General features: G+C 64.3%; 54 protein-coding genes, 1 pseudogene and 2 riboswitches (2 of these 57 only partly in view). Of the genes and pseudogenes, 15 read left to right on the top strand and 40 right to left on the bottom strand.

Going from position 1 to position 56,993, the window contains the following annotated elements; all coding sequences use genetic code 11:
* From U6115_RS07470 to U6115_RS07455, 4 genes are all read right to left on the bottom strand, one after another.
* Positions 1–720, bottom strand: the 5' portion of a protein-coding gene (locus U6115_RS07470) for a trans-sulfuration enzyme family protein (RefSeq protein ID WP_043574373.1). The gene continues 423 nt to the left of window position 1, outside the view; only the first 720 of its 1,143 coding nucleotides appear in the window; the start codon lies at positions 718–720; its stop codon lies off the left edge, out of view.
* A 61-nt stretch (positions 721–781) separates the two neighbouring features.
* A complete protein-coding gene (locus U6115_RS07465) occupies positions 782–2,152 on the bottom strand; it encodes a pyridoxal-phosphate dependent enzyme (RefSeq protein WP_043574761.1) in 1,371 nt (456 codons plus the stop codon).
* 114 nt (positions 2,153–2,266) lie between these two features.
* Positions 2,267–3,103: a class I SAM-dependent methyltransferase gene (locus U6115_RS07460; protein ID WP_043574371.1), complete on the bottom strand. Its 837-nt coding sequence runs from the start codon at positions 3,101–3,103 to the stop codon at positions 2,267–2,269.
* 167 nt (positions 3,104–3,270) lie between these two features.
* Complete coding sequence (locus tag U6115_RS07455) at positions 3,271–4,488, bottom strand: DesA family fatty acid desaturase (RefSeq protein ID WP_272900405.1); 1,218 nt, start codon at positions 4,486–4,488, stop codon at positions 3,271–3,273.
* Positions 4,489–4,618: 130 nt separating this feature from the next.
* Between U6115_RS07455 and U6115_RS07450 the strand changes: the two genes are divergently transcribed.
* Positions 4,619–6,208, top strand: coding sequence for a YdgA family protein (locus U6115_RS07450; protein WP_230623350.1), 1,590 nt, complete (start codon positions 4,619–4,621; stop codon positions 6,206–6,208).
* A gap of 73 nt (positions 6,209–6,281) precedes the next feature.
* Here the strand turns inward: U6115_RS07450 and bfr are convergent, their stop codons facing one another.
* Together bfr and U6115_RS07440 are read right to left on the bottom strand one after the other, a co-directional pair.
* Positions 6,282–6,758 carry a bacterioferritin gene (bfr, locus tag U6115_RS07445; RefSeq protein WP_043574367.1) on the bottom strand — a complete coding sequence of 159 codons (477 nt, stop codon included), beginning with the start codon at positions 6,756–6,758 and terminating at the stop codon, positions 6,282–6,284.
* A gap of 113 nt (positions 6,759–6,871) precedes the next feature.
* Positions 6,872–7,072, bottom strand: coding sequence for a (2Fe-2S)-binding protein (locus U6115_RS07440; RefSeq protein ID WP_043574365.1), 201 nt, complete (start codon positions 7,070–7,072; stop codon positions 6,872–6,874).
* A 59-nt stretch (positions 7,073–7,131) separates the two neighbouring features.
* Here U6115_RS07440 and U6115_RS07435 point away from each other — a divergent pair, with 59 nt between their 5' ends.
* The 3 genes and pseudogenes from U6115_RS07435 to mnmA form a co-directional block, all read left to right on the top strand.
* The gene (locus U6115_RS07435) at positions 7,132–7,599 is read left to right on the top strand and encodes an NUDIX hydrolase (protein ID WP_043574363.1); all 468 of its coding nucleotides are present in this window, start codon (positions 7,132–7,134) and stop codon (positions 7,597–7,599) included.
* Positions 7,600–7,624: 25 nt separating this feature from the next.
* On the top strand, positions 7,625–8,212 hold the full coding sequence (locus tag U6115_RS07430; protein ID WP_230623349.1) for a hypothetical protein: 588 nt from the start codon (positions 7,625–7,627) through the stop codon (positions 8,210–8,212).
* Positions 8,203–9,303 (top strand): annotated as a pseudogene (mnmA, locus tag U6115_RS07425) (tRNA 2-thiouridine(34) synthase MnmA); the annotation flags it as partial. The gene U6115_RS07430 and the pseudogene mnmA, both read left to right, overlap by 10 nt.
* Positions 9,304–9,363: 60 nt before the next feature.
* Here mnmA and U6115_RS07420 read toward each other — a convergent pair.
* Positions 9,364–10,614: an MFS transporter gene (locus U6115_RS07420; protein ID WP_047236746.1), complete on the bottom strand. Its 1,251-nt coding sequence runs from the start codon at positions 10,612–10,614 to the stop codon at positions 9,364–9,366.
* A 102-nt stretch (positions 10,615–10,716) separates the two neighbouring features.
* Between U6115_RS07420 and U6115_RS07415 the strand changes: the two genes are divergently transcribed.
* Positions 10,717–11,601 (top strand): LysR family transcriptional regulator, encoded by an 885-nt coding sequence (locus U6115_RS07415; protein ID WP_043574359.1) that lies wholly within the window; start codon positions 10,717–10,719, stop codon positions 11,599–11,601.
* On the opposite strand, the gene U6115_RS07410 is transcribed toward U6115_RS07415, so the two are convergent.
* The gene (locus U6115_RS07410) at positions 11,598–12,338 is read right to left on the bottom strand and encodes an SDR family oxidoreductase (protein WP_043574352.1); all 741 of its coding nucleotides are present in this window, start codon (positions 12,336–12,338) and stop codon (positions 11,598–11,600) included. The two genes, U6115_RS07415 and U6115_RS07410, sit on opposite strands and share 4 nt — an antisense overlap.
* 1 nt (position 12,339) lies before the next feature.
* Positions 12,340–13,224 (bottom strand): prephenate dehydrogenase, encoded by an 885-nt coding sequence (locus tag U6115_RS07405; protein WP_043574351.1) that lies wholly within the window; start codon positions 13,222–13,224, stop codon positions 12,340–12,342.
* Between the two features lie 94 nt (positions 13,225–13,318).
* Here U6115_RS07405 and U6115_RS07400 point away from each other — a divergent pair, with 94 nt between their 5' ends.
* Positions 13,319–13,582 (top strand): DUF4936 family protein, encoded by a 264-nt coding sequence (locus U6115_RS07400; protein ID WP_043574350.1) that lies wholly within the window; start codon positions 13,319–13,321, stop codon positions 13,580–13,582.
* Between the two features lie 170 nt (positions 13,583–13,752).
* Here U6115_RS07400 and U6115_RS07395 read toward each other — a convergent pair whose 3' ends face one another.
* The 11 genes from U6115_RS07395 to U6115_RS07345 form a co-directional block, all read right to left on the bottom strand.
* Positions 13,753–14,934, bottom strand: coding sequence for a dicarboxylate/amino acid:cation symporter (locus U6115_RS07395; RefSeq protein ID WP_043574754.1), 1,182 nt, complete (start codon positions 14,932–14,934; stop codon positions 13,753–13,755).
* Positions 14,935–15,096: 162 nt separating this feature from the next.
* Entirely contained in the window at positions 15,097–15,909 is an 813-nt protein-coding gene (gene pabC / locus U6115_RS07390; protein ID WP_043574348.1) for an aminodeoxychorismate lyase, read from the bottom strand.
* Positions 15,909–17,201: an aminodeoxychorismate synthase component I gene (locus tag U6115_RS07385; RefSeq protein WP_043574346.1), complete on the bottom strand. Its 1,293-nt coding sequence runs from the start codon at positions 17,199–17,201 to the stop codon at positions 15,909–15,911. Before U6115_RS07385 ends, pabC begins: the two co-directional genes overlap by 1 nt.
* Positions 17,202–17,334: 133 nt before the next feature.
* Positions 17,335–18,576, bottom strand: coding sequence for a beta-ketoacyl-ACP synthase II (gene fabF / locus U6115_RS07380; protein ID WP_043574344.1), 1,242 nt, complete (start codon positions 18,574–18,576; stop codon positions 17,335–17,337).
* Between the two features lie 165 nt (positions 18,577–18,741).
* Positions 18,742–18,984 carry an acyl carrier protein gene (gene acpP / locus U6115_RS07375; protein ID WP_043574342.1) on the bottom strand — a complete coding sequence of 81 codons (243 nt, stop codon included), beginning with the start codon at positions 18,982–18,984 and terminating at the stop codon, positions 18,742–18,744.
* A 109-nt stretch (positions 18,985–19,093) separates the two neighbouring features.
* Positions 19,094–19,831, bottom strand: coding sequence for a 3-oxoacyl-ACP reductase FabG (gene fabG / locus U6115_RS07370; protein WP_043574336.1), 738 nt, complete (start codon positions 19,829–19,831; stop codon positions 19,094–19,096).
* A gap of 84 nt (positions 19,832–19,915) precedes the next feature.
* Entirely contained in the window at positions 19,916–20,845 is a 930-nt protein-coding gene (gene fabD / locus U6115_RS07365) for an ACP S-malonyltransferase (RefSeq protein WP_043574334.1), read from the bottom strand.
* Positions 20,846–20,969: 124 nt separating this feature from the next.
* Complete coding sequence (locus U6115_RS07360) at positions 20,970–21,929, bottom strand: beta-ketoacyl-ACP synthase III (protein ID WP_043574322.1); 960 nt, start codon at positions 21,927–21,929, stop codon at positions 20,970–20,972.
* 5 nt (positions 21,930–21,934) lie between these two features.
* Entirely contained in the window at positions 21,935–22,972 is a 1,038-nt protein-coding gene (plsX, locus tag U6115_RS07355) for a phosphate acyltransferase PlsX (RefSeq protein WP_043574320.1), read from the bottom strand.
* A 61-nt stretch (positions 22,973–23,033) separates the two neighbouring features.
* Positions 23,034–23,213, bottom strand: a complete 180-nt coding sequence (rpmF, locus tag U6115_RS07350) for a 50S ribosomal protein L32 (RefSeq protein WP_011136965.1) — start codon at positions 23,211–23,213, stop codon at positions 23,034–23,036.
* 45 nt (positions 23,214–23,258) lie between these two features.
* Positions 23,259–23,762 (bottom strand): YceD family protein, encoded by a 504-nt coding sequence (locus U6115_RS07345; RefSeq protein WP_043574318.1) that lies wholly within the window; start codon positions 23,760–23,762, stop codon positions 23,259–23,261.
* Between the two features lie 107 nt (positions 23,763–23,869).
* On the opposite strand from U6115_RS07345, the gene U6115_RS07340 reads away from it, so the two are divergent.
* From U6115_RS07340 to pncB, 3 genes are read left to right on the top strand one after another with little or no spacing between them, the layout of a single operon-like run.
* Positions 23,870–24,451 (top strand): Maf family protein, encoded by a 582-nt coding sequence (locus U6115_RS07340; RefSeq protein WP_043574315.1) that lies wholly within the window; start codon positions 23,870–23,872, stop codon positions 24,449–24,451.
* Positions 24,448–25,152, top strand: coding sequence for an SAM-dependent methyltransferase (locus U6115_RS07335; RefSeq protein WP_043574310.1), 705 nt, complete (start codon positions 24,448–24,450; stop codon positions 25,150–25,152). The genes U6115_RS07340 and U6115_RS07335 overlap by 4 nt, the downstream gene beginning before the upstream one ends.
* Positions 25,153–25,160: 8 nt before the next feature.
* Positions 25,161–26,369 (top strand): nicotinate phosphoribosyltransferase, encoded by a 1,209-nt coding sequence (gene pncB / locus U6115_RS07330; protein WP_043574309.1) that lies wholly within the window; start codon positions 25,161–25,163, stop codon positions 26,367–26,369.
* 3 nt (positions 26,370–26,372) lie between these two features.
* Here pncB and U6115_RS07325 read toward each other — a convergent pair whose 3' ends face one another.
* On the bottom strand, positions 26,373–27,227 hold the full coding sequence (locus tag U6115_RS07325) for a Rossmann-like and DUF2520 domain-containing protein (protein ID WP_043574306.1): 855 nt from the start codon (positions 27,225–27,227) through the stop codon (positions 26,373–26,375).
* A 673-nt stretch (positions 27,228–27,900) separates the two neighbouring features.
* On the opposite strand from U6115_RS07325, the gene U6115_RS07320 reads away from it, so the two are divergent.
* A complete protein-coding gene (locus tag U6115_RS07320) occupies positions 27,901–28,923 on the top strand; it encodes a porin (protein WP_043574305.1) in 1,023 nt (340 codons plus the stop codon).
* Between the two features lie 336 nt (positions 28,924–29,259).
* Here U6115_RS07320 and U6115_RS07315 read toward each other — a convergent pair whose 3' ends face one another.
* From U6115_RS07315 to gluQRS, 9 genes are all read right to left on the bottom strand, one after another.
* Entirely contained in the window at positions 29,260–29,910 is a 651-nt protein-coding gene (locus U6115_RS07315; protein WP_052941300.1) for a TetR/AcrR family transcriptional regulator, read from the bottom strand.
* Between the two features lie 401 nt (positions 29,911–30,311).
* Positions 30,312–31,895: an ABC transporter substrate-binding protein gene (locus U6115_RS07310; protein WP_043574303.1), complete on the bottom strand. Its 1,584-nt coding sequence runs from the start codon at positions 31,893–31,895 to the stop codon at positions 30,312–30,314.
* 115 nt (positions 31,896–32,010) lie between these two features.
* A complete protein-coding gene (locus tag U6115_RS07305; RefSeq protein WP_043574301.1) occupies positions 32,011–33,990 on the bottom strand; it encodes a putative bifunctional diguanylate cyclase/phosphodiesterase in 1,980 nt (659 codons plus the stop codon).
* Positions 33,991–34,197: 207 nt separating this feature from the next.
* The gene (locus U6115_RS07300; RefSeq protein ID WP_052258008.1) at positions 34,198–34,833 is read right to left on the bottom strand and encodes a class I SAM-dependent methyltransferase; all 636 of its coding nucleotides are present in this window, start codon (positions 34,831–34,833) and stop codon (positions 34,198–34,200) included.
* Between the two features lie 208 nt (positions 34,834–35,041).
* Positions 35,042–37,894 carry an aminomethyl-transferring glycine dehydrogenase gene (gene gcvP, locus U6115_RS07295; RefSeq protein WP_043574299.1) on the bottom strand — a complete coding sequence of 951 codons (2,853 nt, stop codon included), beginning with the start codon at positions 37,892–37,894 and terminating at the stop codon, positions 35,042–35,044.
* 151 nt (positions 37,895–38,045) lie between these two features.
* On the bottom strand, positions 38,046–38,432 hold the full coding sequence (gcvH, locus tag U6115_RS07290) for a glycine cleavage system protein GcvH (protein WP_043574296.1): 387 nt from the start codon (positions 38,430–38,432) through the stop codon (positions 38,046–38,048).
* 62 nt (positions 38,433–38,494) lie between these two features.
* Positions 38,495–39,583 (bottom strand): glycine cleavage system aminomethyltransferase GcvT, encoded by a 1,089-nt coding sequence (gcvT, locus tag U6115_RS07285; protein ID WP_043574293.1) that lies wholly within the window; start codon positions 39,581–39,583, stop codon positions 38,495–38,497.
* A 40-nt stretch (positions 39,584–39,623) separates the two neighbouring features.
* Positions 39,624–39,722: riboswitch (glycine riboswitch) on the bottom strand.
* Between the two features lie 14 nt (positions 39,723–39,736).
* Positions 39,737–39,827, bottom strand: a riboswitch (glycine riboswitch).
* A gap of 218 nt (positions 39,828–40,045) precedes the next feature.
* Positions 40,046–41,329, bottom strand: a complete 1,284-nt coding sequence (locus tag U6115_RS07280) for an amino acid permease (protein WP_047243474.1) — start codon at positions 41,327–41,329, stop codon at positions 40,046–40,048.
* Between the two features lie 349 nt (positions 41,330–41,678).
* Positions 41,679–42,575 carry a tRNA glutamyl-Q(34) synthetase GluQRS gene (gluQRS, locus tag U6115_RS07275; protein WP_043574291.1) on the bottom strand — a complete coding sequence of 299 codons (897 nt, stop codon included), beginning with the start codon at positions 42,573–42,575 and terminating at the stop codon, positions 41,679–41,681.
* A 92-nt stretch (positions 42,576–42,667) separates the two neighbouring features.
* Here gluQRS and fdxA point away from each other — a divergent pair, with 92 nt between their 5' ends.
* Positions 42,668–42,991 carry a ferredoxin FdxA gene (gene fdxA / locus U6115_RS07270; protein WP_043574289.1) on the top strand — a complete coding sequence of 108 codons (324 nt, stop codon included), beginning with the start codon at positions 42,668–42,670 and terminating at the stop codon, positions 42,989–42,991.
* A gap of 12 nt (positions 42,992–43,003) precedes the next feature.
* Here fdxA and cheD read toward each other — a convergent pair whose 3' ends face one another.
* The 10 genes from cheD to U6115_RS07220 all read right to left on the bottom strand — a co-directional run bounded on the left by cheD (position 43,004) and on the right by U6115_RS07220 (position 54,064).
* Complete coding sequence (cheD, locus tag U6115_RS07265; protein WP_043574287.1) at positions 43,004–43,609, bottom strand: chemoreceptor glutamine deamidase CheD; 606 nt, start codon at positions 43,607–43,609, stop codon at positions 43,004–43,006.
* Positions 43,610–43,614: 5 nt separating this feature from the next.
* Positions 43,615–44,673: a protein-glutamate methylesterase/protein-glutamine glutaminase gene (locus U6115_RS07260; RefSeq protein ID WP_043574285.1), complete on the bottom strand. Its 1,059-nt coding sequence runs from the start codon at positions 44,671–44,673 to the stop codon at positions 43,615–43,617.
* 9 nt (positions 44,674–44,682) lie between these two features.
* Positions 44,683–45,525, bottom strand: a complete 843-nt coding sequence (locus U6115_RS07255) for a CheR family methyltransferase (protein ID WP_043574282.1) — start codon at positions 45,523–45,525, stop codon at positions 44,683–44,685.
* A 58-nt stretch (positions 45,526–45,583) separates the two neighbouring features.
* Complete coding sequence (locus tag U6115_RS07250; RefSeq protein ID WP_326912749.1) at positions 45,584–48,757, bottom strand: methyl-accepting chemotaxis protein; 3,174 nt, start codon at positions 48,755–48,757, stop codon at positions 45,584–45,586.
* Between the two features lie 27 nt (positions 48,758–48,784).
* Positions 48,785–49,267: a chemotaxis protein CheW gene (locus U6115_RS07245; RefSeq protein WP_099049588.1), complete on the bottom strand. Its 483-nt coding sequence runs from the start codon at positions 49,265–49,267 to the stop codon at positions 48,785–48,787.
* Positions 49,268–49,284: 17 nt separating this feature from the next.
* Positions 49,285–51,414 (bottom strand): chemotaxis protein CheW, encoded by a 2,130-nt coding sequence (locus U6115_RS07240; RefSeq protein WP_043574279.1) that lies wholly within the window; start codon positions 51,412–51,414, stop codon positions 49,285–49,287.
* A 23-nt stretch (positions 51,415–51,437) separates the two neighbouring features.
* On the bottom strand, positions 51,438–51,803 hold the full coding sequence (locus U6115_RS07235; protein ID WP_043574277.1) for a response regulator: 366 nt from the start codon (positions 51,801–51,803) through the stop codon (positions 51,438–51,440).
* A 282-nt stretch (positions 51,804–52,085) separates the two neighbouring features.
* Positions 52,086–52,397 carry an STAS domain-containing protein gene (locus U6115_RS07230; RefSeq protein ID WP_043574275.1) on the bottom strand — a complete coding sequence of 104 codons (312 nt, stop codon included), beginning with the start codon at positions 52,395–52,397 and terminating at the stop codon, positions 52,086–52,088.
* 243 nt (positions 52,398–52,640) lie between these two features.
* Positions 52,641–52,955 (bottom strand): STAS domain-containing protein, encoded by a 315-nt coding sequence (locus tag U6115_RS07225; protein ID WP_043574272.1) that lies wholly within the window; start codon positions 52,953–52,955, stop codon positions 52,641–52,643.
* A 65-nt stretch (positions 52,956–53,020) separates the two neighbouring features.
* Entirely contained in the window at positions 53,021–54,064 is a 1,044-nt protein-coding gene (locus U6115_RS07220; protein WP_230623348.1) for a sensor histidine kinase, read from the bottom strand.
* Between the two features lie 291 nt (positions 54,065–54,355).
* On the opposite strand from U6115_RS07220, the gene U6115_RS07215 reads away from it, so the two are divergent.
* The 4 genes in view from U6115_RS07215 to cheZ are tightly spaced (at most 51 nt apart) and all read left to right on the top strand, a layout consistent with a single transcriptional unit that may run on beyond the window.
* On the top strand, positions 54,356–55,309 hold the full coding sequence (locus tag U6115_RS07215) for a chemotaxis protein (RefSeq protein ID WP_043574266.1): 954 nt from the start codon (positions 54,356–54,358) through the stop codon (positions 55,307–55,309).
* A 42-nt stretch (positions 55,310–55,351) separates the two neighbouring features.
* Complete coding sequence (locus tag U6115_RS07210) at positions 55,352–56,293, top strand: chemotaxis protein (protein ID WP_043574264.1); 942 nt, start codon at positions 55,352–55,354, stop codon at positions 56,291–56,293.
* Positions 56,294–56,344: 51 nt separating this feature from the next.
* Positions 56,345–56,740 carry a chemotaxis response regulator CheY gene (gene cheY, locus U6115_RS07205; protein ID WP_080509481.1) on the top strand — a complete coding sequence of 132 codons (396 nt, stop codon included), beginning with the start codon at positions 56,345–56,347 and terminating at the stop codon, positions 56,738–56,740.
* A 44-nt stretch (positions 56,741–56,784) separates the two neighbouring features.
* Positions 56,785–56,993, top strand: the beginning of a protein-coding gene (gene cheZ, locus U6115_RS07200; protein WP_043574738.1) for a protein phosphatase CheZ. 544 nt of this gene lie beyond the right edge of the window; only the first 209 of its 753 coding nucleotides appear in the window; the start codon lies at positions 56,785–56,787; the stop codon falls past the right edge of the window.

Raw genomic sequence — 56,993 nt, 5'->3', positions numbered from 1 at the left:
CAGGAAGCTGGGGAAGGCGTCCAGGATGGCGCCCACCGCGTTGTGCAGGAAGGCCAGCTGTTCGGCCAGCTCCGGCTTGTCGCGGCTGACCACCGCCACGCCGGCCACCACGTCGGAGTGGCCGTTCAGATACTTGGTGGCGGAATGCACGACGATGTCGAAGCCGAAGTCCAGCGGCCGCTGGTTGACCGGCGAGGCGAAGGTGTTGTCGACCACGCCGATCAGGCCGTGGCGGCGGGCGATGGCGGATACCTGCTGCAGGTCCACCAGCTGGTTCAGCGGATTGGACGGCGTTTCCACCCAGATCATCCGGGTGTTCGGCCGGATGGCAGCTTCCAGCGCGGCGCTGTCTTCGGAAGCGACGTAGGTCACTTCCAGATTGGCGCTGGCCTTGCGCACTTTTTCGAACAGGCGGTAGGTGCCGCCGTACAGATCGTTGACCGCGATCAGGTGGCTGCCGGCCGGCAGCAATTCCAGCACGGTGGAAATCGCCGCCAGGCCGGAACCGAAAGCGTAGCCGCGCGCGCCGCCTTCCAGTTCGGCCACCGCGCGCTCCAGCGCTTCGCGGGTCGGGTTCTGCGAACGCGAGTACTCGTAGCCGGTGTGCTCGCCCGGCGCGCGCTGGCGATAAGTGGAGGTGGCGTAGATCGGCGGCATCACCGCGCCGAACGGGTCTTCGTGGGCGCCGGCGGTCACAGCCAGGGTGTGGAAATCGGTCATGTTTCTGTCCTTTTCTGAAAATCATGCGCCCCGGCGCAAGCGGCCGGGGCGGGAAAACGGTTCAGGCGGCGCGCGGCTGGCGGCGCCAGAACGCCAGCAAGTCGGCCTGGGTGATCAGGCCCAGATAGCGGCCCTTGTCGACTATCAGCGCGATGTGGCCGGCGTTGAATACCTGCAGCAAGTCCTGCAGCGAGGCCTGCGGCGACAGCGTCTGCACATGGCTGCTCATCGCGCTGTCGACGTTCTGGCGGAAATTCTCCGGCTCGCCGTGCACCGACAGCAGCAGGTCCCATTCATCCAGGATGCCCACCACCTTGTCGTCCTTCAGCACCGGCAGCTGCGATACGTCGTGCAGGCGCATGCGCTGGTAGGCGACGGACAGCGCCTCATCCGGATGGCAAGACACGGTGCTGCCGTCCTGGTGGCGGCGCACGATCAGATCGGTCAGACCGCCCACTACCGGCAAGCTCAGCATGCCCTGGTCCACCAGCCAGTCGCGGTTGTACATCTTGGACAGATACTTGTTTCCGCTGTCGCACACCAGCGTGACCACCCGTTTGGGTTCGGTTTGCTCGCGGCAATAGCGCAGCGCCGCCGCCAGCAGCGCGCCGGACGAAGAGCCTGCCAGAATGCCTTCGGCGCGCAGCAATTCCTGCGCGGTATCGAAGCTTTCCTGATCGCTGATGCGGAAGGCGCGCTTCACCATGGACAGGTCGGTCAGCGGCGGAATGAAGTCCTCGCCTATGCCCTCGATCAGCCAGCTGCCGGCCTGGCCGAAGCTGCCGGTTTCGACATAATCGGCCATCACCGAACCCACCGGATCGGCCAGCACGAAGGCGGTGCCCGGCGCCTTGGCGCGGAAAAAGCGGGTCAGGCCGGTCAGGGTGCCGCTGGAACCGACGCCTACCACCACCGCATCCACCTCGCCGTTCATCTGCCGCCAGATTTCCGGCCCGGTGGTGGTTTCGTGCGCCAGCGGATTGGCGGGATTGTTGAATTGGTCGATGTAGCAGGCTCCCGGCGTTTCCGCGGCGATGCGCGCGGCCAGGTCCTGGTAATACTCCGGGTGGCCCTTGCCCACGTCGGAGCGGGTCAGCCGCACCTGCGCGCCCAATGCCTGCAGGTGCAGGATTTTCTCGCGGCTCATCTTGTCCGGCACCACCAGGATCAGCGGATAGCCTTTCTGCGCCGCCACCAGCGCCAGGCCCAGGCCGGTATTGCCGGCGGTGGCCTCGATGATGGTGCCGCCGGGCTTCAGCAAACCATCGCGCTCGGCCGCCTCTATCATCGTCAGGGCGATGCGGTCCTTGATCGAACCGCCCGGGTTATGGCTCTCCAGCTTCAGGTACAGCTCGCACGGCCCGGTGTCCAGATGGGAGACGCGGACCAAGGGGGTATTGCCTATCAGCGACAGGACGGAATCGTCTTTCATGATCAAAACTCCCGGCTATTATAAAATTACTATAAGTAATTTTTTGTTATATAAAAAGCAAAAAAATTTCTACTCGAAAAACCAGCCGGCATCAGTCCCCGGCCTTGCCGCGGCTCAGACCACGGCGCTCGCCTGCATGAAGCTATAGAAGAACACCAGTTCCGGATCGCTGCGCAACTGCCGCAACTCGCGCGTCATCGTTTCGACCAGATGGCTGTCCACCCTGCCCGCCTCGATCAGCTGGTCGGCTGCCGACAACAGCAGCTCGGTCCAGTAATCCAGCACCAGCTGGCGGCGGTGCGGTTCGCGGCTGTCCAGATGCCAGGTCTTCACCTGCGTCTCCACCTGGCGGAAGCCAAGCCGCTGCAGGATGTTGCCCAGCTTGGCGCCGACGAAGGGGTCGCCGCCCACCGACAGCTGATGGTCGTTGAAAGCCAGCCAGTATTGCTGCAGATTGGGGGAATACGGCGCCAGGAAGAAGGAGGCGTTCATCGCCTCGGTCGCGTACAGCCGCGCGCCCGGCTTGAGCACCCGCCGCACCTCGGCCAGCACGCGCTCCGGCGCATGCACGTGCTCCAGTATCCAGCACAGGAAAGCGGCGTCGAAGCTGGCCGGCGCGAAGTCCAGGTCCTCGGCGTCCATATGCTGCAGGCGAACCCGCTCGTGATAGGGGCTGCCCTGCAAACGCTGGCGCGCCACCGCCAGCTGACGCTGGCTGAAGTCTATGCCGGTGATGGCCAGCTCCGGATAGCGGCGCAGCAGGATCTCGGTTTGCGCGCCGACGCCGCAGCCCACCTCCAGCAAGCGCTCCACGCCGGAGAAATCGACATCGCGATACACCATCGCTTCGGAAAAGCGCGCCTGGCGCACCAGCCGCGCCTGCTCGGCCGCGGAAAACCCATGGATATAGGGCAGATCGGCCTGCGTTTCCGCCAGTTGCAATGCACTCATCTTCCACCTCGTCCCAGTAAACATCAGGTGGCCATTATATTTCCAATGAGTATTTTAAAATCAAATTTCATTTGAAATTTGAATATAGAAAAAAACTCTAACATCCGTGCGCGCATGAAAAAACCCGCATCGGCAGATGCGGGTTTGCTTTGCCCAGCGCGTCAGGATCAGGCGAGCGCGGTCTGGCGCAGACTCAGCGAGAAGCGCTGCAGCGCGGCGATGCCGGAAGCCTCCGCCCTGGCGCACCAGTCCTGCAATTCCTTCAGCAATTGCTCGCGGCTGAGGTTGGAGCGCTCCCACAGCCGGGTCAGTTCCTGGCGCATATTGTAGATGGTGGCCAGCACCTGGCTTTGCTCGAGCAGACGGGCCAGTTGCAAGCGCTCGTCCTCCGGCGTGTCCTTGGCGTCCTGCTTCAGCCATATTTTCATTTTGCGCGGCAGATTCACCTGCGGCAGCTCCGGCAGACTGAGCTTGCCCAGCTCGGCGTGGTATTCGTCGCGCAGCTCGCGGGCGTAGCGCGCGGCGATGGCGTAGCGATTGGCGACGATGGCCTGCAAATGCTCCAGGTCCAGCTGCGGACGGGACGGATCCTGCGCCAGTTGCGGCGCCACCTTGCGGACGGTGGCGAGGCCCAGCATTTCCAGGATGCGGATGTACATCCAGCCGATGTCGAATTCGTACCATTTATACGACAGCTTGGCCGAAGTGCCGAAAGTATGGTGATTATTGTGCAGCTCTTCGCCACCGACCAGAATGCCCCAAGGCACCAGATTGGTGGAGGCGTCCTCGTTCTCGAAATTGCGGTAGCCCCAGAAGTGGCCGAGGCCGTTGATCACGCCTGCCGCCCAGAACGGGATCCACACCATCTGCACCGCCCAGATCGACAGGCCGATCGGCCCGAACAGCGCCAGGTCGATGATCAGCATCAGCACGATGCCCTTGGCGTTGTGGCGGCTGTAGACGTTGCGCTCCAGCCAATCATCCGGCGTGCCGTGGCCGAACTTGTCCATGATGGACTGGTCCTTGCAGGCCGCGCGGTACAGCTCCGCGCCTTCCCACAGCACCTTCTTGATGCCCAGCACTTGCGGGCTGTGCGGGTCTTCCAGCGTTTCGCAGCGCGCATGGTGCTTGCGGTGGATGGCCGCCCACTGCTTGGTCACCATGCCGGTGGTCAGCCACAGCCAGAAGCGGAAGAAATGGCTGGGGGCCGGGTGCAGGTCCAACGCGCGGTGGGCCTGGTGGCGGTGCAGGAAAATCGTGACCGAGGCGATGGTGATGTGGGTCAGGATCAGGGCGGCGACGATATTGCCCCACCATGGCAGATCCAAGAGACCGTTGAGCCAGTTCAGGTTCATGTATTCGATGCGTCCGGTGTTTAGATACAAAGCTCTATTCTATAGCAAGCCCCGCCGCCATGCAGAGTCAAATTTGGCCGCGCAACGCGCCAGGCAGCGCATCCATCGGTGCATTGGTGTACCATAGGGCATCATTTCACCCTAGTGCAGAAAAATACTAGTGTTGCCAAAACGTCGACTGATCATTGCCGGCGCCACCCTCGGTGGCCTGTTTGTCCTGTATGCAGCCTCTAGCTACTTGGCAGGCGTCAAAGCCGAAGACACCCTGCAGGAACAGCACCGGATGCTGGCCAGCCTGCCGCTGTTCAAGGTCAAATCGCACAGCTACGAACGCGGCTGGTTCTCGTCCACCGAGACCACCGAGCTGGTGTTCAACCGCCATTTGTCCGGCCCGTATGAAAACATGCTGCCGGACAATATGAAGCCCTTGCTGAACGCCACCATCAAGTTCACCAATCATGTCCAGCACGGCCCGCTGCCCGGGCTGTCCGGCTTCCACTTCCGTCCGGGCTGGGCGCTGGTGAAGACTGAATTCGCGATGAGCGACTCCACCCGCAAGACGCTGAAGACCTTCTTCGGCGACAAGGAGCCGATCACCATCACCAACCACATCGGTTTCAGCGGCGGCGGCCTGCTCGACGTCAACGTGCCCGCCTTCGACTACGAAGAGGCGCTGTCCGGCGTCAAGATGAAGTGGAAGGGCTTCGACCTGAAGGTCGACTACGCCAACGGCTACAAGGAATACAAGACCGAGGCGCTGTCGCCGGGCTTCCTGCTGGAAGCCGCCAGCAAGGGCACGGTGTCGTTCGAGGGCGTCCGCTACCTGTCCGACATGCGCCCGGGCAACACCGACATCAAGCTGGGCACCAGCGAGCTGACCATAGGCAACGTCCAGCTCAGTTCGCGCGAGAGCGTGCCGTACAGCATCAAGCTGAACGAGCTGATCTACCTGATGACCCGCGTCCGCGTCGGCGAATTCGTCAACCCGTCCGGCGAGTTCAAGCCCTCCTCGGTGGCGCTGAAGAACTTCAGCTACCAGATCGTCACCAGCGAGCAGGACGACTTCATCAACAGCCGCGGCAAGGTCAACTTCGCCGAGCTGAGCTTCAACGCCAACCGCTATGGCCCGCTGCGGCTGGATGTGGCGGTCAATCACCTGCACGGCCGCACGCTGGCCCAGCTGGACAAGGCCATCGGCCAGATCCCGTTCGAAGGCGTGGACCCGGCGGTGTTGCGCCGCCAGTACGTCGACACCCTCAAGAGGAATATCGGGCCCTTGCTGGAAAACAGCCCCAAGGTGCTGATCAACGAGTTCTACCTGAAGATGCCGACCGGCGAAGCGACGCTGCAGGCCAGCGCCGGCATCCACGGCTTCACCTCGGCCGACCTGAACGACTTCACCCAGTTGGCGAAGCGCTTCACCGTCGAAGCCAAGGCCAGCCTGCCGCGGCAGACGCTGGAGAACCTGGTGCAGACCCAGTTCCGCAACCTGTTCACCGTCGACCACACCGCGGAAGACCAGCCGAACATGCAGGAAGTGGACGACCTGGCCAAGAGCCTGCTGGACAGCCAGCTGGCGCAATGGAAGGCGCAGGACTACATCGTCGAGGAAAACGGGCAGATCTCCACCGAGCTCAACTACAGCGCCCAGGGCCTGACCATCCACAAGAAGAAGGTCGCCCTGCCCTGGGAGGAAAGCGAGGAGCCGACGGACGCCTCGGCGCCGGCGGCCTCGCCGGCCAAGAAGTAAGCGACAAACGCCGGATGTGAAAAGGGCTGTCTGATGACAGCCCTTTTTCATGGCGCGCCGATTCCGAGCGAAATCAGGACGCGTCGTCCATCTGGCTTTGCAGGTAGTTCTGGATGCCGACGCGCTCGATCAGGTCGAGCTGGGTCTCCAGCCAGTCCACATGCTCTTCCTCGCTCTCCAGAATGTCTTCCAGCAGGTCGCGGGTCACATAGTCCTTGGCGGTTTCACAGTAGGCGATCGCCTCGCGCAGCAGCGGCAGCGCCTCCATCTCCAGCTTCAGGTCGCACTGCAGCATCTCATGCGGGGTTTCGCCGATGTGCAGCTTGCCCAGATCCTGCAGATTCGGCAGGCCTTCCAGAAACAGCACGCGCTCGATCAGCTTGTCGGCGTGCTTCATTTCATCGATGGATTCTTCGTATTCGTGCTCGTTGAGCTTCTTCAGGCCCCAGTTCTTGAACATGCGCGCATGCAGAAAATACTGGTTGATCGCGGTGAGTTCGTTCCTGAGAATCTGATTCAGGTATTTGATGACCTTCTTGTCGCCTTGCATGCCGTATCCTCCAGGGAAATTATCAAGGCATTATGGCACAGCGAGGGCGAGTCTCAAGGCGGAAATGCGGCCGGCCGGCGCGTGGAGCCGGCGCAGAGGAAGGAGAAAAACGCTCAGGCGGCGGTGCGGGCCACCGAGCAGACGGCCAGTTCGGCCTGGGCGTCCTTGCGCACCTGGTTGGCCATGCATGCGCACTTGCCGCAATCGGAAGCGACGCCCAGCTCGCGGCGCAGATCGCACATGCGGCTGGCGCCGGCATGGACGGCCTGGCGGATCTGGCTGTCGGTCACTGCATTGCACAGGCAAACGTACATGTGAGCCCCCTTCGGCTTACAATCAAGAATAGTTATCATCATCATAGAGACAAACAAGAATGATTGTCAATAACCTGCAAAGAGAGTGGAAGCCCAACGCTACCGTCGCCGCCATTGTCGAACGCGGCGGCCGCTTCCTGATGGTGGAGGAAGACACCGCCGACGGCCTGCGGCTGAACCAGCCGGCCGGGCATCTGGAACCCGGCGAAACGCTGCTGCAGGCGGTGGAGCGCGAAGCCCGCGAGGAAACCGGCTGGCGCTTTACGCCGCAGGGACTGACCGGCATCTACCTGGCCGACCGCCCCGGCAGCGACATCACCTATCTGCGCTTCGCCTTCCACGGCAGCGCGACGCCGCCGCAACAACCCGCCGCGCTCGATGCCGGCATCGTCGCCGTGCACTGGCTCAGCCACCAGGAGATCCAGGCCCAGCAAGCCCGGCTGCGCAGCCCGGTGGTGCTGAGCTGCCTGGCCGACTACATCGCCGGCGTCCGCTACCCTCTCGATCTGATACGCGACCTGCGCTGACCCGCCCCCAACCGGATGCCCGCCCATGCCGCCATGCCTGACGCCATTGCTGTTGATTCTGCTGTGCCTGCTTCCCGCCGCCGCCCGCGCCGATGGCTTAAACATCTGTTATCATTACCGTTGTTCCAGACAAGCCTACTTTGAAATTTCCGAAGAGGCCCGCGACTGGCTGGCCGCCCGCCTGGCGCGCGCCGGCTCCGCCGCCGCCGAACGCGAAGCGGTCAGCGACGCAGTCGTCGCGCTATACCGCATCGCCGCGCGCGACACTCCCATCTGGCAGGACAAGGGCGGCAATTTCCATGACGGCCCGGCCGAAGGCCGGATGGATTGCGTCGACCACAGCAGCAACGTCACCGCTTTTCTCGGCTATCTCGACCGACAGGGCTGGTTGAAATTCCACCATGCGGCGCCACCTGCATGGAGAGCGCCGTGGATACTGGATCTACATTACACCGGCGTGCTGCACGACATCGCCGCCGGCCAGGACTGGGCGGTGGACACCTGGTTCAGGGATTTCGGGGAACCGCCCGTGGTGGTTCCCCTTTCGATTTGGATGAAGGGATACGAGCCGCCGGCCGTGTCCGCGCCTGACGCGTCAGGCCAGCAAAAGTAAGGAAGGAAACGCCCGTGACGGGTAAGAAACGCATAGTCGTCGGCATGTCCGGCGGCGTGGATTCGTCGGTGACCGCCTGGCTCTTGAAGCAGCAAGGCCATGAGGTGATCGGCGTGTTCATGCAAAACTGGGAAGACGACAACGACGACGAGTACTGCTCGATCAAGCAGGACGCGCTGGACGCGATGAGCGTGGCCGACATCGTCGGCATCGACATGGAAATCGTCAACTTCGCCAAGGAATACAAGGACCGCGTGTTCTCGTACTTCCTGAAGGAATATTCGGCCGGCCGCACGCCGAACCCCGACGTGCTATGCAACGCCGAGATCAAGTTCAAGGCCTTCCTCGATTACGCGATGGAACTGGGCGCCGACTGCATCGCCACCGGCCACTACGCGCGCAAGCTGGAAAAGGACGGCACCCACTACCTGATGAAGGCGGTGGACCACACCAAGGACCAGAGCTACTTCCTGTACCGGCTGCAGCAGCACCAGCTGGCCAAAGCCATGTTCCCGCTGGGCGACATCCGCAAGACCGAGGTGCGCAAGCTGGCCGAGGAAGCCGGCCTGCCCACCGCGGCCAAGAAAGACTCCACCGGCATCTGCTTCATCGGCGAGCGTCCCTTCCGTGAATTCCTGAAACGCTACCTGCCCACCTCGCCCGGCGCCATGGTGACGCCGGACGGCAAGACGGTGGGCGAGCACATCGGCCTGATGTACTACACGCTGGGCCAGCGCAAGGGCCTGACCATAGGCGGTTCGCGCGACGGCAACGGCGAGCCTTGGTTCGTCGCCGGCAAGGACATCCCGGGCAACCGGCTGATCGTGGTGCAAGGCCATGACCACCCGCTGCTGCTCAAACCCACGCTGTCGATGGCCGACCTCAGCTGGACGCTGCCGGACGCGCCCAAGCCCGGCGACTACAGCGCGAAAAACCGCTACCGGATGGCAGACGCCGGCTGCAGCCTGTCTCCTATCGTCGACGGCCAGGCCAGCCTGACCTTCCGCGAAAAGCAATGGGCGGTGACGCCGGGCCAGTCGGCCGTGCTGTACGACGGCGACATCTGCCTGGGCGGCGGCATCATCCAGTAAGCCGCCCCAAACGACACTGCCCCGCGTAGCGCACGCGGGGCTTTTTCATTTCGCCCGGCCTCAGCCCTGCGACAACGGCTGCAGCCGGCGCAGCCACAACGCCGCCGCCAGCAGCGCCGACAATCCCGCCGCCAACGCCGCCGCCACGCCCAGCCAGCCGCCGCCGCCCCACATCAGGCCGGAAACCGAGCCGTACACGCTGGAGCCCAGGTAATAGCAGCACAGGTACAGGGCCGAAGCCAACGCCTTCGCCTCCCTCGCCCGCAAGCCCACCCAGCTGCTGGCCACCGAATGGCCGGCGAAGAAGCCGAAGGTGAACAAGGCGATGCCCGGCACCAGCAGCCACAGCGTGTCGGCCAGCGTCAGCGCCAGGCCGGCCAGCATCAGCGCCACCATCAGCCACAGCACGTTGCGGCGGCCCAGCCTGTCGGCCAGCCTGCCCACCCAGGCCGATGCCCAGATGCCCACCACGTACAAGGAAAACACCAGCGCCAGCGCGCTCTGGCTCAGGCCGAACGGCGCGGCCAGCAGACGGAAGCCCAGGTAGTTGTACAGGCTGACGAAACAGCCCATCAGCAGGAAGGCGGCCAGGAACAGCCAGGGCAGCCCGCCGTCGCGCGCCACCGCCGCCAGCTCGCGCCGCAGCCGGCCAAAATCCTGCCGCCGCGGCTGGAAATGGCGCGACGGCGGCAGCCAGCGCCAGAACAGCCAGGCCCCGGCGCAACCCAGCAACGCCAAGGCCAGCAGCGCGCCGCGCCAGCCGAAATGGTCGGCCAGCACCGCGGCCAGGAAGCGGCCGCACATGCCGCCCAAGGCGTTGCCGGCGATGTAAAGGCCCATCGAGTGGCCGAGCGACTTGCCATCCACCTCCTCGCTCAGATAGGCCATCGCCACCGCCGGCAAGCCCGCCAGCGCTACGCCGAACAAGGCGCGCAAGAACAGGAAAGGCCCGAAGCCGTCGACGAAGACCGACAGCAGCATCAGCAAGGCGGCCAAGCCCAGCGCGCCGTTCATCAGCGCACGGCGGCCGAAGCGGTCGGACAGCAGGCTGGCGGGAATCAGGCTGATGGCCAACGCGCCGGTGGCCATCGACACCGCGCCGCTGGCCGCGGCCGGCGTCAGGCCGAAATCATGAGCGAACACCGGCATCAACGGCTGGGTGCTGTACAGCATGGCGAAGGTGCAGAAACCGCCGACGAACATCGCGCGGGAGGTGGAGCGGAAAGCCGGCGTGCCGGCCTGCAGCTTGCCCGCCGCGGATGCGGCGGCAAGAACGGCGGAAGGCAGCGCGGAGGAAGCGGGGGCGGACACGGCAAAATCTCATCAGGCTTGCGATGCTGTCAGCTTAGGCTTGGCCTTTCCTCCAGTCCAATATATATTTCAACAGCAATTAATACTTTTAAAATATCAAATATGGAACTCAGGCATCTGCGCTATTTCCTGGCGGTGGCGGAAGAACTGCACTTCACCCGCGCCGCCGAACGGCTGCACATCGGCCAGCCGCCGCTGAGCCAGCAGATCCAGGCGCTGGAGGCGGAACTGGGGGTGGCGCTGTTCCTCCGCCACCAGCGCAAGGTGGAACTGACCGCCGCCGGCCGCCAATTCCTGCCGCGCGCGCGGCAGATTCTGGCCGACAGCGCCGCCGCCATGGTGGCCGCCCGCCGCGCCGCCAATGGAGAAACCGGCGAGCTGCGCATAGGCTTCACCTCGTCGCTGCCGCTGACGCCGATTCTGCACCGCAGCCTGCACCGCTACCGCGAGGCCTACCCGGATGTGCGGCTGACCTTGCGCGAAATGTTCACCGCCGGCCAGTTCGAAGCGCTGGAAAAAAAGCAGCTGGACCTAGGCTTCGTCCGTTTCAACGGCCCGACGCCCAGCCCGCTGATCCAGGTGGAAGAATTGCACCGCGACCGGCTGCTGGCGGTATTGCCCCTGGCCCATCCGCTCTCCGGCGCCGCCAGCCTGGCATTGGCGGATCTGGCGCGCGAGCCGCTGATAGGCTATCCGCGCGAGTCCGGCGCCGGCCTGCGCGACGTGGTGCTGCAGCTGGCGCGACAGAACGGGCTGGAGTTGAACGTGGTGCAGGAGGCCGGCGAAGCGATCACCCAGATCGGCCTGGCGGCGGCCGGCGTCGGCATCGCCATCCTGCCCTCGCCGCTGGAATGCGTGCAGATTCCGGCAGTGCGCTACGTGCCGCTATCGGACAGCGACGCCTACCTGGCGATGGGCATCGCCACCCGCCGCGACGAAACATCGCCGCTGGTGGCGCATTTCCTGGCCGGCGTGGCCAAAGACTAGCGGCCGCCGGACACGTCCAGCAGGCTGCCGGTGCAGAACGAGGCCGCGTCGGACAGCAGCCAGACGATGGCCTCGGCGACCTCCTCCGCCCGGCCGCCGCGCCGCAACGGCACCGACGGCGCCAGCCGCGCCACCCGGCCCGCTTCGCCGCTGGCGGCGTGGATGCCGGTCTCGATCAAGCCCGGGCGCACCGCGTTGACGCGGATGCCCTCCTCCGCCACCTCGCGCGCCAGGCCCAAAGTCAGCGTGTCTATCGCGCCCTTGCTGGCGGCATAATCGATGTATTCGCCGGCAGAGCCCAGCCGCGACGCGGCCGACGACACGTTGACGATGGCGCCGCCATCGCCGCCGTGGCGGGTCGACATGCGCCGCACCGCCTCGCGGCAGCACAGCAGCGGCCCCAGCACATTGACGCGCAACACCCGCTCCACCCGCTCGGCGCTGTAATCCTCCAGCCGGCACATCGGCGCGGTGACGCCGGCGTTGTTGACCAGGCCGTCCAGCCGGCCGTAATGGCACAACGCGTCGTCGAACAGGCGGACGATGGCCCGCTCGTCCGACGCGTCGGCGCGGAACAACTCCACCGCATCGCCCAGTTCCGTTTTCAGCGCGGCGGCGCTGGCCTCGTCGGCGCGATAGTTCGCCGCCACCCGCCAGCCGGCGGCGACCAGCAGCCGGGTCGTCGCCGCGCCGATGCCGCGCGTGCCGCCGGTCACCAGGGCTACCTTGCCGTCCACCCTAGCCCCTCCTCAGGAATTGCTGATGCCAGCGGGTGCGCACGCCGCGCGCCTCGCTGAAAAGCTGTTGGAGCCCGGCGGCGTCGCCGCCCGCCAGCATGGCGCTCAGACGTTCCAGCCCGGCGCGGTAGTCGGCCAGTTCGGCCAGCAGCGCGTCGCGGTTGGCCAAGCTGATGTCGGTCCACATTTCCGGGTGGCTGCCGGCGATGCGGGTGAAATCGCGAAAGCCGGTGGCGGCGAAATCGAAGCAGCGCTCGGCGTTGTCCTTGGCCGCCACCCGGTCGACATAAGCGAAGGCCAGCAAGTGCGGCAAATGGCTGACGCTGGCGAACACCGCGTCGTGCTCGGCGGCGCTCATGCTGTGGATCTCCGCGCCGCAGGCGCGCCACAACGCCGCTACCGTCTCCGCCGCCTCGGGCGCGGTTTCGGCCAGCGGCGTCAGCACCACGCGGCGGTTTTCGTACAAGCCGTACTGGGCCGCCACCGCGCCCGACATGTCGGAACCGGCGATAGGATGCGCCGGCACGCACCACGGCAGATGGTCGGGCAGGTGCCGGCGGTACAGCGCGGCCACATCGCTCTTGGTGCTGCCGCCGTCGGTGACGATGGCGCCGGGACGCAAGCCGGGCGCCAGCGCCGCCATCAAGGCGCCCATCTGCCCCACCGGCGACGCCAGCAGCACCAGGTCGGCGCGCGGCGCCGCCGCGGCGATGTCCTGGCTGATCTCGTCCACCACCCCCAGCGCCAGCGCCCGCTCCAGGTTGGCCAGCGTGCGGCCCACGCCTATCACCCGTCGCACCCGTCCGGCCCGCTTCAAGGCCAGCGCGAACGACCCGCCGATCAGGCCGACGCCCGCCACCACCAGGGTGTCTATCTGCTGCTGCACTGCGCTCCCCTTGTCCTGGCCGCCCCAACGACGGCACGAAGGTCTATCATAAGCGATTTTGCCGCCATGGCCAGCCCATGGCCGGGAGACGCGGATGAAGCCGACGCTGTATTGCTATTTCAAGGTTGGAGCCGATCGCGGCGCGCTGCTGGAACAGTTGCGCGCGCTGCACGCGGAACTGGCCGCCGCCGGTTGGCCCGGGCAGTTGCTGCGCCGCTGCGATGACGCCGACACCTGGATGGAGGTGTATCCGGACATTGACGACCGCGACGCCTTCCTCGCCGCCTGGCTGGCTGCGCGCCGCCGGCACGGGCTGGAGAGCTTGGCCGCGCATCAGGAATGGTTCCAGCCGCTTTAAAACGCGCCGGACAAGAAAAAGGCCGGGCACATGGCCCGGCCTGTCAAACAAACACGATACGAGAGAAACCGAAACCTTGCGCGCCGAGCGGCAAGTCATGCGGCCAGGCAGCCAATATACGCAACGATGGCCGCCGGCCAAAATCACTTGTTCTGCTTAGCAAATCACCTTCAGCCGCGCTGGGGCGCCGCCGCGGCGCAGCCCTGCCCGGCCCGGCCGGCCAGCCGGTCCACCCACAGCGCGATCACGCCGTCGCCGGCCACGTTACAGGCGGTGCCGAAGCTGTCCTGCGCCAGATACAGCGCGATCATCAACGCCAGGCTGGCCTCCGGGAAACCCAGCACGCTGGACAGAATGCCCAGCGCCGCCATCACGCCGCCGCCCGGCGCGCCCGGCGCCGCCACCATGGTCACCCCCAGCAGCAGGATGAAAGGCAGCATCACTTCCCAGCCCGGCACCGCCAGGCCGCCGGTCATCAGCATCACCGCGGTGGCGCAGCTGACCAGGGTGATGGTGGAGCCGCACAGGTGGATGGTGGCGCACAGCGGCATCACGAAATTCCCCACCGGCGCCGACACTTTCATGGCGCCGGCCGAACGCAGCGCCACCGGGATGGTGGCGGCGGACGACATGGTGCCCAATGCGGTGAAATAGGCCGGCAGCATCGCCCGCAGCAACGCGAACGGGTTGCGCCCCAACAACAGGCCGCTGGCGCCGTACAGCAGCGCCAGCCACAGCGCGTGCAGACCGATCGCCAACAGCAGCACCGCGCCGAAGGTCTTCAAGGTGTCCAGCGCGCTGCCGGCGGCGGCCATCTCGGCGAACACGCAGGCGATGTAGGCCGGCAGCAGCGGCACCAGCACGCGGGCCAGCACCTTCTCGACGATGTCCTTGCCCTGCTCGGCCATCTCGCGCAGCCGCGCCGCGCCGGTGGCGGCGATGCCCAGGCCGAATACGAAGGCCAGCATCAGCGCCGTCATCACGTCGAACAGCGGCTTGATCTCCAGCTTGAACAACGGCGCGGCCTGCGCCGCGGCGGCGGGCGCGGCGGCGGCCTCGCCCACCCATTGCGGCAGGATGGTCGACGCCGCGGCGAAAGCCAGCGCCCCGGACAGCACGGTGGACGCGTAGGCGAGGCCTACGGTCCAGCCTAGCATCCGGCCCGATCCGCTCTCCAGCGCGGCGATGCCGCTCATGATGTAGAACACGATGATCAGCGGGATCATGAAACCGATGAATTGGCCGAACAGGCCCTTGAACGTCAGCAACAGCGACAGCAGCGGCGCGGGCGCGCACAGGCCCAGCGCGATGCCTAGCGCCATGCCGGCCAGCAACTTCAGGATCAACTTCACAGGCAACCTCTTGTCAGCTTGTCCAGCCTGCCGCCCTTCCATGCGGCCATGCCGAGGCAAAACCATCCCGCCGGCCTGAATGGCCGGTGCGGGCGAAAGAAGGGGGAGCCTGCCGAAGCGGCAAGCGGAACATCGCGCCGGCAGTCCCTCCGGCGCAACGCATCAGGCTTGTTGTAATAAGGCTTGCCGCAGCGTCTGCAGCAAAGGGGAAGGCGTCCAGGCGCGGTCGCCCAGGCGGGCCACCGGCCAGAGGCCTATCAGGCTATTGGAGAGAAACACCGCGTCAGCGTCAATCAAATCGGCGGGACAAAGTCTCGATTCTGTAAATTCAAGTCCGAAACTTGAAACATTTTCTGTCAACCAATCCCGCACCGCGCCGTTTACGCCGCAGCGATCCAGCAAGGGGGTGTGGATCACGCCGTCGCGCAGCAGGTACACATTGCTCATGGTGCCTTCCGCCAGCCAGCCGTCCTGGTCGAGCAGCAGGCCTTCCTGAATGGCCGGATCGCTCCATTCCGAACGCGCCAGCACGCTCTCCAGCCGGTTCAGATGCTTGACGCCGGCCAGCCGGGGCTGCAAGGACAGCCTGAGTTCGCACCAGCGCGCGCTCACGCCCCGCTCGCCGTATTCCTCCGGGTAGCCGGCCCATGGCGCCGCCGACACGATGCGGGTGGGCTCGCCCGCCGCCGCCATCGCGTAGCCGCGCGCGCCGACGCCGCGGGTCAGCGTGATCTTGCCCACCGCCAGCGGATGCTCGCGCCCCAGCGCCGCCAGCTCATCCAGCAGCAGTTGCTCGTCCGGCAGCGGCAATGCCAGCCGGGCGGCGTCGTCGGCCAGCCGCGCGTACTGCCAGCGCCACAGCCGCGGCCGGCCGTCGCGCAGCTGCAGCGTGCGGAACACGCCGTCGCCGTAAGCGAGGCCGCGGTCCAGCGCCGACACTGCCTCGGCCGGCAGGCCGTTGACCAGCATCGCCATCAGGCCTGCTCCACGCCCAGCGCGCGCAGCAAACCGCGCGCCTTGTGGCGGGTTTCCTGCAGCTCGCGCTCGGGGTCGGAGTCGGCGACGATGCCGCCGCCGGCGCGGAAGCGAAGCTTATTGCCTTCCTGCATGAAAGTGCGGATCAGGATGTTGAAGTCCATGGTGCCGTCGCGGTTCAGATAGCCGAGGCTGCCGGTATAGGCCCGGCGCGCGCTGTTTTCCAGCTCGCGGATGATCTGCATGGTGCGCACCTTGGGGCAGCCGGTGATGGTGCCGCCCGGGAACAGCGCGCGCAGCACATCCGCCGGCGCCACCTCGTCGCGCAGCTTGCCGCGGACGTTGGATTCGATATGGTGCACGTAAGCGTAGCTGGCCACCGCCATCAGTTCGTTCACCTCTACCGTGCCCGGCCGGCTGATGCGGCCCAGGTCGTTGCGCTCCAGGTCGATCAGCATCACGTGCTCGGCGCGCTCCTTGACGCTGCTGATCAGCCGTTTTTTCAATTCGGCGTCCTCGGCCGGGTCTTTCGAGCGCGGGTGGGTGCCGGCGATGGGCCGGGTTTCCGCCCAGCCATCCCGCACCCGCACCAGCCGCTCCGGCGACGAGCTGACGATCTGCGCATCGCCGAAGTCGGCCAGCGCCGAAAACGGCGCCGGATTGGCGCGGCGCAGGGCGGCGAACAGGTCGGGCGCGGCGATGCCGTCGGCCAGCTCGGCGCGCCAGCCCCGCGAGATGTTCACCTGGAACACGTCGCCTTCGTAGATGTAGCGCTTCAGGCGCGCCACCGCCTCGGTATACCACTCGGGCGGATCCTCCTCCAACGCCGCCAGTTCCACCGGCCGCGCCTGAAAATCGGGCTGATGCGCGACCAGCCGCTCCAGCGCGTGCCAGTCCTCGGCGCTCTCGCCTACCAGCCAGGCTTCGTTTTTCGCGCGGTCCACCAGCACCGCCGCCGGCGTGCGCGCCCATACCGCCAGCGGGAAACTGTCCGGCAAGGCGGCCGGCACATGCGGCTCGAATTCGGATAGCAGGTCGTAGGCCAGGTAGACGAACCAGCCGCCGACAAAGGGCAGCTCATGCGGGTTGGACACCGGCTGCGGGCGGAACGCGCGCAGGGCGTCGAGGAAGGCCTGCCCCTCGCCTGCCATGAACACGCGCCGCTCGCTCTGCATCAGCAGCAGGTCCCAGCCGCTGTCGCCGGACGACTGCATCAGATAGGGAAAGTGTTCGCGGTCCGCGGCATGCAGGGCCAGCAGGTCGGGAATGAAGTCGAGTTTCTGGGTGAACATCCAAAGTCCTGGGCCGGCAAGGCCCGGCACTGATTTGCGACCTCCGGCGGCAGCCTTGCGCGCGGCGCCGGAAAAAAAGAAAACCGCTGCGAGTGTAGCGCAGCGGTTCGCTCTGTCAATCGCCGGCAGGCGATCAGACGCGTTTGAACACCAGGGTGCCGTTGGTGCCGCCGAAACCGAAGGAGTTGGAGATGCCCACCTCGATCTTCATGTCGCGCGCGGTGTTGGCCACGTAATCCAGATCGCAGCCCGACTCCACATCCTGCTCGACCAAGTTGATGGTCGGCGGCGATACCTGCTTGTGGATCGCCAGGATGGTGTAGATCGCCTCCACGCCGCCGGCGCCGCCCAACAAGTGGCCGGTCATCGACTTGGTGGAGTTGACCACCAGCTTCTTGGCGTGGTCGCCGAAAGCCATCTTGATCGCCTGGGTTTCGTTGGCGTCGCCCAGCGGCGTGGAAGTGCCGTGCGCATTCACGTAGTGCACCGCGTCGGCGTTGATGCCGGCGTCGCGCAGCGCGTTGGCCACGCCGCGGGCCGGGCCCTCGGCGCTCGGCGCGGTGATATGGTGCGCGTCGGAGCTCATGCCGAAGCCGATCAGCTCGGCGTAGATCCTGGCACCGCGCTTCACCGCGTGCTCGTACTCTTCCAGCACCAGCACGCCGGCGCCCTCGCCCATCACGAAGCCGTCGCGGCCCTTGTCCCACGGACGGGAGGCGGCGGCCGGATCATCGTTGCGGGTGGACATCGCCTTCATCGCGGCGAAGCCGCCGATGCCCAGGCGCGATACCGCGCCTTCGGCGCCGCCAGCCACCATGATGTCGGCGTCGCCGTACTGGATCAGGCGAGCGGCGTCGCCGATGCAGTGCGCGCCGGTGGTGCAGGCGGACACGATGCCGTAGCTGGGACCCTGATAGCCCTTCAGGATGGATACCTGGCCGGCGATGAGGTTGATCAGCGAGCCCGGGATGAAGAACGGGCCGATCTTGCGCGGGCCGCCTTCCATCAGCGCCACGCCGGTTTCCTCGATCAGCGGCAAGCCGCCGATGCCGGAACCGATATTGACGCCGACCCGGGTCTTGTCCAAGCCCGGAATGTCGTCCAGCCCCGCATCCGTCACCGCCTGCAGCGCCGCGGCGATGCCGTAATGGATGAACAGGTCGTTTCGCCGCGCTTCTTTCGGCGAGATGTATTGGGCGATGTCGAAATCCTTGACCTCGCCGGCAATCTGGCACGCCATGTCGCTGGCGTCGAAACGGGTGATCTTGGCGATGCCGCTCTTGCCGGCGACCAGATTGGCCCAGCCGGTGGCGACATCATTGCCGACCGGGGACACATGGCCCAGGCCGGTTACTACAACTCTGCGTTTGGACACGAAGAATCTCCGTGAGAGATGGGAGGGCAGTCTCCCCATGAAACCTTGCCGCTCGTCTGAATCATATGATAATTCAAACGCACGTTTGGGAACCTTCTAGCAAAAGAACCTCTGCAGGCGAGCCGAAGCAGCACCGGGCAGAGGTCCTGGTCCCGAAAAAAGGGATTATTTGTTCAGGTTCGCGTTAACGTAGTCAACAGCGTGTTGAACAGTGGTGATCTTCTCGGCTTCTTCATCCGGAATTTCGCACTCGAACTCTTCTTCCAGAGCCATCACCAGCTCAACGGTGTCGAGCGAGTCGGCGCCCAGGTCGTCAACGAAGGAGGATTCGTTCTTCACTTCGGCTTCGTTCACGCCCAGTTGTTCGGCAACGATCTTCTTGACGCGCTGTTCGATGTTGTTTTCCATTTGTATAAACCCTTGACCTTTCTGATTCGGGATAGCAAAACCCCGGTATTCTACAAAAAAAAATTAGAGCAGCCTACCTAAATCTCGCCCCGGCGCATGCCGGGCCAGATTATGGCATCAGCATACCCCCGTTAACGTGCAAGGTTTGGCCCGTAATGTAGGCCGCACGGTCCGACGCCAAAAATACAACGGCATCGGCAATATCCTTGGCGTCGCCCAGGCGGCCCAGCGAAATCTGGCCAACCAGCGCTTCGCGTTGCGCTTCCGGCAGCGCGCGGGTCATGTCGGTATCGATGAAGCCAGGCGCCACGCAATTGACGGTGATATTGCGACTGCCGACCTCGCGCGCCATCGACTTGGTGAAGCCGATGATGCCCGCCTTGGCGGCGGCGTAGTTGGCCTGGCCGGCATTGCCCATCGCCCCCACCACCGAGGCGATATTGACGATGCGGCCGGAGCGGGCCTTCATCATGCCGCGCATCACGGCTTTGGAAGCCTTGAACACCGACTTCAGGTTGGTATCCATGATGGCGTCCCAATCCTCATCCTTCATCCGCATCAGCAGGCCGTCGCGGGTGATGCCGGCGTTGTTGACCAGCACAGCGACGGCGCCGAATTCCTTTTCCACCGATTCGATCAGCGCTTCCACCGCGCCGTCTTCGGTCACGTTCAGCACCCGGCCGGCGCCGCCCTTGGCGGACAGCCGTTCGTGGATGGCGGCCGCGCCCGATTCCGAGGTGGCGGTGCCGATCACCACCGCGCCCTCGGCGAGCAGCGCGTCGGCGATCGCCGCGCCGATGCCGCGCGAGGCGCCGGTCACCAGCGCCACTTTGCCTTGCAGACTCATCAATGTGTCTCCTTGTTGTCGGCGCCCGCCCTTGTTCGTACGGGCCGCCACGGGCAGGGCCAGGCCTGTCCGGTTTTCATCCTGTCAGGCCAGCTGGTCGCGGGCGGCTTCCAGCGCGGCGCGATCGGTCAACGCCAGGCACTTGACGTCGCCATCGATGCGCTTGGCGAGTCCCGCCAGCACTTTGCCCGGGCCGCACTCGGCCATCAGCGAAATGCCGTCGGCGGCCAGCTTCTGGATGGTTTCGGTCCAGCGCACCGGCATGTACAGCTGGCGCGTCAGCGCGTCGCGGATCTGCTCGGCGTCGTTGTAGCCGGCGACATCGGCATTGTGCAGCACCGGAATCGCCGGCGCGTTCAAATGCACATCCCGCAGCGCGTCGGCCAGACGGTCCGCCGCCGGGCGCATCAGCGCGCAATGGGACGGCACCGAAACCGGCAACGGCAGCGCGCGCTTGGCGCCGCGCGCCTTGCACAGCTCCATCGCGCGCTCGACGGCGGCTTTGTGGCCGGCGATCACCACCTGGCCCGGCGAATTGAAATTGACCGCCTCCACCACCTCGCCCTGCGCGGCTTCTGCGCAGGCGGCGCGGATGTCGTCGTCGGACAGGCTGAGGATCGCCGCCATCGCGCCGACGCCGACCGGCACCGCCGCCTGCATCGCCTCGGCGCGCAAACGGACCAGCTTCACCGCCTCGGCGAACGGCAGCGCGCCCGCCGCCACCAGGGCGGTGTATTCGCCCAGGCTATGGCCGGCAACCACCGACGGCTGCTTGCCGTTCAGCTCCTGCCAAGCCAGATAAGTGGCATAGCCGGCGGCCAGCATGATGGGCTGGGTATTGACGGTGGCGTTGATCGCATCGGCGCTGTCGGCCTGCAGCATCGCCCACAGGTCCAGCGACAGCGTGTCGGACGCTTCTTCGAAAGTGTGTTGCACCACGGGCAGGTCGGCGAAGCCGTCCATCATTTTCAGGCTTTGCGAGCCCTGACCCGGAAACAGAAAAGCAAAAGCCATAGTCGACTCCAGAGAATTCGACGCAAAGAATGACGCAAAGCGATGGTGATTGCCAAGCACGCCGATCAAGAAACCCTGTCATTATCGGCGATCTGGCGGCAAAACCACCATTATTGCGTCACTTTTAAAATGTCAGCAGCACTGCGCCCCAGGCGAAACCGCCGCCTATGCCTTCCAGCAGCACGGTGTGGCCGCGCTGAATGCGGCCATCACGCACCGCCACGTCCAGCGCCAGCGGGATCGACGCGGCCGAGGTATTGCCCTGGGTTGGCAGCGTCACCACCACCCGCGCCATGTCCAGGCCCAAATGCTTGGCGGTGGATTCGATGATGCGCAGATTGGCCTGGTGCGGCACCAGCCAGTCCACCGCGGCCTTGTCCACGCCGGCTTCCTTCAAGGTGGAAACGGCGATGTCGGACAAGGATTTGACGGCGAACTTGAACACCGCCGGACCATCCATGTGCAAGTAGGGGATGCCCTGGATCTTGCCGCCGGAAATCTGCGCCGGGGTGTTGAGCAGGCCCTGGTAGCGGCCATCGGCGGCCAGCTTGGCGTGCAGGATGCCAGGCTCGTCGGACTCGCCCAGCACCACCGCGCCGGCGCCGTCGCCGAACAGCACGCAGGTGCGCCGGTCGTCCCAATCCAGCACTCGCGACATGATCTCGGCGCCGATCACCAGCGCTTTCTTGGCCATGCCGCTCTTGATGTAGGCGTTGGCCGTGGAGAGCGCGTAGATGAAGCCGGCGCACACCGCCTGCACATCGAAGGCGGGAATGCCCGGCAGCCCCAGTTTTTCCTGCAAGATGCAAGCGGTGCTGGGGAAAATCATGTCCGGAGTGGTGGTGGCCACGATGATCAGGTCGATCTCGTGCTTGTCTATGCCAGCGTTTTCGATGGCCGCGTTGGCGGCCATCAGCGCGAGGTCGCTGGTCTTGTGCTGATCGTCGGCAATATGGCGCGCGCGGATGCCAGTGCGAGAAACGATCCACTCGTCGCTGGTATCCACGCGTTCGGCCAATTGCGCATTGGTGAGCACCTGGGATGGCAGATAACTGCCGGTGCCGAGAATGCGGGAATAGCCCATGTTTGTCAGTTCGCTTCTGCCTCGGATTGCTTGAGGTTGTTTAATTGATTTGCAACCCGTTCGGCGATGTGACCAATCACGTCGGAGCCGGCCTCCTCGCATGCCTGCGCCAACGCGTAACGGAATCCTGTGACATCGGCGCCGCCGTGGCTTTTCACCACGATGCCGCGCAGGCCCAGCAAGCTGGCTCCATTATAGCGGCGCGGATCGATGCGTTTCTTGAAGAGCGCCAGCACCGGCAGCGCGGCCAGCGCGCACAAGCGCGTCCACCAGCTGCGGCCGAACTCTTCCTTCAGGAAGACGGCGAACATGTGCGCCAGCCCCTCAGCTGTCTTGAGCGCCACATTGCCGGTAAAACCGTCGCAGACTACCACATCCACCGTGCCCTTGCAGATGTCGTCGCCTTCCACGTTGCCGTAGAAATTCAGCTCCGACTGGCGCAGCAGTTCGGCAGTCTTTTTAATATTGTCGTTGCCCTTGATGTCTTCGCTGCCGATATTCAGCAGCCCGACGCTGGGATGGCTCCGCCCTTGCAGGCAGCTCATCAGTTCGGACCCCATGATGCCGAACTGCAACAGTTGTTCCGGGGTGCAATCGACGTTCGCGCCCAGATCCAGCACGCAGGATGTGCCCTTGACATTGGGCAGCAGCTTGGCGATGGCGGGACGGTCTATGCCGGGAATGGTCTTGAGGACGAAGCGGGCGGTCGCCATCAGCGCGCCGGTATTGCCGGCGGACACGGCGGCCTGAGCCTTGCCTTCCTTGACCAGATTGATCGCCACCCGCATCGACGAATCTTTTTTATTCTTGAGGGCGAGCTGAGGCGCCTCGTCCATGCCCACCACCTGGGTGGCGTGCTGGATCAGGATGCGCTCACGCACGGCACCGTCGTGCAGGGCCAGTTCCGCCTCCAGGGCTGGCTGGTCGCCTACGAGAATCAGATGGGTGTCGGGGTGGTCTTGCAGGAATTGGATCGATGCCGGGACGGTAACCTTGAGGCCAACGTCACCGCCCATAGCATCAACCGCGACGGTGATAGTCATCAACGATTGCGGTATAAAAGTGCCTACCTAAGTTCGGGAAGGAAGAGAAGACGGGAGCGAATTACTCGCCCTTGGTCTTCACAACCTTGCGGCCACGGTAGAAGCCGTTCGGGCTGATGTGGTGACGCAGGTGGGCCTCGCCGGTGCTGGCTTCAACTGCCAGTGCCGGAGCGGTCAGAAAATCGTGGGCACGATGCATACCGCGCTTGGACGGGGACTTTTTGTTCTGTTGAACAGCCATGGTCGACTCCTAAGAAATTCAAGTAGATTCTAATGCGAATCCGGGTTACTCGGACTTGGGTCTCTTAAGCGCCGCCAGCACCGCAAACGGGTTGGGCTTGTCAGCCTTGGCGAGCGAGAGAGTATCCCTGCTGCATTCGTCGTGTTTGGGCGAATGCGGCAAGCCCATTATGATTTCGTCTTCGATCAGCGCAATCGCGTTCAGTTCGGGCTCGGCGAGAATGGCGTCCAGCTCCTCGTCCTGCTCGCAGGCTTCATCCAGCTTTTCCTGGCTGGCAAACAGCGTGATCACCGAATCGGTGGCCAAGCTGAACGGCATGCCGTCCAGGCAGCGCTGGCAAGTGACTTGCAGCTTGGCATCCAGCTGGATGCGCAGCGCGAAGCGCTGCAGCTCGTCACGAAAGCCCGTGAGCTGATACGACACCTCGCCGGAGGTGTCGGACAGGTCGCTGTGCACACGCTCGTCGAGTTCGCAAACCGGCACCAGGCCGGACTGCGAACGCCCTTCCCGGGCGAACTTGAGCGGGTCGATCAAAATCGGTTTAGACATAAACCTCGCATGTTACAATCCACTCCCCTGATTTGTCAAAAGAAACAAGGCAAGGACGGAAGCGCCCGCCCCGGCGCCCGGCCTTGCCGCAACCCGACCCCGAACCCATGCAAATCGTACTGGCCTCCACTTCGCGCTATCGCCAAGAGATCATCGCCCGCCTCGGCCTGCCATTCAGCGCCGAGGCGCCAATCTGCGACGAAACGCCGCTGGCCGGCGAAACCGCGCTCGAAACCGCCGTGCGGCTGGCTCGCACCAAGGCGCAATCGCTGGCGGGCAAGCACCGCGACGCCCTGATCATCGGCTCCGACCAGGTCGCCTTGCTGGACGGCAAGCAGATCGGCAAGCCCGGCAGCTTTGAAAACGGCGTGGAGATGCTCAAGTGGATGAGCGGCCGCACCGTGGTGTTCCACTCCGCGCTGGCGTTGCACAACAGCCACAGCGGCCGGCTGCAGGAGTGCGTGGGCATCACCCGCGTGACGCTGCGCCAGCTGACCGAGGCGCAGATCCGCAACTATCTGACCCGCGAACCGGACGCGCTCCATTGCGCCGGCAGCGCCAAGAGCGAAGGCCTGGGCGGCGCGCTGCTGGAAAAAGTGGAATCCGACGACCCCAACGCGCTGATCGGCGTGCCGCTGTTCCAACTGATCAGCATGCTGGCGAACGAAGGCGTGGAGGTGCTGAAATGAGCGGCACCTTGTTTTTGATCCCCGCGCCGCTCGGCGACGAAAACGTCGCCTGGCTGCCGGAAGGCGAGCGCGCCAAGGTGATCCACATCACCCACTTCGTGGTCGAGGCGGAAAAAACCGCGCGCAAGCATCTAAAAGCATTGGGCGTAACCGCGCCGATCCGCGAGCTGGCCATGAGCACGCTGAACGAACACACCAAGGAAGCGGATGTCGCCGCGCTGCTGGCGCCGCTGCAAGCCGGCCACGACGTCGGCCTGATCTCCGAAGCCGGCTGCCCGGCGGTGGCCGACCCCGGCGCGCAGCTGGTGGCGCTGGCGCATCGGCACGGCATCCGCGTCGAGCCGCTGATCGGCCCCTCGTCCATCCTGCTAGCGCTGATGGCCAGCGGCGCCAACGGCCAATGCTTCGCCTTCCACGGCTACCTACCGGTGGATGCGGCGGAAAAGGCCAAATTGGTGAAAGAACTGGAGCAGCGCTCGCGGCAGCGCAACGAAACCCAGCTGTTCATCGAAACGCCTTACCGCAACAACGCGCTACTGCAGCAACTGCGCGAGACGCTGGCGCCCTCCACCCGGCTCGCGGTAGCCTGCGACCTGACCCTGCCGACGCAGACCATCGTCAGCCATCGGGTGCAGGATTGGCCGCAAAACCCGCCCGATCTGCACAAGCGGCCGGCCATCTTCGTGATCCACGCCGCCTGAGAAGCGCCATGCCCAAGAACACGCCCATCATCCAGTCGCTGCTGGATACCGATCTTTACAAGTTCACCATGCTGCAAGTGGTGCTGCACCAGTTCCCGGCCGCGCACGGCGAATACGAATTCAAGTGCCGCAACCATCCGGACACGCCGCTGACCCAGCTGAAACAGCAATTGGAAACCCAGCTCGACCACCTGTGCCAGCTGCGCTTCAGCCAGGATGAACTGGACTATCTGCGCGGTCTGCGCTTCATCAAGAGCGACTTCGTCGATTATCTGGAGCTGTTCCATCTGCAGCGCCGCTTCATCGAAGTGGCGGAGGAAGGCGAGCAGTTGGCCATCCGCATCAAGGGGCCGATGGTGCAGGCGATGTTCTTCGAGATCTTCGTGCTGGCCATCGTCAACGAGCTGTATTTCCGCCCGCTGGACAACCAGAAAGTGCGCGAAGAAGGCCGCCGCCGGCTGGAGGCCAAGCTGGCGGAACTGGAGCGCTTCCAGCGCGAGGAGGCGGCGGAACAGCGCTTCCCGCTGCTGATCGCCGATTTCGGCACCCGCCGCCGCTTCAGCCGCGACTGGCAGCAACACGTGGTGGAAAGGCTGAACGCCGCGCTGCCGGAAATCTTCCGCGGCACCAGCAATGTCCATCTGGCGCGCAAGCTGGGCATCACGCCGATCGGCACCATGGCGCACGAGTTCTTCCAGGCCTTCCAGGCGCTGGGCGTGCGGCTGCGCGACTTCCAGAAGGCGGCGCTGGAATCCTGGGTGCAGGAATACCGCGGCGACCTCGGCATCGCGCTGACCGACGTGGTGGGAATGGACGCCTTCCTGGCGGACTTCGACCTTTACTTCGCCAAGCTGTTCGACGGCCTGCGCCACGACAGCGGCGACCCCTACATCTGGGGCGAGAAAGCCATCGCCCACTACCGCAAGCTGCGCATCGACCCGGCCAGCAAGATGCTGACCTTCAGCGACGGCCTGTCGGTGGATAGCGCGCTGCAGCTGCACCGCCACTTCAGCCCGCACATCCAGGTGAGCTTCGGCATCGGCACCCACTTCACCAATGATATGGGCCTGGAGCCGCTGCAGATCGTGCTGAAGCTGGTCAGCTGCAATGGCCAGCCGGTGGCCAAGCTGTCCGACAGCCCCGGCAAGACCATGTGCAGCGACGAAACCTTCCTCGCCTACCTGCGCCAGGTATTCCGCATCGCCGCGCCGCAGTAGCCCTCAATGAAGCAGCGCCATCAACTGCTGGCGCGCCTGCGCCGGCAGCCTGTCGCCGGCCAGCGCCACCGCCTGCCGGCCCAGCGCCCGGTAGGCGGACGCCAGCTCCGCATCCGCCAGCACCGATAGATGCCGCTCCACCGTGCCGACGTCGCCGCGCACGATGGGGCCGGTCAACGCCGCATGCGGTCCCAGCTGCAGCGCGTTCTCCAGCGTTTGCCGCATCAGCCCGCCCAGCAAATCCGCCGCCAGCCCATCCGGCACGCCAGCCTGGCGGGTCAGGCCTTCCGCCATTTCCAGCATCGCCACCAGAAAATTGGACGCCACCGACAAGCCGGCGTGGTAAGCCGCCTTGCCGCCCGGCGCCAGCCGGAACGGCCTGCCTCCCAGCGCCGCGGCGAAACCCTCCAGGCGCGAGCAGGCCTCTTCATCGCCCTCCAGCGCGCACAAAGTTCCGGCAAACCCCGCCACCGCCCGCTCCGGATCGGCAAAGGAAAATGCCGGGTGCAGACTGGCGACATGCGCGCCCCGCTCCGCCAGCGGCCGCAGCAGCGCGGACTCTCCCGCGCCGCTGGCGTGGAACACCACGCTCCCGGCCGGCACCACCCCAGCGGCGGCCAACGCCCTGGCGCAGAATGCGATGGCCGCGTCCGGCACCGCCAGCAAGTACAGATCCACCGCCGCCAGCTGATGCATATCGCTCACCGCCCGCCCCGCGCCGATGAATTCGCAAGCCCGCAACAACGGCGGCATCCGCCTGGCCATCACATCCACCACCTCAAACTGCCCAGACAGCCGCGCCAAGCGCGCCAGGCTGCTGCCCAACCGTCCGGGGCCGATCACCGTCAGCGTCCGCATCCTTATATATACCTTTCCCGAGCCAAGCCCCGCCCGCTCGATCCAACATCGCCCGGATTGTAGGCCATACACCCCTCGCGCGCCCGATCACCGCCGCTCTTGCCTGATATGAGCGCGCCCATCCGCATGGAAACCCGTGGCCAAAAAGCCTCACATCGCCATATGGATAAAACTACGAAAAACAAAAGTAAAAATAATATTACTGTTTAAAACCAATATCTTGCACGAACATTTCACACATATCAGCAACATAATTTGAACATTTGCACCATTTACATAGCTGATGCTTTCTTTTAGTATGATCACAAGCGAATTCAAGCAGATGCAATCTGCGCCCGCCTGGATTCACTTCAAGTCACGTTGATTTTTCAGCCCGCCCGCATTGGCGGGCTATTTTTTTGCCAAAATCACCTCAATCCGCCAAGAAATTCCGCAAAAACAGGTGTTCCTACGCACTGACGTTTTTTTGCAACAAGACAATCCGCCGAGCAAATACAAAGTAACAATCCTGACTATTCAACAACTTACGACACAAAGAATCGAACATTCACATAGCGAAAAAGCAACAGTCGTTGCTTGCTCACAACACTATCCGCCGGCCATAGTTGCATTTTCACAACCCAGCCAATAGCATTTGCTCACATTCCTAAAACCTAAAAAGGATGACTTGACCATGAAAAAAAGTCTGATTGCCCTGCTGGTAGCTACCCTGCCGGCTGCAGCGTTTGCTGACGTAACCATCTACGGTAAGATCAAAGGCGGCGTTGAGTACAACGACAACGGCACCACCAAAAAAACCAATATCGACGATCTGGGTTCCCGCATCGGCTTCAAGGGTGCTGAAGATCTGGGCAGCGGCCTGAAGGCTATCTGGCAAGTTGAAACTGGTTTCGCGATTGATGGTGGTAGCAATGGCGATGCCAACGGCGGCGCTTACTCCAAGAGCAGCTCCGGCACCTTCGCCAACCGCAACTCCTTCGTAGGCCTGCAGAGCAATCTGGGTACCCTGCGTCTGGGTAACATTTCCAACTTCGGCGACAGCGACATGGGCACTGTCGACACTTGGGAATACAACACCAACACCCTGGGTCTGGGAACCTTCACCCGCGACAACACCCGCCTGAAGAACTCCGTACGCTACGACCTGCCGGCCGTGGTTCCGGGCCTGACCGCCGCTCTGCAATACGGCGTGAAGGAAAACAAGACTGCTCCCACCACCGATCGCGAAACCACCGTTCTGGGCCTGGGCTACGAGAACAGCGGCTTCTTCGGCAAGTACAGCTACACCCACGAATCCAAAGTGGCAGTCTCCAACGACAAGCATCAACTGGAAGTTGGCTACAACGCCAACAACCTGTTCGTAGGCCTGGGCTACAAGCAATCCAAGGGTGACTCCAGCGTTGTTTGGAACAACATCGTAGCGACCGCCGGCACCCAAAAAGCCAAGACTCAAGAGTACGCTCTGACTGCTGGCTACACCTTCGGCGCCATCACCCCGAAATTCACCTACGCCAAGGGTGACAACGTCAAGCTGGACAGCCAAACCCAAAGCAACACCGGCTACGACCAGTTCGTTCTGGGTGCTGACTACGCCATCTCCAAGCGCACCACCTTCGGCGCGCAATACGGCGAGCTGAAGTTCAAAGGCGCCGCCAAAGACAAGGCTTTCGGCCTGAACATGGTTCACGCATTCTAATTAACCGGTTCGACGCAAGAACCTGTGAACAGAATGAAAAAGCCCGCTTCGGCGGGCTTTTTTACGTCCATTCGCTGCCGGCTTGGCGAAAACAGCTAGCTCAAGCATTGCCGCCGGACCGGACCAGCCAACGGCAACAGCATCGACAAGCCGCATCCCGGCTTTCACACAAATGGCATCCGCCAGCGTCAGCTCAATCGGCCGGCCATCCCATTGCCGTTCCGAAGCTAATCACTGACGCCATTTTCGATTCGCGAGCCGCCCAGTCCCGCAAGCGCCGCGCAAAAACAAACACCCCGCCGCAAGCGACGGGGTGGTGGAAAATCAGGAAACGGCTCAGAACGGCAGCTGATACACCGGGTTGCGGCTATCCGCACCCTCCAGCCTGATACGCTCCAGTTCGCTGCGCAGCGCGTTTTGCAGCCACTGTTCCCGCATCTTGTCGCCGTCCGGATGCTCGGACAGCGTGCGGTACAGCGCCATGCCGTGCATGGTGGTCATCATGGTGAGCAAGGTGGCGAAAAAGCCGGTGGAAATGGCGTAGCGCGGGAATAGCGAGGCCATCATCGCGACGAAACGGTCGCGGAAGTAGATGCTGGCGTTGCCGAGGAAGATTTCGCGCAGATCCGGCGTGGTGCGCGCCGCCATCAGCAGCTCCAGCAGCACGATATGGCGCGGCGCCATCACCAGCGCCTTCATCAGCGCCACGATGCGCTCTTCTTCCGGCATGCCGGGCGGCAGCTTGCCGGCCAGGGCCAAGCCAGCCTCGAAGATATCGTCGACCACCTTGCGCCCCACCGGCTGCATCAATTCGTTCTTGGTGGCGAAATGGCGGAACAGCGCGCCCTGCGACACCCCGGCGCGGTTGCAGATCAACTGCACGCTGGTGCCGTGGTAGCCGCACTCCATCAGGCATTCGATCGCCGCCTCCACCAGTTTGCCTATGGTGGACTCCCTGCGGCTTTGCTGTGTTCGTCTGGTTTGCATCTATTGTTTTATCATTTATCGTCCCAAGCCCGGCCAGATAATACGCGAAACGACGTACGCAAGCGAGGGTGGGCACATTCTAATAACAAGCAAGACACGCCAACAGCACGGCGCTCCTCTCTCCCCTGGTGGCCACATCGCAACCGGCCACTACAGCAATACTACCAAAACCCGCAGTGGAATATGCAACTTGCTTCGTTAACCGGAACTGGCCCAAACACCAGGCGGCAGCGCCGCAGCGGCAGTCCTGGCCGGCCCTTGCCCAGGCGCCCCGCGCGGGGCGGAGGTGCGCATTGTCCGCCGCCCTGCGCGCGCCCGCCTTGCGGCGGCGCAAATGCGCGATAAAAGATAGAACCTGCTCTATTTCATTAATTGCTGATGGACTGCTTCCGCCAGCGTCGTCACTTCAGGCTGACCGCGGAGAAATCGACTCGCCCATAGGGGTTGGCCGCATAGCCGCCGACATCCTTGCGCGCCAGGCTGAAGGCGGTGGGATGCGCCAGCGGCAGCCACAAGGCCTGCTCGTGGATGATCTTTTGCGCCGCCTGATACAGCTTGGCTCTGGCCTTGAAGTCGCTGGTTTTCTTGCCGTCGGCTATCAGCTTGTCGAGCCGGAGATCGCAATAGCGGGCGAAATTGGTGCCCGACTGCACCGCGGAGCAGGAAAACTGGGGCGTGAGGAAGTTGTCCGGATCGCCGTTGTCGCCAGCCCAGCCCATGAACAGCATTTCGTGCTCGCCGGCCTTGCCGCGCTTGATCAGCTCGCCCCACTCCAGCACCTTGATCTGCAGCCGGATGCCCACTTTCGCCAGATCGGCCTGCAGCATCTCGGCGCCGGCCTTGGGATTGGGGTTCAGGGTGCTGCCGCCCGGACGCACCCAGATGCCGACATCGAAGCCATTGGGGTAGCCGGCCTGGGCCAGCAGCTTCCTGGCCTGCGCCGGATCGTACGGATAAGGCTTGATGGCCTTGTCGTAGCTCCAGGTGTTGGGCGGATACACCAGGTTGGCGGCGACGGCGGTATTGCCGAACACCGCCTTCAGATAACTGGCCTTGTCGAAAGCCAGATTGATCGCCTGCCGCACCAATGGGCTGTTCAGCGGCTTTTTCTGGCTGTTGAACGCGACGAAGGCGGTCATGAAGGCAGGCGCCTGCCATACCCGCAGCTTGCCATCGCCCTGCGCCGCCTGCACGTCCTGCGGCTTCGGCGACAGCGCGATCTGACACTCGCCGGCGCGCAGCTTCTGCAAACGGACCGCGGAATCGGGCGTGATGGCGTAGATCAACGCCGACACCTTGGGCTTGCCGCCGAAATAGGCCGGATTCGGCAGGTAGCGCACCTGCGCGTCCTTGGCGAAGCTCTTGAAGACGAAAGGCCCGGTGCCGACCGGCTTGCTGTTGAGATCGGCCGTTTTGCCGGCGGCCAGCAGCTGGCCGGCGTATTCGGCGGAGTAGATCGAGGCGAAACCCATGGTCAGGCTGGACAGGAAGGTGGCTTCCGGGTAGTTGAGCTCGAAACGCACCGTCTGCGCGTCCAGCTTGCGCACCGCCTTGATCAGCTTGGGAAACTGCATCGCCTGCGCATGCGGATAGCCCGTCGGCGCGGTCTTGTACCAGGGATTGTCCGGATTCAGCATCCGCTCGAAAGTGAATGCCACGTCGTCGGCGTTGAAAGCGCGGCTGGGCTTGAAGTATTCCGTGGAGTGAAAGCTCACGCCGGGACGCAAGTGGAAGGTATAGCTCAGGCCATCCGCTCCCGCTTCCCAGCTGCGCGCCAGGCCGGGCTTGAGCTTGCCGCTGGCGGCGTCGTACTCCACCAAGCGATTCATCAGCACATCGGCGGAGGCGTTGGTGGTGACCAGCGAGTTGTATTGCACCACGTCGAAGCCTTCCGGATTGGCGTCGGTGCAAACGGTGAGCGGCTTGGCGGCGACGGCCAGGGCCGGCAGCCACGCCGCCAACAGCAGGGCGTTGATGGTTTTCATGATGTTCTCCTGACGGCCGCCGGCAATGCCGGCAGCATGAATCGCATTAGGGTAAGTCAATATGGGGCAAAAACCAACGACTTAATCTACATATTGATATAAGGAGAGCATCCGCTCACAACAACAGCTTGTGGAACTCGCCAGCCGCCAGCGCCGGGCTGCACAGATAGCCCTGGTACTCCTGGCAACCTCGCTGCCGCAGCCAGGCCAGCTGCTTCGGCGTCTCCACCCCTTCCGCCACCACTTTCAGCCCCAGCATCCTGCACATGGTGATGATCAATTCGGCGATGGCCGGCGTGCTGTCCAGATCCGCGATGAAGGAACGGTCTATCTTCAGCGAACTGAGCGGGTAACGCTGCAAATAGGCCAGATTGGAATAGCCGGTGCCGAAATCGTCGACGGCGATGCTCACCCCCTGCGCCCGCAGCGCCTGCAAGGTGCGCATGGTCTGATCGTCATGGCCCAGCAGCACCGACTCGGTGATCTCCAGCTCCAGCCTGTCCGCCTGGCAGCCGCTGTCCGCCAGCACGGCGGCCACCATCGCCGGCAGCGCCGGGTCGACGAACTGGCACGGCGACAGATTGACCGACACCATCAAGTCCAGTCCCATCTCGCGCCACAAGCGCTGCTGCCGCGTCGCCTGGGCCAGTATCTGCCGTCCCAGTTGCAGGATCAGCCCGCTGTCCTCGCACACCTGGATGAAACTGTCGGGCTTCAGCAGGCCGCGTTGCGGATGGTTCCAGCGCGCCAGCGCCTCGGCGCCGACCACCTTGCCGCTGGCGACATCCACCCGCGGCTGAAAGCCGGCGACGAACTCGCCCTGCTCCAGGCCGCGGCGGATATCGCTCTCCAGCGCCAGCTGCGCCTGGGTGCGCGCCTCCAGCGCCGGCGTGAAGAACATCAGGTTGTTGCGGCCCGCATCCTTGGCCGCATACATCGCCAGGTCGGCGTGGCGCATCATCTGCTCGAGGTCCAGCGTCCCGTCGCGGCACACGCTGATGCCGATGGACGCCGACACGCTGATGTCCATGCCGCCCAGACGGATCGGCATGCCAAGCGCCTGCAGGATGTCCCGCCCCAGCGCTTCCGCCCGCCCCGCGGCGTCCGGCGCCGCCAGCATCACCAGGAACTCATCGCCGCCCAGCCGCGCCGCCTTCTCATCATGCCGCAGCAGCCGCGACAGCCGCGCGGTCATGCCCACCAGCAGCTCGTCGCCGCGGGCGTGGCCGAGTGAATCATTGACGTTTTTGAAGCGGTCCAGATCGATGAACATCAGCGCCGCCTGGCGGCCATTGCGCAGGGCCTGCTGCAGATAGGGCAGAAAATCGCTGCGGATGCCGTTGCGGTTGGGCAAGCCGGTCAGCACGTCGTGATTGGCCAGGAAGCTGGCGCGCGCTTCGGCATGCTTGAGATCGGTGATGTCCACCTCGCTGACCAGCAGCGCGTCCTGCCCGGACACCGCGTCGCGGCAAGCGCGCACGGCGATCTCGTGCCAGCGCTCGCCCCGCCGGGTATGCACGCGCGCCAGTTGGCGCGCCTCCCCGACCGCCGCCACGCCCTGCTGCAGCGCCTGCCAATCGCCGTCGTGGAGGAAATGCTGGCGCCAGCGCTCGCCGGCATCCGCCACCTGGGCGCGGGCGGAGGGATTGCGGTACAGCGCCATCCCGGCGGAGTCGTACAGCGTGATCGGCACCGAGGTGTGCATCAAGGCCTCCGCGCTGCGCAAGCTGGCCGGATCGGCGCTCAGCGGGTTCTGCGCTTCGCAGAACATCATCACCCGCCCGTCGGCGCGGATGCCGCGGAACGCCACCTTCAGCACGCAGGGGCGGCCATTGGGATACAGGGTCCAGCTTTCGACGAAGCTGGCGTTTTCCCGCTCGAAGTCCTGCTGATACTGGCCCAGCCGTTGCGCCACCGAAACCGACATGTCAAGCGACATGTCGCGCTGCTGCAACTCGGCCAGGCTGCGCGCCCCCCACACCCGCAGCGCGGCCTGATTGGCCCAGAACACGCGCTTGTGATCGATATCGAAAATCCATAGCGGCAGGCCCAGGGCCTCCAGCAACGCCAGATCCCCTCCCTGCCAGGAGAGCATGCTTCCTATCGGCATAGATGCCGCAACCTTTTATTTATTCATTGGAAAACGCCACGCAACTGCCATCGCGGACAGGCGCCATTGTAGCAAACACGTCTCATGACCTGACCATTTTTTACTCACCACCGGTCCACGTCGCCGCAATGCCGGGCGCCAATGAAAAACAGGGCGATTTCGCCCTGTTTTTCGTCATCCCGCGCCTGCCGTTCAGGCGGCTTGCTTGCAGGCGAACAGCCTGGCCATGCTGTGATGATGGGGCCGGCCGTGGCTGATATCCAGCGCGTACTCCTCCTGGTAAGCCAGCGGCGCCAGCGCGGAAAACTGTTCGCGCAACTCGCCCGGCCGGTAGTAATGGCGGACATAGGCGGCGGTTTCGCTGACATCGCCCCCCCTGCCGCTGCAGCCAGGGTCATCCACCATGAACACCGCCGCGAACAAGTAGCCGCCGGGCTCCAGCCCCGCCATCATGGACTGGGCCAGCCGTTCGCCGGCGGCGGCGTCGAGGTGATCCAGCGCGGTATAGGCGACGATGATGCGGTAGCTTTGCGGCTCGATCTCCAGGTCGGCCAGGTTCACCACCTTGCCGCACACCGACAGCCGGCGCTGGTCGGCCAGCTCGCCCATGCGGGAAACCGCCTCCGAAGATTCATCCACGCCGTACATCGAAAAACCGCGGCTGGCCAGATAGAAGGCGTTGCGTCCCTGGCCGCAGGCCAAGTCCAGTCCCTGCCCGCCGCCCCGCACATCGAATTTGTCCAGAAAATACATCAGCGACAAGGCTGGCCGGTCGCCATAGAAAGAACCATTGCTGCGATAGAAAGCGTCAAAATTAGCGATTCCCATTTCACTCACCCCGCTCATGCCGACGATATTTCCCAGCATCCACTGCGCGCAGCGCGCGCTCCGTGCTGTTCATTGAGTGATAGTTCGTACAAAAACGTATGACTACTTAGTTATTCTTTCTAAGTATTTACACTTAATTTGCCATTGAACATGAAAAACCCCGCCAGACATGGCCTGGCGGGGCGACAGGGATTCGGCAGCGCCGAGGTCACATGTAGTTTTCGATGCCCGGGCAGCTGCAGACCAGATTGCGGTCGCCGTAGACATCGTCGATGCGGTTCACGCTGGGCCAGAACTTGTTCTCCAGCACGTAAGGCAGCGGGAACAGGCCCTGCTCGCGGCTGTACGGCCGGTTCCAGTCGCCCGCGATGTCGGCCTTGCTGTGCGGCGCGTTGACCAGCGGATTGTTGTCCGCCGGCCATGCGCCGTTCTGCACCTGGTCGATCTCGGCGCGGATGGCGGCCATCGCGGCGATGAAGCGGTCCAGCTCGGCCTTCGGCTCCGATTCGGTCGGCTCTATCATCAGCGTGCCCGGCACCGGGAAGCTCATGGTCGGCGCGTGGAAGCCATAGTCCATCAGGCGCTTGGCCACGTCCACTTCGGTCACGCCGGAAGCGGCCTTCAGCGGGCGCAAGTCGATGATGCACTCGTGGGCGACGCGGCCGTTGGCGCCGGTGTACAGCACCGGGTAGTGCTCGCCCAGGCGGGTAGCCAGGTAGTTGGCCGACAGCAACGCGTTTTCCGTTGCCTGCTTCATGCCCTCGGCGCCCATCATCGCGATGTACATATACGATATCGGCAGGATGGAGGCGGAGCCGAACGGCGCGGCGGATACCGCGGTTTGGCCTGCCTCCGCGCCCGGCACCGGCGCCACCACGTGGTTGGCGATGAACGGCGCCAGGTGCGCCTTCAGGCCGATCGGGCCCATGCCCGGGCCGCCGCCGCCGTGCGGGATGCAGAAGGTCTTGTGCAGGTTCATATGCGACACGTCGGCGCCGATGTCGGCCGGACGAGTCAGGCCCACCTGGGCGTTGAGGTTGGCGCCGTCCATGTACACCTGGCCGCCGTGGGCGTGGACGATTTCGCAGATCTCTTTGATGGCCTGCTCGAACACGCCGTGGGTGGACGGATAGGTGATCATCAGCGCGGCCAGGTTGGCGGCGTGCTGTTCTGCCTTGGCCTTCAGGTCGGCGACGTCGACGTTGCCGGCCTCGTCGCATTTCACCACCACCACCTGCATATTCATCATCTGCGCGGTGGCCGGGTTGGTGCCGTGCGCCGATTGCGGAATCAGGCAGATGTTGCGATGGGCTTCGCCGCGCGACTCGTGGTAGCGGCTGATCGCCAACAGGCCGGCGTACTCGCCCTGCGCGCCGGAGTTCGGCTGCATCGAGATGATGTCGAAACCGGTGATCGCGCGCAGCTGCTTCTCCAGGCCGGCGATCATTTCCAGATAGCCCACGGTCTGCTCGCGCGGCGCGAACGGGTGCATATTGGCGAATTCCGGCCAGGTGATCGGAATCATCTCGCTGGTGGCGTTCAGCTTCATCGTGCAGCTGCCCAGGCTGATCATCGAATGATTCATCGCCAGGTCGCGGTTTTCCAGCTTCTTCATATAGCGCAGCATCTCGTGCTCGCTATGGTGCACATTGAACACCGGGTGGCTCAGGATCGCGGATTCGCGCTTGAGCGCGGCCGGGATCGCATCCTGGGCGGCTGCGTCCAAGGCGGCGATATCTGCCTGCTTGCCGGTGAACAGCTCGATCAGCTTGGCCAGATCCGCCTCGGTGGCGGCCTCGTGGAAGGCCACGCCCAACACGGTCTTGCCCACGCGGCGCAGGTTGTAGCCGGCCGCCAGCGCGGCGGCGTAGATGGCGTCGGCCTTGGGCGCGTCCACCTGCACGGTGTCGAAGAAGCGGTCGAACACCAGCTTGCCGCCGGCGGCCTGCACCGCGTGGGCGAAGATGGCGGCCAAGCGGTGGATGCGGGCGGCGATGCGCTTGACGCCCTCGGCGCCGTGGTAGACCGCGTACAAGCCGGCGATATTGGCCAGCAGCACCTGGCTGGTGCAGATATTGGAGTTGGCCTTCTCGCGGCGGATGTGCTGCTCGCGGGTCTGCAACGCCATGCGCAGCGCGGTCTTGCCCTTGGCGTCGATGGAGACGCCGATGATGCGGCCCGGCGCCGAGCGCTTCATCTCGTCCTTGAAGGCGAAATAGGCGGCATGCGGGCCGCCGAAGCCCATCGGCACGCCGAAGCGCTGGGTATTGCCCAGCGCGATGTCGGCGCCCATCTCGCCCGGCGACTTCAAGGCCACCAGCGCCATCACGTCGGCGGCGACGGCGACGACGCCGCCCTTGGCCTTGATGGCGGCGATATGCGGGGTCAGGTCGATCAGATCGCCGGCTTCGCCCGGATACTGGAACAGCGCGCCGAAGTAATCGCCGTTGCCGGCCTCTTCCGGATGGCCCTGCACCAGCTCGAAGCCGAAGTACTTGGCGCGGGTCTTCATCACGTCCAGCGTCTGCGGCAGCACGCGGCTGTCGACGAAGAAGCGCGTGGACTTGGATTTGGACACGCGGCCGGCCATCGCCATCGCCTCGGCGGCGGCGGTGGCTTCGTCCAGCAGCGAGGCGTTGGCCATTTCCAGGCCGGTCAGGTCGATCACCATCTGCTGGAAGTTCAGCAGCGCCTCCAGCCGGCCCTGGGCGATCTCGGCCTGGTACGGGGTATAGGCGGTGTACCAGCCCGGGTTTTCCAGCACGTTGCGCAGGATCACGGACGGCGTCTTCACCGGGTAGTAACCGAGGCCGATGAAGGATTTGTTGACCACGTTCTTGGCGGCCACCGCTTTCAGGGCGGCCAGAGCCTCGGCTTCCGGCTGCGGCGCCGGCAGATCCAGCGCGCGGTTCAGGCGGATGTCGGCCGGCAGGGTTTCGCCGACCAGCGCGTCGATGGAGGCCGCGCCGATGGCGGCCAGCATCTCGGCGCGCTCGTCGTCGGACGGGCCGATGTGGCGGGCGATGAATTCGTTGCGATTGAAGAGTGCGGAGAGCGACATGTTCAGGACCTTCCATTGCTGCCGCGAAGCCCGCCATCGCCGGCGGGCGGAGAGAGCGCGTGGCTCATCGTCCGCCGGCCGGTGCGCGGCGGCTGGCTTCGCGGCCAAAAAAAACGCCCTGCGTCTGGCGACTGCAGGGCGGGTTCAGCTATCAGGCGCCGATTTCCTTGGCGTAGGCGGCGGCGTCCATCAGGCCATCCAGATCGGCGGCGTTGGCCGGCTTGATCTTGAAGAACCAGCCATCGCCGTAGGGCTCGCTGTTGGCCAGTTCCGGCTCGCCTTCCAGCTCTTCGTTCACCGCCAGGATTTCGCCGGCGATCGGACAGTAGACGTCGGAAGCGGCCTTCACCGACTCCACCACGCCGGCCTGCTCGTCGCGGGCCAGGGTCGCGCCCACTTTAGGCAGTTCGACGAACACGATGTCGCCCAGCAATTCCTGCGCGTGCGCGGTGATGCCCACAGTCACGGAACCGTCGGCTTCCAGACGCAGCCACTCGTGGCTTTCCACATATTTCAGTTCGGCGGGGATATTGCTCATCTTGAAGTTCTCCAGCTTAAGATCAGATCAATGGCGGCGGCAGTTCCAACACTGCAGCCAGATTATTCGAATACTTTCTTGCCGTTGCGCACGAAGGGCATCTTCACCACGCGCACATCGGTCAGCGCGCCGCGCAGGTCCACCTGGGCCGTGGCGCCGGTGGCGGCCGGCACGCGGGCGATGGCGATGGAATGCTTCAGCGTGGGCGAGAAGGTGCCGCTGGTGATCACGCCTTCGCCGACGCCCTCCACCACTACCTTCAAGCCTTCGCGCAGCACGCCGCGGCCTTCCAGCACCAGGCCCACCTGCTTCATCTTCACGCCGGCGGCCTTCTGCGCCTCCAGCGCCTCGCGGCCGTTGAACTTGCGTTCGGCCGGCTCCCAGGCGATGGTCCAGCCCATGCCCGCCTCCAGCGGCGACACGGTTTCGTCCATGTCGTGGCCGTACAGGTTCATGCCGGCTTCCAGGCGCAGCGTGTCGCGGGCGCCCAGGCCGATGGGGGCGACGCCGGCGGCTTGCAATTGATGGAAGAAGGCGATGGCCTGATCGGCAGGCACCATGATTTCCAGGCCGTCTTCGCCGGTATAGCCGGTGCGGGCGTAGAACCACTCGTCCTGCGGCAGGCCCTGGAACACTTTCAGCGCGCGGATGGCATCGGCCAGCTCCGGCTTGATCGAGCAGACTTTTTCAATGGCCTGCGGGCCTTGCACCGCCAGCATCGCCAGGTCGCGGCGCACCTTCAGCGCCACGTCGAAGCCGGCCTTCTGGCTTTCCATCCAGGCCAGGTCTTTTTCGGTGGTGCCGGCATTGACCACCATGCGGTAGCCATAGGAAGTGAGATAGACGATCAGATCGTCGACGACGGTGCCTTCGGCGGTGAGCATGCCGGAATACAGCGCCTTGCCCTCGAAACCGAGCTTGGCGACATCGTTGGCGATCAGTTTTTGCAGCCAGGATTTGGCGTCGGCGCCGGTGATGTCGATCACCGTCATGTGGGAAACGTCGAACATGCCGGCGTCCGAGCGGACGATCTCGTGCTCTTTCAGCTGGGAGCCGTAGTGGATGGGCATTTCCCAACCGGCGAAATCAACCATTTTCGCGCCGGCGGCGACGTGGGCGTCAAACAGCGGGGTACGTTTCGGGGCCGTCATGCGCGGTTCCTTCGAGAAAAGTGTGGATAGCCTGTGTCAACCACACCCCTCTGTCCCTGCACCTGAGATTTTCCGGCTGGATCAGCCGTTAGCCCCTTCGGTGGACGCCACGCAGGCGCCGCTCTCCAGATTGCGCAAGCCGGCAGCCGCCGACCCCGTGATACAGTCCTTTTGCCTGAGCGATTGCGGGTGCACTTGCGCCTTCGGCGGCGGCCGCGGGGCCGCTCTCTCCTGTATGACCCGGCGATTATGGTGGCAGTCGCGGCGGCTTGGCAAGCCGAGTTTATTTCGAAGTAAAACAGTTTATTTTTCTGTATTTATCAGAAAAATATCGCAAATTTTTTGTGTTTATTATTATTCGAATATGAAAATTTCCTGAGCCATAGCCGCCCATCCGCCGCGCGCGCCCATGAAAAAAGCGCAGCGGACGACGCTGCGCTTTCGGGCTCTGGCGGCGCTGGCTCAAGCCGCCGCGTGCCGCTCCTTCAACTGCCAGACGTAGACCGGCAGGCCCAGCATCAGCAACAGCATGCCCCACATCACGGTATCGGCGCCGGAACCGTACAATGCCCACAGCGAATAGACGAAGCCGATGCCGGCGAAGAAGCCGGGGGCGACGTAGTCCTTGGGGGCGAACGCCTTGCCGCGCATCAGCATGATGGCGATCAGCGCCATCGAGCAGAAAGCGTACGGCAGCAGCGTGGTGGCGGTGGCCAGCAGGATGATGAATTCGAAGATCTTCACGCCGCTGTCGCCGCCGGCGTATTTCATCGCCATCAGGATGGTGACCAGCGCGCTGGACAGCACCAGGCCGAAGATGGGCACGCCGGCGGCGTTGCGCTGGGCGAAGCGGCTGGGGAACAGCTTGTCCTTGGCGGCGGCGGCCGGCACATGCGCCTGCATCAGGCTCCAGCCATTGAGCGCGCCGAAGCAGGACACCACCGCGCCGAAGCCCACCGCCCAATAGCCCCAGTCGCCCCACATCAGCCGCGCGGCGTCGGCGAACGGCGCTTGCGACGCGGCCAGCGTGTCGGCCGGCATCAGCCCCATCAGCGAAATGGTGGACAAAATGTAGAGCACGGTCGCCAGCAAGGTGCCGATCACCGTCGCGCGCGGAATGGTCTTTTCCGGCTCCACGACATCGCCCGCCGGCACCGATGCCGACTCCAGGCCCAAGAAGGCCCACAGCGTCAGCGCCATGGTGGCCGACAGCGACGACAGCAGCGGCTTGCCGTGCGGATTGAACGCCAGGTTTTCCGGATGCATGTGGAAAAAGCCGATGAACGTCACCGCGGCCAGCGGCAGCAGCTTCAACAGCGTGGTGACCACCGCCACCATGCCGGAGCTGCGCGCTCCGCGGCTGTTGATCCAGGTGACGATCCAGATCAGGCTGATGGCGAAAGCGCCGGCCAGCGGCTCGTTATGGCCGAGGATGGGGAAAAACACCTGCATATAGCTGGTGGCCGCCACCGCCAGCGCGGCATTGCCGGCCCACAGCGCGATCCAGTAGCCCCAGGCGATCCAGAAACCGGCGAAATCGCCGAAGCCGGCATGAATATAGGCATACGGCCCGCCTTCGCGCGGCAGGATGGCCGACAGGCGCGCGAACACCAGCGCCAGGCAGATCGCGCCGCCGGAGGTCAGCAACCAGCCCAGCATCGAGATGCCGCCGAACGGCGCCAGCGAGGCCGGCAGCAGAAACACGCCGGAACCTATCATATTGCCCACCACCAGGGCGGTGCACATCCAGACCCCGAGCGAGCCTTTCTTTTGGATGGAACTGTTTTCGCTCAAACCTGATTCTCCGTCTAGGGCGAAAGCATCCAGCGCCGGGCGCTGGCCGGCCCGGCGTCAAACATGCGGAATAATGGGAAACAACGGCATCAGCTGGCTCGCCTCACAGGCTTCAAGATAGCCCAGCCTGGGCTTCTTGGCCGATCTCTCGGCATCGCCGCGCCGCGGGCGCCAGCCGCCGCGCCGGAAAAAAAGGGCGCATTAAAACACAGATTTGACGTAAAAACATGTCGCATTGGCGATTTTTTTACAAAAAAACCGTTACGCGACAGATGCTTATGTCAATTGAATAAGCGGACGCTTATGCATGAGGCAGGATCAGCGGGCCGCGCGGCGCGCGGCTCAGCGACCAATTGGCGATGGCCCAACGCCACAGTTCGTCCAGCCTGCCGCACTCGGCCGGCGGCGGATGGCCCAGCCAGCCCAGCGCCGCGCGCAGCTGGCGCGCGGCGTCGCCGCCGCTTATCGCCGGCGCCAGCGTCTGCTTGGACAATTTCTCGCCGGCGGCGTTGGTCAGCACCGGCAGGTGGCAATAGCCGGGCGGCGGCAGGCCCAGGCTGTCGTAAACCTGCAGCTGGCGCGGCGTCGACACCAGGAGGTCGGCGCCGCGCACGATGTCATTGACGCCCTGCTCGGCGTCGTCCACCACCACCGCCAACTGGTAGGCCCAAAAGCCGTCGGCGCGCAGCAGCACGAAATCGCCGATGTCGCCGGCCAGGTTCTGCCGGCATTCGCCCTGCAGGCGATCCATCACCGACACATCCCGGTCGGGCGCGCGCAAGCGCCAGGCCCGGCCTTCCCTGCCGCCGGGACAGCCGTTGCGGCAGGTGCCGGGATAGACATAGCCGTCCAGACCGCGCCGGGCGGCCGCGGCGATTTCCTTGCGGGTGCAGCAGCAGGCGTAGGCATGGCCGCTGGCGGCCAACTGCAGCAGGGCGGCGCGATAGCGCTCGTGGCGCCGGCTCTGGTAAACCACCTCGCCATCCCATTCGAAACCGAAGGCCTCCAGCGTGCGCAGGATGTCGTCGGCCGCGCCGGGCATTTCCCGCGGCGGGTCGAGGTCTTCCATTCTGAGCAGCCATTCGCCGCCGCGGCTGCGGGCCTCCAGATAACTGCCGACCGCGGTGCTGAGGGAGCCGGCATGCAGCAGGCCGGTGGGGCTGGGGGCGAAACGGCCCCGGTATGATGACTTGGACATCGGAATTGGAGGACTGAAATCTACAAGGGGACGAATTATCGCTAAAATACCATTATCCCGATCTACGATTCAGCCTCGATGAGGACACCAGAATGACGTACGTTGTAACCGATGCCTGTATCAAATGCAAATACACCGACTGCGTGGACGTGTGCCCGGTGGACTGCTTCCATGAAGGGCCCAACTTCCTGGCCATCGACCCGGAAGAATGCATAGACTGCTCTCTGTGCGTGGCGGAGTGCCCGATTAGCGCCATTTATGCCGAGGACGACTTGCCCAAGGGCCAGGAAAACTTCCTGGCCCTCAACGCGGAATTGGCCAAGAACTGGCCGGTGATCACCGAAAAGATCGATCCGCTGCCCGACCATGCCGACTGGGCCGAGGTGAAGGACAAGCTGCAATACCTGGAACGCTGAACGCTCCGCCTGTCACAGGAACAGATCGATGTCGCCGGTCTTGGCGCCTTCGCCCTGTTCCAGGATGCGGCCGCGGTAGGGCTGCTCGGCCTTGACCGCCACGCCGCTGCGCTTCAGCTTCTTGATCAGCACCCTGCCGGTTTCGGTGAAGAAATACACCTTGCGCGCGCACTCGCCCAGCAAGTCTTCGGCCAGCACCGGAATCTGCTCGTTGGCGAGGTAGCTGCGGATGAACTGGCTGTTGCGCTCGCCGACGTTCACCACGGTCATGCCGTCCAGCACATTGGCCGCGCCGAAGATCTTAGCCTCCAGCCGGTGCCGCATCGCCCCCAGCTTCTGCATGTCGGTGATCAGCAACTCCATCGCGTTGACGCCGAAGCGCGCCGCGGAAGCGCCGGCGCCCAGATCCAGCGAGCCTTCCGGCAGCAGGAAGTGGTTCATGCCGCAGACGCCGGCGGTGCGATCGCTCAAGCACACCGCCACGCAGGAGCCCAATAGCGTCACCAGCATCAGCCGCTGATTGGTGGCGTGGAATTCGCCGGGGAACACCTTCACCGCCATCGTCTGGAAATGCTTGTCGTAATAGCGGTTGCCATCCATCGCGCCGGGGAAGTTCATGTCATCTACCTTTCGCCATGCAGTTGCAGACACTCGACAACCCGGAACGCCAGCGAAGCCAGCGGGCAGACGTGCATCACCGCCCCCGCCTTGACCGCTTCCTTCGGCATGCCGTACACCACGCAGCTGGCCTCGTCCTGGCCGAAAGTGACGGCGCCGGCCTGGCGCATCCGCAACAGGCCGGCGGCGCCGTCCCGCCCCATCCCTGTGAGCAGCACGCCGATGGCGTTGCCGCGCAGATGCCGCGCGGCGGAATCGAACAGCGCGTCCACCGCCGGGCGATGGCGGTTGACCGGTTCGCCTTGGTCCAGCGCGATCTGATAGCCGGTCGGCCCGCCCGGCCTCACCCGCATGTGCGAGTGGCCCGGCGCGATGTAAGCCGCGCCGATTTGCGCCGGCTCGCCATCCCTGGCCTCTGTCACCCGCATCGCGCACAACCGGTCCAGGCGGGCGGCGAAGGTGAAAGTGAAATGTTCCGGCATGTGCTGGACGATCAGGATGGGCGGACAATTGGCCGGCATGCCCAGCAAAAACTCCTTGATCGCCTCGGTGCCGCCGGTCGAGGCGCCGACGAAAATCAGCGCGCGCCCGGCGTCCGGGCCAGCCAGCATGCCAACCGGAACCGGCGGGAAACGCATCGGCTGGCGCAGACGCGCGGCCGCCGCCATCCTCAGCTTGGCGCGGATTTCCTCCGCATAGTCCGGCATTCTGCGCGCGACATCCTCTGCCGGCTTGTGCACGAAATCCACCGCGCCCAGCTCCAGCGCCGCCAGCGCGGTTTCGGAGCCTGCCGCCGTCAGCGACGAGATCATCAATACCGGCGTCGGCCGCAGCCGCATCAGCCGGCGCAAGAACTCCAGCCCGTCCATGCGCGGCATTTCCACATCCAGCGTCACCACGTCCGGGCTGGTTTCCCGTATCCGCTCGCGGGCGAGGATGGGGTCGGAGGCGGTCGCCACCACCTCCATGTCCGGCGCCCCGTTGATGATGGCGGTGAGCAGGCTGCGGATCAGCGCCGAATCGTCGACCACCACCACCCTGATCTTGCTCCGGATGACCGCCATGCCCGCCTCCTAGCCGCCGTCCGGGCGCGCCAGCCGATAGGCCGTCCTGCCGCAGCCGGCGAAGGCCTCGGTCAGATGCGAGATGTTTTCCGAGTGCCCCAGGAACAGCAGGCCATCCGGCTTCAGGCACGGCGCCATCCGCGACAGGATGTCCGCCTGGGTGGCCTTGTCGAAGTAGATCAGCACATTGCGGCAGAAAATCACGTCGAAACGCCCGATATCGGGCCATGTCGACGCCGCCAGGTTGAACTGGAAAAACAGCGCGGCCTCCCGCGCCTGCCGCTTGAGCCTGGCCATGCCCTCATTGGCTCCCGCCCCTTTGTCGAAATAGCGTTTCAGCAGATGCGGCGCAAGCTGGACGACGCGCTCCAGCGGATAAACGCCGCGCGCCGCCTGCGCCAGCGCCTGGGTGTCGATATCCGACGCCAGCAGCTCGAAAGCGCCGCCGCCGGACTCGCGCCACGACTCCAGCAAGGTGATGGCTATCGAATACGGCTCCTCTCCGGTGGAGGAGGCCGCGCTCCACACCCGAAACGTCTCTCCCGCCGGCCGGCGTCGGCGGACATGCTCGCGCAGCATCTCGAAATGATGCGGCTCGCGAAAGAAGGACGTGAGGTTGGTGGTCAGCGCATTGATGAAGCCCTGCCACTCGCCCTCCTCCTGGTCTTGCTGCAGCAGGTCCAGGTATTCGCCGAAACTGCGCAGTCCGCGCGAGCGCACCCGCCTCGCCAGGCGCGCGTAGACCATGTGTTTTTTGGAGTCGTGCAGCGCGATGCCGGCCTTTTGGTAGAGCATGTCCCGCGCCCGCCGGAAATCGCTGCCGGTGAATTTCAGCTCGGTCTCGTCCATCATGCCGTCCCCGCCCGCGCCTTAGCCAGCGCGCCGCCGGGCCTGCCGCGGATGCCGCCGCTCAAAACTCCTCCCATGTCCCGTCGTCCGCGTCCCGCGGCGGACGGATAGGCTCCAGCGCCCGCGCCGGACCCCGTCCCTTGGCGGCGAATGTCCACGCCGCCGGCTGCCGGCTGGCGAGCGGCCTCGCCTGCGGCGGCTGGCCGCTTCGCCCCGATTCATCCAGCCGAAACACCGCCACCGCGCCGGACAAATAGCGCGCCTGCTCTTCCAGCGACTCCGCCGCCGCGGCCGCCTGCTCCACCAGCGCGGCGTTCTTCTGGGTGTTTTCGTCCATCTGGGTGACCGCCAGGTTGACCTGCTCGATGCCCGAACTTTGCTCGGCCGAGGCCGCCGAGATATCGCTCATGATGTCGGCCACCCGGCGGATGGACACCACGATCTCGTCCATGGTCCGCCCCGCCTCGTCCACCAGCCGGCTGCCGGACTCCACCTTGTCCACCGAGTCGCCGATCAGCAACTTGATTTCCTTGGCCGCCGCCGCCGAGCGCTGCGCCAGGCTGCGCACCTCGCTGGCCACCACCGCGAAGCCCCGGCCCTGCTCGCCCGCGCGCGCCGCCTCCACCGCCGCGTTCAGGGCCAGGATATTGGTCTGGAAGGCGATGCCGTCGATCACGCTGATGATGTCGACTATCTTCTTGGCGCTGTCGTTGATCTCGTTCATCGTCGACACCACGTCGCCCACCACCTTGCCGCCCCGCGCCGCGATGTCGGACGCGCCTATCGCCAGCGAATTGGCCTTTCTGGCGTTTTCGGCGTTCTGCCGCACCGTGCTGGTGATCTCCTCCATGCTGGACGCGGTTTCCTCCAGGCTGGCCGCCTGCTGCTCGGTGCGGCTGGACAGGTTGGCGTTGCCGGCGGCGATCTCCCGCGCCGCGGTGTTGATCGTGTCGGTGGAGTCCTTGATATTGGCGACGATCTCCTTCAGCTTGTCGACGGTGGCGTTGCTGTCGGCCTTCAGCTGGCCGAACAGGCCCTGGTAGTCGGCCGATATGCTGCGGGTGAGGTCGCCGCCGGCCAGCGCGCCCAGCACGCCGGCGATATCGGCCAGTCCCTGGCTGGTCACTCCCATCAGCTGATTGACGCCTTCGCTCAACAGGCGGAAAAAGCCCTGCTTGCCCTCCACATCGATGCGTTTGCCGAACTCGCCGGCGGAAGCGGCGCTGACGATGCCGGCCACCTCGCGCTCGATCTCCACTTCAGCGGTGCGGTCCTTCCACTCCACCACCGAACCCAGCCGCGCGCCGTCGGCGCCGAACACCGGATTGGACACCAGCGAAAACGTGCGGCCGGCGACGACGATCTCGGCGCGGTAAGTGGCGCGCATATTGGCCAGCAGCTCGCGCTGGTGGGCGGGATTCTTGTGGAACTCGTCTATGCTGGTGCCCAACAGCCGGCGCACGTCGAAATGGGGCAGCGCCTTGCGCAGATCGGCCTCCACGCTGCGCAGCATGTCGGTGACGCTGTGGTTCATGTAGATGATGCGGCGCTCGTTGTCGGCGATCATCACATTGGTGGTGCAATTGTCCAGCGCGTTGCGGATGCGGGCGTTTTCGGCGGCCTGCGCGCGCTCCTGGTCCATCCGTTGCTGCGCCTCCTGCTGCAGCCGCAGCATCTCGGTGTTGTCCTGCCATTCCACCACCGAACCCAGCCGTTCGCCATTGGCGCCAACCACCGGGGACAGGATCAGGCCGAAGGTGCGCCCGCCCACCGCGATGGACGAGCGGTGCGTGTCCCGCGCCTGCGCCAGCAAGCCGCGCTGGTAGCCGGGATTCTTGTGGAATTCGTCGATGCTGGAGCCCAGCAGCCGGCTGGCCGAAAAGCTGGGAATATCCTTGCGGATGTCCGGCTCCGCGTTGCGGAACATCGCCAGCGCCGAACCGTTGGCATAGATGATCTTATGCTCCGCGTCGGCGATCATCACGTTGGTGGTGCAGACGTCCAGCGCGCTGCGGATGCGGGCGTTCTCCGCCGCCGCCAGGCGGTCGGCGGCCAGGCGCGCATCCTCTTCCGCCTTCCGCTCCAGCTCGCGCGTGGCGTCCACCCACTCCACCACCGCGCCCAGCTTGCGGTTCTGTCCATCCAGGATAGGCGTCAACACCAGATGGAAGGTGCGTCCGCCCACCTTGATGGTGCCGCGATGGGTGCCTCGCAAATCCTGCAGCAAGCCGCGCTGGAACGAGGGATTGCGGTGGAAGCTGTCTATGCTGCAGCCCAGGATCGCCCGGGCGGAAAACTGCGGCAGCTCCTGCCGGATGTCCGCCTCCGCCTGCTGGAACATGTCCAGCGCCGCCCGGTTGGCGTACACCACCTGATGCTCGCCGTCGGCGATCATCACATTGGTGGTGCACACATCCAGCGCGCTGCGCAGCCGCATGTTCTCCAGCGAGCGCGACACCGCGGCGCGCAGAAAGGCGAACGGACTGCTGTCGTCGCCGTCGCGCACATTGAACGCCGTGCGCACCTCGCCGCCGGCCAATTCGCGCAGCACCATCGCCAGTACCCGCGGATCGCCGCCCAACTGCCTCTCCAGCGCCCGCGCCAACAGCCAGTACAGCGCGACGGCCAGCGCCGCCAGCGCCGCGCCGGCGACCGCGACTCCGTCCGCGGCGCGGCCGGACGATGCGCCCGCCTCCGCCGCGGCCAGCCGCAGCGACTGCTCGCTCTCGAAGCGGGCATAGCGGCCAACCGCCTCCTGGTATTTTTGCGCCGCCGGCCACAGCGAGGCGCGCAGATAGATCCGCGCCTCGTCGCCATGGGCCGCAGCCGCCAGCCGGCGGTAGTCGGCGATCTGGCCGCGCACGGCGAGTCCGGCCTCGCGCGCGGCCTCCAGCAGCGGTTTGCCGTCGCCGGCGGCATGGGCCGTCAACGCGCTCAGCCCCGTCATCGCCGCCTCCAGCGCGGCGTCGACCCGCGGCTGCTCTGCCCGCCATTGCGCGCCGTCGCCGCCGGCCAGCAGGCCGGCCACGCGCAGAACCAATTGGGCGCCGGCATCCTGCGCCCGCCCCGCCAGCGCCAATTGCCCGGCCTGGATCAGCCGGCCGGCGGCGGCATCGTCGTCGCGCGCCTGCTGGCCGCGCAATTGCGCCTGCGCCAGGAACAAAGCCGCCGCTAGCGCCGCCAGCAGCAGCCCGAAGCCAAGGGCCAGCTGATGCTTCAGCTTCATGTCGCTCATGTTTGCTTCTCCCTTAGGATGCCGCCGTCAGGACCGGGCCGCCGCGTCGGTCAGCGCCATCTCTTCGCTGTTCATCAGGCGCTCGATGTCGACGATGATGATCATCTGCTCGTCCACCATGCCCAGGCCTTCGATATAGGCGGTATCGACGCTGGCGCCGAACTCCGGCGGCGCGCGCAGCGCCTCCTGGCCCAGCTGGACCACGTCGGACACGCCGTCCACCACCATGCCCACCGTCCGCTTGCCGAGATTCAGGATGATCACCACGGTGAAGGCGTTGTACTGCGGGTCGCCCAGGCCGAATTTCAAGCGCAGGTCGACGATGGGCACGATGCTGCCGCGCAGATTGATCACGCCCTTGATGAAGTCCGGCGCGTTGGCGATCCGCGTCACCGCGTCGTAGCCGCGAATCTCCTGCACCTTCAGTATGTCAATCGCATATTCTTCGTCGCCCAGCGTGAACACCAGCAGTTCGCGCGCCTGGGCGTCGTTAGGCTTGTCCATCGGCATGGGCCGCTCCCCCCCGCCTACCCTGCGCCCGTCTCGGCCGGCGCGACGGCGCTGGCCGGCCCGCGCTGGCCGCCGTGGCTGCGGACTATGGTTGCGATATCCAGGATCAGCGCCACCCGGCCGTCCCCCAGGATGGTGGCGCCGGCCAGGCCGTCCACCTTGCGGTAATGGGTTTCCAGATTTTTCACCACGAACTGCTGCTGTCCGATCAGGTCGTCCACCAGCAGCGCCGCCCGCCCGCCCGATGCCTCGACGACCACCAGAATCCCGCCGGTGGCGGCGCAGCCGGCGTCCGCCACGCCGAAATGCCGGCCCAGCATGACGATGGGCAGGTATTCGCCGCGGATGCGCACCACTTCGCCGCGGCCGGCGATGGTCTTGATCTCGCCCGGCGCCGGCTGCAGCGACTCCAGCACGCAACCCAGCGGCAGCACATAAATCTCCCGGCCCACCCGCACCGACATGCCGTCCATGATCGCCAGCGTCAGCGGCAGGCGGATGCTGATGGTGGTGCCGACATCCAGCATCGAGTCGATTTCGATGCGGCCGCCCATGCTCTGGATATTGCGCTTGACCACATCCATGCCGACTCCGCGGCCGGAGATGTCGGTGACTTCCGCCGCGGTGGAGAAGCCGGCCTCGAAGATCAGGTTCCAGACCTCCTGGTCGGACGCGGCATCGTGAACCTCCATGCCGCGCTCGCGCGCCTTGGCCAGGATGCGCTCGCGGTCGAGGCCGGCGCCGTCGTCGCAAACATCGATGACGATACTGCCGCCCTGATGGAAGGCGCGCAGCGTCAGCTTGCCGGCCGGCTGCTTGCCCTTTTCGCTGCGGACTGCAGGAGATTCGATGCCGTGGTCCAGGCTGTTGCGCACCAAGTGGGTCAGGGGGTCGGACAGCTTCTCGACGAAGCTTTTGTCCAGTTCGGTGTTCTCCCCCGCCATTTTCAGCTCCACCTGCTTGCCAAGCTTGCCGGCCAAGTCGCGCACCACTCGCGGAAATCGCTTGAAGACGAAGGCGATCGGCGTCATCCGGATCGACATCACCGCCTCCTGCAGTTCGCGGGAATTGCGCTGCAAGGCACCGATGCCGCTGAGCAGGCGCTCATGCTCGGCCGGATCGAGCGCGCTGCCGGACTGCACCAGCATCGACTGGGTGATCACCAGCTCGCCCACCAGATTGAGCAGCAGGTCCACTTTTTCGATATTGACCCGGATCGAGCTCTCGCCGGCCGCCGGCCCCTTGTCCGCCTGCGCAACGGCGGCTGGCGCGGGTTTGACCACGCCGGGCGCTTCGGCGAACAAGCCGAAGCCCTCGCCCTCGATATCGGCGCCGCGGGCTGGCGGCGGCGGCTCGAACAAACCGAAGCCGGAGCCGGCTCCCTCCGCTGCGGCGGCCGCGGCGTCGCCCGACAGGAACAAGCCGAAACCGCCGCCTTCCTCGCAGCCATGATCGACGCTGATGCGGAACTGCTCGGGGGCCAGCATGAAAGCCAGCGACTCGGCCACCTCGCCGGCGTCCAGCGCAGACGTGAATACCGCCACCCAGGGCAGCCCGGCCTGCGCCGCGCCCTGCTGCACCACGGTCAGGTCGCCATGGGCGGCCAGCGAGTCCAGCAGCCGGCGCATATCAACGCCCTCCGCCGGCGACAATTCGAGAAACAGCGTCCAGATCCGCTCCTGCCCAGGCGCCATCGCCGCCCCGACCAGCGCCGGCGCCGCCCCGACCAGCGCCGGCGCCGCCGCCGGCTCGCCGCCGGCGCTGTCTTCGATGTCCCGCAGCCGCCGCCGCACCGCCTCGGCGCGTTCCGGGTCGGCGCGCGCGCCGCCCTTGTGGGCGGCCAGCATGCCGTGCAGCACATCCTTGGCTTGCAGGAAAACGTCCACCATCTGCGCAGTCAGCTTCACGCCGCCCTTGCGCACCCGGTCCAGCAGGCTTTCCAGCACGTGGGTCAGGTCCGCCATGTCGGAAAAACCGAAAGTGGCCGCGCCGCCCTTGATCGAATGCGCGGCGCGGAACACCGCATGCAGGTCTTCCGCCTGCGGCTCGCCGACATCGATCGCCAACAGCAGCGATTCCATGCCGGCCAGGTGCTCATCCGCCTCGTCGAAGAAAACCTGGTGAAACTGCGACATATCGATGGCCACGGGCCCTCCTTCCCGACGCCGCGCTAACCGACCAGGCGCTTGACGACATCCAGCAGCCGTTGGGGGTCGAAGGGCTTGACCAGCCAACCGGAAGCGCCGGCGGCTCGCCCCAGCGTCTTCATTTCATCGCTGGACTCGGTGGTCAGCATCAGGATAGGCGTGGCCGCGTAGGCGGGCTGCTTGCGCAGCGAGCGGATCAGCGTCAGCCCGTCCATGCCCGGCATGTTCTGGTCGGTGAGCACCAGATCGAACTGCGCGCCCAGCGCCTTGCCCAGCCCGGCATTGCCGTCCGCCGCCTCGGCTACCTCATATCCGGCGCTCTTCAGCGTGAAGCTGACCATCTGGCGGATCGACGCCGAATCATCGACGGTAAGGATTTTCTTCGACATGGGATTTCCGCTAGCAAATGATTCCGATCGATGCGATCGCCGCCGCCAGGCCTGCTGGCCGGGACCGGCGGATGGCGTCATCGGCAAACACGGCAGCCGCGCCGTCGCCGTCTTTCGCCGCTCGGCCAATCCCGCTCATCATTTTATGTGATCAACCATAATCGGAAGCGAATCAAGCAGATTCTGCGCGAAGCACGCGGGAGACGGGGCAAGGACTCTGTGCGAAGCCGGGCAGCTCGCTGCCCGGCTGAGGACGCGCCACGATGATGCGCCGGACGCGGCTTAGGCGAACTGGAAGTTGAAATGGGTGGACATATTGGCGATCTCAAACACCTGCTTCACCGCCGGCTGGCAGTTGACTATCTCCATAGTCATCCGGTTCATGGCCGCTCTCTCCCGCAACAGCAGCAGCATGCCCAGCGCCGAGCTGTCTATTTGCGGCACCTGTTCCATATCGATGCGGATGATTTTCACCGCGTTATTGTCCAGCAACTCCTGGCCTGCCTGGCGAAATTCTCGGTGCAGATTGAAATCGAACTGCCCGATCAGGATGATCCGGCCAATGCCGCCTTCCACTTTGACTATCGGTCTCATTTCAGATCCTCGGCTTTCCTTCAGGTTTGCCTCCAAAATTTGACGGACAGCCGAATGCTTCGCCCGCGGCCTGCCAGTTGCAAGGGAGAAGCCTTCGCCATCCGCCACCTTGCTGCAACAACGCAGATTGCCACTTTCAAAATCATGGCCGGGCAGGCCGACAGTCCGCTCCCCCTGGCCCGGCATCCCAAACAGAAAACGAATGCGTCCGCCGGCCGGCGGACGCGCGGCGCCGACCGCGGCTCAGGACGCGGGGCGGATGGTGAACATCTTGTTGAAGCAGGCGATTTCAAACACCTGCATCACTGCCTCCCGGCAATTGATCAAGATCATCGATTTCTTCTGCCCGGCGGCGCGCTCCTTCAACAGCAGCAGCATCCCCAGCGCGGAACTGTCGAGAAAGGGCACCTGGTCGAAATCGACATGAATCTCCTGCACCGCCGGATTGTCCAGCAACTCCTGGCTGGCCTGGCGGAAATCCTTGTGCAAGTTGAAGTCGAACTGCCCAATCAGCCGCATGGTTCCGATACTCCCCTCTACGCTCACAATCGGTTTCATCACTGATCCTCGGCTTTCCTTAGATTCCAGATACATTGAACGGACTGCGTCGCCCATCGCGGACATTACTCCCGGCAGACCGGCAGCTTCAACTCGAAACAGGCGCCGCCCGACGTCCTGTTGTAACAACGTACATTGCCGCCCAGTTCTTCCGCCACCTTCTTCACGATGGCCAGCCCCAGGCCGGTGCCGCCCGGGCGCATGGTGAAGAACGGCTCGAAAATCTTGTCGGCCACCGCGGCGTCTACTCCCGGACCGCCATCGTCGACGCGGAAAACCACGCCGTCCCGCAGCTTCTCCACCGCCAGCGCCACCATCGCGCCCGGCGGCGTGAACTGCAGCGCGTTTTCCAGCAGATTGAGCAAGGCGCCCTGCAACGCTTTGCGGTCTATCAAGACCGTTATGGCAGACTCCGCCGGCAGATGGCAATCAAAAATCACACCTTTGTCATGGCATTGCGGCGCCATTACCGAACAGACATCCTCCAACAGCGCGGCCACCTCCACCATCTCCAGCGACGAAACCTGGCCGCGCACATAGCTCAGCATATTCTGGATCAAGCCCTCCAGCGCCCGCATCCTGGCCAGGCTCTTGTCGACGAAGCGGGCGCGGTCCTCCGGCCGCGGAATATCCTGCTTCAGATTGGCGGTATACAGCATCGCGCTGGCCAGCGGCGTGCGCAGCTGGTGCGCCAGCGCCGCGGCCATGCTGCCCATCGAGGCCAGTTTCTGCTGCTGCGCCAGCTCGCTGGTCAGCTGATGCAGCCGGGTGACATCGTGAATAAGCACAATCCGCCCGCCCGAAGCCGGCAGATCCTGGTATTGCAGCGTCAGCCGGCGCGACTCGCCGCCCTGTTCCAAGGCATAGGTATCGTCCAAATCCGAACGCTGCAGGCCGGTCATGAAATCCGACCACATTTCACCTATATAACAGCCATTTAACAGCATCTCCGCCGCCAGGTTCTCCGCGATGACCCGTCCTTCCGGCGACAGCTCCACCACGCCGGCCGGCAGCACTTTAAGCAACAGTGCCAAACGTTCCGCCAACGCGGCATTCTCGTCGCGCTGTTTGCGCAACTGATTGTTCGCCTCGTCCAATTGGGCGTTCAAAACGTTGACCTGAACCTCAAGTTGCCTATATGCATCAATGAGTTGGCTGGAAACCGCATTGAACTGCTCAAATGCCGCCTCCAGTTGCTGCTGATCCTTCAGGCTTGAAACCATAGTCGCCATCGCTTCACTGTCATTTGTAAAAACCACTTAAACAGTATGATAATGATCCATCTACGGTCAGCCAACTTGCGTCCGACATGGCCGCGAGCAAAAAAAACCGGGAAAAACTCATATCTGGCGTATAAAGGGAAGTAGTACGCCATTCCAAAAGATGCTGCGGAGGTTTCTGTGTCAGAGCTTCTCAAAAAAATCGACGCCAGAACCAAACTGGCAGGCACCAACAAGCTGGAAATCCTGCTGTTTTCCCTAGGGCATGATCAGCGTACCGGCCGCAAGGAAGTTTTTGGTATCAACGTGTTCAAGGTGCGCGAAGTCATGCGCACGCCGGAAATCACGTCGGCGCCGGAAATGCCGTCCTCGGTCGAAGGGATGGTCAGCCTGCGCGGCGCGCTGGTGCCGGTGATAGACCTAGCGAAATACGCTGGCATTGTGACCAGCAACCGCCCGGAAATCATGATAGTCACCGAGTACAACGGCCACACTCAAGGCTTCCTCGTCGAGGCGGTCGACACAATTCTGCGGCTGGACTGGTCCGCCATGCGCGTGCCGCCCGACATGATCACCAACCGCATGGCCGGCCTGGTGACCGCGGTCACCGAGCTGGACAACGGCACGCTGGTGATGATGATGGACGTGGAAAAAGTGCTTGCCGAAACCAGCATCGTCGATGACGGGCACAGCTTCATCAATATCGAACCGGTAAAGGAAGAGCGCCGCATCTTCTTCGCCGACGACAGCGCGGTGGCGCGCAAGCAGATCGAGCGCACGCTGGAAGCGATGAACATCAAGTACACCTCGGCCATCAACGGCATGCGCGGCTGGGAAGACCTGCAGAAAATGGCCAGCCAGGCCGAGGCCGCCGGCCGCCAGCTGTGCGACGAACTGCATCTGGTGCTGACCGACGTGGAAATGCCGGAAATGGACGGCTACATGCTGACCAAGATGATCAAGAGCGATCCGCGCTTCTCCGGCATCCCGGTGCTGATGCACTCGTCGCTGTCCGGATCGTCCAACCAGAAGCTCGGCGAGTCGGTCGGCGTCGACTCCTACGTCGCCAAGTTCGAGCCGCAGAAGCTGGCCAGCAAGCTGCGTCAGATGCTGAAACTGGAACCGAGCAACTAAGTACGGCCTTACTTCAAGATTCTCAAGGGATAGGGATAAGACATGCCTAGCACCGACGCCTCCTTGCTTGCCACTGTTGACGCCAGGACCAAGCTTGCCGGCTCCAACAAGATGGAGATTCTGCTGTTCTCTCTGGGAACCCGCGAGACATTCGGCATCAACGTGTTCAAGGTGCGCGAAGTCTCGCAGACGCCGGCCATCACCAAGACCCCCAACATGCCCTTCGGCGTGGAGGGGGTGCTGTCGTTGCGCGGCAACATCATTCCGGTCATTTCTCTGGCCAAGTTCATCGGCCATGACAACAACGGCAGCAAGTTCGACACCATGATCGTCACCGAATTCAACAAGAGCACCCAGGCCTTCCTGGTGGACTCGGTGGACCGCATCATCCGGGTGGATTGGGACAAGGTGCGCGCGCCGGAAAACATCATGGCGGCGGCGGGCACCAATCAAAACCTGATCACCGCCGTCACCGAGCTGGAAAACGGCAAGCTGGTCTCCATCCTCGACGTCGAGCAGATTCTCGCCAGCGTCGTCGGCGAGCCGCGCCTGCCGGACGTGCCGACCGCCCAGCTGGAAATCGACCAGTACATCTTCTTCGTCGACGACTCGGTGGTTGCCCGCAAGGAAATCACCGGCGTGCTGGAAAAAATGGGCATCAAGTTCCAGCAGGCCACCAACGGCCGCGAGGCCTGGGACCGCCTGCAGGTGCTGGCCGGCCGCAACTGGGGCGAAGGCGAATGCCTGCACGACTACCTGAAGATCATTCTGGTGGATGCCGAAATGCCGGAAATGGACGGCTACGTGCTGACCAAGCTGATCAAATCCGACCAGCGTTTCAAGGGCATTCCGGTGATCATGCACTCGTCGCTGTCGTCCAACGCCAACCGGGCGATGGGCTCCAGCGTCGGCGTGGATTCCTATGTGGCGAAGTTTGACCCGGGCGTGTTGGCAGAAACTTTGATTCCATTCCTGCAAAGGTAGTCGCTACAATGTGCGCCTTGATGGAACATAGATAATTCAGGATATACCTCGATGTCAGACAAGAATATGAAATTTCTGGTCGTGGACGACTTCTCCACCATGCGAAGGATCGTCCGCAACCTGCTGAAAGAGTTGGGTTTCACCAACGTCGACGAGGCTGAAGACGGCCAGGTGGCGTTGCACAAGCTGAAAACCCAAAGCTTCGACTTCGTCGTTTCCGACTGGAACATGCCCAATATGACGGGCATTGAGCTACTCAAGGCAGTCCGGGCCGATCCTCAGCTCAAGCATCTCCCGTTCATGATGATCACCGCCGAGGCCAAAAGGGAAAACATCATCGAGGCAGCCATGGCGGGCGCCAGCGGCTACATAGTGAAGCCTTTCACCGCGGCCACCATGGAAGAGAAAATGAACAAAATCTTCCAGAACATGAACAAGCCAGCCTGAGCATCGCACAAGACTGCCCGCATTCGCATTGAGGAGGATTGAAAGTGCCGGACCATATGTTGGAGAATGGAGACTCGCCAGAGCTCGAAGCCCTGTTTGAAAGCGTTGCGCGCCAGCAGCAGGATCAGGAGCCGCCGGCCGCCGCGCCGGCAGGCGAAGAGACCGCTTCCAAGATGTTCTCAAGTGAAACCAATCCCTCCACGATGTACGAACACATCGGGCAGATGACCCGCAAGATGCATGACGCGCTGCG

The organism is Chromobacterium subtsugae (genome assembly GCF_035919665.1).
GTDB lineage: Bacteria > Pseudomonadota > Gammaproteobacteria > Burkholderiales > Chromobacteriaceae > Chromobacterium > Chromobacterium subtsugae.
This window is presented reverse-complemented; position numbering and strand designations above follow the sequence as displayed.

Bases quoted from the DNA above. Each gene is read 5' to 3' on its own strand.
- U6115_RS07465 (WP_043574761.1), bottom strand. From the start codon at position 2,152: ATGAAAGACGATTCCGTCCTGTCGCTGATAGGCAATACCCCCTTGGTC.
- U6115_RS07460 (WP_043574371.1), bottom strand. From the start codon at position 3,103: ATGAGTGCATTGCAACTGGCGGAAACGCAGGCCGATCTGCCCTATATC.
- bfr (WP_043574367.1), bottom strand. From the start codon at position 6,758: ATGCAAGGCGACAAGAAGGTCATCAAATACCTGAATCAGATTCTCAGG.
- U6115_RS07440 (WP_043574365.1), bottom strand. From the start codon at position 7,072: ATGTACGTTTGCCTGTGCAATGCAGTGACCGACAGCCAGATCCGCCAG.
- U6115_RS07435 (WP_043574363.1), top strand. From the start codon at position 7,132: ATGATTGTCAATAACCTGCAAAGAGAGTGGAAGCCCAACGCTACCGTC.
- U6115_RS07430 (WP_230623349.1), top strand. From the start codon at position 7,625: ATGCCGCCATGCCTGACGCCATTGCTGTTGATTCTGCTGTGCCTGCTT.
- U6115_RS07415 (WP_043574359.1), top strand. From the start codon at position 10,717: ATGGAACTCAGGCATCTGCGCTATTTCCTGGCGGTGGCGGAAGAACTG.
- U6115_RS07400 (WP_043574350.1), top strand. From the start codon at position 13,319: ATGAAGCCGACGCTGTATTGCTATTTCAAGGTTGGAGCCGATCGCGGC.
- pabC (WP_043574348.1), bottom strand. From the start codon at position 15,909: ATGGCGATGCTGGTCAACGGCCTGCCGGCCGAGGCAGTGTCGGCGCTG.
- U6115_RS07385 (WP_043574346.1), bottom strand. From the start codon at position 17,201: ATGTTCACCCAGAAACTCGACTTCATTCCCGACCTGCTGGCCCTGCAT.
- acpP (WP_043574342.1), bottom strand. From the start codon at position 18,984: ATGGAAAACAACATCGAACAGCGCGTCAAGAAGATCGTTGCCGAACAA.
- fabG (WP_043574336.1), bottom strand. From the start codon at position 19,831: ATGAGTCTGCAAGGCAAAGTGGCGCTGGTGACCGGCGCCTCGCGCGGC.
- fabD (WP_043574334.1), bottom strand. From the start codon at position 20,845: ATGGCTTTTGCTTTTCTGTTTCCGGGTCAGGGCTCGCAAAGCCTGAAA.
- U6115_RS07360 (WP_043574322.1), bottom strand. From the start codon at position 21,929: ATGGGCTATTCCCGCATTCTCGGCACCGGCAGTTATCTGCCATCCCAG.
- plsX (WP_043574320.1), bottom strand. From the start codon at position 22,972: ATGACTATCACCGTCGCGGTTGATGCTATGGGCGGTGACGTTGGCCTC.
- rpmF (WP_011136965.1), bottom strand. From the start codon at position 23,213: ATGGCTGTTCAACAGAACAAAAAGTCCCCGTCCAAGCGCGGTATGCAT.
- U6115_RS07345 (WP_043574318.1), bottom strand. From the start codon at position 23,762: ATGTCTAAACCGATTTTGATCGACCCGCTCAAGTTCGCCCGGGAAGGG.
- U6115_RS07340 (WP_043574315.1), top strand. From the start codon at position 23,870: ATGCAAATCGTACTGGCCTCCACTTCGCGCTATCGCCAAGAGATCATC.
- U6115_RS07335 (WP_043574310.1), top strand. From the start codon at position 24,448: ATGAGCGGCACCTTGTTTTTGATCCCCGCGCCGCTCGGCGACGAAAAC.
- pncB (WP_043574309.1), top strand. From the start codon at position 25,161: ATGCCCAAGAACACGCCCATCATCCAGTCGCTGCTGGATACCGATCTT.
- U6115_RS07325 (WP_043574306.1), bottom strand. From the start codon at position 27,227: ATGCGGACGCTGACGGTGATCGGCCCCGGACGGTTGGGCAGCAGCCTG.
- U6115_RS07320 (WP_043574305.1), top strand. From the start codon at position 27,901: ATGAAAAAAAGTCTGATTGCCCTGCTGGTAGCTACCCTGCCGGCTGCA.
- U6115_RS07315 (WP_052941300.1), bottom strand. From the start codon at position 29,910: ATGCAAACCAGACGAACACAGCAAAGCCGCAGGGAGTCCACCATAGGC.
- U6115_RS07310 (WP_043574303.1), bottom strand. From the start codon at position 31,895: ATGAAAACCATCAACGCCCTGCTGTTGGCGGCGTGGCTGCCGGCCCTG.
- U6115_RS07305 (WP_043574301.1), bottom strand. From the start codon at position 33,990: ATGCTCTCCTGGCAGGGAGGGGATCTGGCGTTGCTGGAGGCCCTGGGC.
- U6115_RS07300 (WP_052258008.1), bottom strand. From the start codon at position 34,833: ATGGGAATCGCTAATTTTGACGCTTTCTATCGCAGCAATGGTTCTTTC.
- gcvP (WP_043574299.1), bottom strand. From the start codon at position 37,894: ATGTCGCTCTCCGCACTCTTCAATCGCAACGAATTCATCGCCCGCCAC.
- gcvH (WP_043574296.1), bottom strand. From the start codon at position 38,432: ATGAGCAATATCCCCGCCGAACTGAAATATGTGGAAAGCCACGAGTGG.
- gcvT (WP_043574293.1), bottom strand. From the start codon at position 39,583: ATGACGGCCCCGAAACGTACCCCGCTGTTTGACGCCCACGTCGCCGCC.
- U6115_RS07280 (WP_047243474.1), bottom strand. From the start codon at position 41,329: ATGTGCACCGCCCTGGTGGTGGGCAATATGATAGGTTCCGGCGTGTTT.
- gluQRS (WP_043574291.1), bottom strand. From the start codon at position 42,575: ATGTCCAAGTCATCATACCGGGGCCGTTTCGCCCCCAGCCCCACCGGC.
- fdxA (WP_043574289.1), top strand. From the start codon at position 42,668: ATGACGTACGTTGTAACCGATGCCTGTATCAAATGCAAATACACCGAC.
- cheD (WP_043574287.1), bottom strand. From the start codon at position 43,609: ATGAACTTCCCCGGCGCGATGGATGGCAACCGCTATTACGACAAGCAT.
- U6115_RS07260 (WP_043574285.1), bottom strand. From the start codon at position 44,673: ATGGCGGTCATCCGGAGCAAGATCAGGGTGGTGGTGGTCGACGATTCG.
- U6115_RS07255 (WP_043574282.1), bottom strand. From the start codon at position 45,525: ATGATGGACGAGACCGAGCTGAAATTCACCGGCAGCGATTTCCGGCGG.
- U6115_RS07250 (WP_326912749.1), bottom strand. From the start codon at position 48,757: ATGAGCGACATGAAGCTGAAGCATCAGCTGGCCCTTGGCTTCGGGCTG.
- U6115_RS07245 (WP_099049588.1), bottom strand. From the start codon at position 49,267: ATGCCGATGGACAAGCCTAACGACGCCCAGGCGCGCGAACTGCTGGTG.
- U6115_RS07235 (WP_043574277.1), bottom strand. From the start codon at position 51,803: ATGTCGAAGAAAATCCTTACCGTCGATGATTCGGCGTCGATCCGCCAG.
- U6115_RS07230 (WP_043574275.1), bottom strand. From the start codon at position 52,397: ATGAGACCGATAGTCAAAGTGGAAGGCGGCATTGGCCGGATCATCCTG.
- U6115_RS07225 (WP_043574272.1), bottom strand. From the start codon at position 52,955: ATGAAACCGATTGTGAGCGTAGAGGGGAGTATCGGAACCATGCGGCTG.
- U6115_RS07210 (WP_043574264.1), top strand. From the start codon at position 55,352: ATGCCTAGCACCGACGCCTCCTTGCTTGCCACTGTTGACGCCAGGACC.
- cheY (WP_080509481.1), top strand. From the start codon at position 56,345: ATGTCAGACAAGAATATGAAATTTCTGGTCGTGGACGACTTCTCCACC.